This is a genomic window from Leisingera aquaemixtae (assembly GCF_001458395.1).
Taxonomy (GTDB): Bacteria; Pseudomonadota; Alphaproteobacteria; order Rhodobacterales; family Rhodobacteraceae; genus Leisingera; species Leisingera aquaemixtae.
This window is the reverse complement of record NZ_CYSR01000002.1, coordinates 111,575-165,375: the sequence shown is the minus strand read 5'-3', so window position 1 is coordinate 165,375 and position 53,801 is coordinate 111,575. Positions and strand designations below refer to the sequence as shown.

The 53,801-nt window shown below is 66.3% G+C and carries 59 protein-coding genes, 2 tRNA genes and 1 riboswitch (2 of these 62 running past the window's edge); of the genes, 37 read left to right on the top strand and 24 right to left on the bottom strand.

Annotated elements, in window-relative coordinates:
* The 3 genes in view from PHA8399_RS00890 to PHA8399_RS00880 are tightly spaced (at most 4 nt apart) and all read left to right on the top strand, a layout consistent with a single transcriptional unit that may run on beyond the window.
* Positions 1-619, top strand: partial view of a TadE/TadG family type IV pilus assembly protein gene (locus tag PHA8399_RS00890; RefSeq protein WP_058284328.1) — the end only. It extends 1,016 nt beyond the left edge of the window; only the last 619 of its 1,635 coding nucleotides appear in the window; its start codon lies off the left edge, out of view; its stop codon occupies positions 617-619.
* Positions 616-1,152, top strand: coding sequence for a TadE/TadG family type IV pilus assembly protein (locus tag PHA8399_RS00885; protein ID WP_058284327.1), 537 nt, complete (start codon positions 616-618; stop codon positions 1,150-1,152). Before PHA8399_RS00890 ends, PHA8399_RS00885 begins: the two co-directional genes overlap by 4 nt.
* 4 nt (positions 1,153-1,156) lie before the next feature.
* Positions 1,157-1,789: a TadE/TadG family type IV pilus assembly protein gene (locus PHA8399_RS00880; RefSeq protein WP_058284326.1), complete on the top strand. Its 633-nt coding sequence runs from the start codon at positions 1,157-1,159 to the stop codon at positions 1,787-1,789.
* On the opposite strand, the gene PHA8399_RS00875 is transcribed toward PHA8399_RS00880, so the two are convergent.
* Positions 1,790-2,266, bottom strand: a complete 477-nt coding sequence (locus PHA8399_RS00875; protein ID WP_058284325.1) for a hypothetical protein — start codon at positions 2,264-2,266, stop codon at positions 1,790-1,792.
* 104 nt (positions 2,267-2,370) lie between these two features.
* The gene (locus tag PHA8399_RS00870) at positions 2,371-3,327 is read right to left on the bottom strand and encodes an NAD(P)-dependent oxidoreductase (protein WP_058284482.1); all 957 of its coding nucleotides are present in this window, start codon (positions 3,325-3,327) and stop codon (positions 2,371-2,373) included.
* A gap of 120 nt (positions 3,328-3,447) precedes the next feature.
* Between PHA8399_RS00870 and PHA8399_RS00865 the strand changes: the two genes are divergently transcribed.
* On the top strand, positions 3,448-4,323 hold the full coding sequence (locus tag PHA8399_RS00865) for a LysR family transcriptional regulator (protein WP_058284324.1): 876 nt from the start codon (positions 3,448-3,450) through the stop codon (positions 4,321-4,323).
* Positions 4,324-4,371: 48 nt separating this feature from the next.
* Positions 4,372-5,544 (top strand): 4Fe-4S double cluster binding domain-containing protein, encoded by a 1,173-nt coding sequence (locus PHA8399_RS00860; protein WP_058284323.1) that lies wholly within the window; start codon positions 4,372-4,374, stop codon positions 5,542-5,544.
* Between the two features lie 63 nt (positions 5,545-5,607).
* Here the strand turns inward: PHA8399_RS00860 and PHA8399_RS00855 are convergent, their stop codons facing one another.
* Positions 5,608-6,798 (bottom strand): adenylate/guanylate cyclase domain-containing protein, encoded by a 1,191-nt coding sequence (locus tag PHA8399_RS00855; RefSeq protein ID WP_058284322.1) that lies wholly within the window; start codon positions 6,796-6,798, stop codon positions 5,608-5,610.
* Between the two features lie 215 nt (positions 6,799-7,013).
* Here PHA8399_RS00855 and PHA8399_RS00850 point away from each other — a divergent pair, with 215 nt between their 5' ends.
* Complete coding sequence (locus PHA8399_RS00850) at positions 7,014-7,925, top strand: pirin family protein (RefSeq protein ID WP_058284481.1); 912 nt, start codon at positions 7,014-7,016, stop codon at positions 7,923-7,925.
* Positions 7,926-8,065: 140 nt separating this feature from the next.
* A complete protein-coding gene (locus PHA8399_RS00845) occupies positions 8,066-8,368 on the top strand; it encodes an antibiotic biosynthesis monooxygenase family protein (protein ID WP_008556687.1) in 303 nt (100 codons plus the stop codon).
* Between the two features lie 19 nt (positions 8,369-8,387).
* On the opposite strand, the gene PHA8399_RS00840 is transcribed toward PHA8399_RS00845, so the two are convergent.
* Positions 8,388-8,867 (bottom strand): GNAT family N-acetyltransferase, encoded by a 480-nt coding sequence (locus PHA8399_RS00840; RefSeq protein ID WP_058284321.1) that lies wholly within the window; start codon positions 8,865-8,867, stop codon positions 8,388-8,390.
* Positions 8,864-9,451 (bottom strand): TetR/AcrR family transcriptional regulator, encoded by a 588-nt coding sequence (locus tag PHA8399_RS00835; RefSeq protein WP_058284320.1) that lies wholly within the window; start codon positions 9,449-9,451, stop codon positions 8,864-8,866. Before PHA8399_RS00835 ends, PHA8399_RS00840 begins: the two co-directional genes overlap by 4 nt.
* A gap of 167 nt (positions 9,452-9,618) precedes the next feature.
* On the opposite strand from PHA8399_RS00835, the gene PHA8399_RS00830 reads away from it, so the two are divergent.
* From PHA8399_RS00830 to PHA8399_RS00805, 6 genes are all read left to right on the top strand, one after another.
* Positions 9,619-9,873, top strand: a complete 255-nt coding sequence (locus tag PHA8399_RS00830; protein WP_058284319.1) for a hypothetical protein — start codon at positions 9,619-9,621, stop codon at positions 9,871-9,873.
* 115 nt (positions 9,874-9,988) lie between these two features.
* Positions 9,989-11,275: a homoserine dehydrogenase gene (locus PHA8399_RS00825; RefSeq protein WP_058284318.1), complete on the top strand. Its 1,287-nt coding sequence runs from the start codon at positions 9,989-9,991 to the stop codon at positions 11,273-11,275.
* A 155-nt stretch (positions 11,276-11,430) separates the two neighbouring features.
* A complete protein-coding gene (glpX, locus tag PHA8399_RS00820) occupies positions 11,431-12,417 on the top strand; it encodes a class II fructose-bisphosphatase (RefSeq protein ID WP_058284317.1) in 987 nt (328 codons plus the stop codon).
* A gap of 116 nt (positions 12,418-12,533) precedes the next feature.
* Positions 12,534-14,273, top strand: a complete 1,740-nt coding sequence (gene recJ / locus PHA8399_RS00815) for a single-stranded-DNA-specific exonuclease RecJ (RefSeq protein WP_058284316.1) — start codon at positions 12,534-12,536, stop codon at positions 14,271-14,273.
* A gap of 104 nt (positions 14,274-14,377) precedes the next feature.
* Positions 14,378-14,452 (top strand) — tRNA-Glu (locus PHA8399_RS00810).
* Between the two features lie 168 nt (positions 14,453-14,620).
* Positions 14,621-14,695 (top strand) — tRNA-Glu (locus tag PHA8399_RS00805).
* A gap of 184 nt (positions 14,696-14,879) precedes the next feature.
* Here the strand turns inward: PHA8399_RS00805 and PHA8399_RS00800 are convergent.
* The 5 genes from PHA8399_RS00800 to PHA8399_RS00780 form a co-directional block, all read right to left on the bottom strand.
* Positions 14,880-15,932, bottom strand: a complete 1,053-nt coding sequence (locus tag PHA8399_RS00800) for a GGDEF domain-containing protein (protein WP_058284315.1) — start codon at positions 15,930-15,932, stop codon at positions 14,880-14,882.
* Complete coding sequence (locus PHA8399_RS00795) at positions 15,929-16,516, bottom strand: heme NO-binding domain-containing protein (RefSeq protein ID WP_058284314.1); 588 nt, start codon at positions 16,514-16,516, stop codon at positions 15,929-15,931. Before PHA8399_RS00795 ends, PHA8399_RS00800 begins: the two co-directional genes overlap by 4 nt.
* Before the next feature lie 385 nt (positions 16,517-16,901).
* A complete protein-coding gene (locus PHA8399_RS00790; protein WP_058284313.1) occupies positions 16,902-18,461 on the bottom strand; it encodes a trimethylamine methyltransferase family protein in 1,560 nt (519 codons plus the stop codon).
* Positions 18,462-18,696: 235 nt separating this feature from the next.
* Entirely contained in the window at positions 18,697-19,386 is a 690-nt protein-coding gene (locus PHA8399_RS00785) for an HAD family hydrolase (RefSeq protein ID WP_058284312.1), read from the bottom strand.
* Between the two features lie 58 nt (positions 19,387-19,444).
* Positions 19,445-19,729 carry a DUF3572 domain-containing protein gene (locus tag PHA8399_RS00780; RefSeq protein ID WP_058284311.1) on the bottom strand — a complete coding sequence of 95 codons (285 nt, stop codon included), beginning with the start codon at positions 19,727-19,729 and terminating at the stop codon, positions 19,445-19,447.
* 115 nt (positions 19,730-19,844) lie between these two features.
* Here PHA8399_RS00780 and PHA8399_RS00775 point away from each other — a divergent pair, with 115 nt between their 5' ends.
* The gene (locus tag PHA8399_RS00775; RefSeq protein WP_058284310.1) at positions 19,845-21,239 is read left to right on the top strand and encodes a diguanylate cyclase domain-containing protein; all 1,395 of its coding nucleotides are present in this window, start codon (positions 19,845-19,847) and stop codon (positions 21,237-21,239) included.
* A gap of 99 nt (positions 21,240-21,338) precedes the next feature.
* On the opposite strand, the gene PHA8399_RS00770 is transcribed toward PHA8399_RS00775, so the two are convergent.
* The 4 genes from PHA8399_RS00770 to PHA8399_RS00755 all read right to left on the bottom strand — a co-directional run bounded on the left by PHA8399_RS00770 (position 21,339) and on the right by PHA8399_RS00755 (position 23,319).
* Entirely contained in the window at positions 21,339-21,830 is a 492-nt protein-coding gene (locus tag PHA8399_RS00770; RefSeq protein WP_058284309.1) for a periplasmic heavy metal sensor, read from the bottom strand.
* A complete protein-coding gene (locus PHA8399_RS00765) occupies positions 21,827-22,201 on the bottom strand; it encodes a hypothetical protein (RefSeq protein WP_058284308.1) in 375 nt (124 codons plus the stop codon). Before PHA8399_RS00765 ends, PHA8399_RS00770 begins: the two co-directional genes overlap by 4 nt.
* Positions 22,194-22,775 (bottom strand): RNA polymerase sigma factor, encoded by a 582-nt coding sequence (locus PHA8399_RS00760; RefSeq protein ID WP_058284307.1) that lies wholly within the window; start codon positions 22,773-22,775, stop codon positions 22,194-22,196. Before PHA8399_RS00760 ends, PHA8399_RS00765 begins: the two co-directional genes overlap by 8 nt.
* A gap of 67 nt (positions 22,776-22,842) precedes the next feature.
* A complete protein-coding gene (locus PHA8399_RS00755; protein ID WP_058284306.1) occupies positions 22,843-23,319 on the bottom strand; it encodes an EF-hand domain-containing protein in 477 nt (158 codons plus the stop codon).
* Between the two features lie 197 nt (positions 23,320-23,516).
* Between PHA8399_RS00755 and PHA8399_RS00750 the strand changes: the two genes are divergently transcribed.
* Positions 23,517-23,939 (top strand): DUF983 domain-containing protein, encoded by a 423-nt coding sequence (locus PHA8399_RS00750; RefSeq protein ID WP_058284480.1) that lies wholly within the window; start codon positions 23,517-23,519, stop codon positions 23,937-23,939.
* A gap of 4 nt (positions 23,940-23,943) precedes the next feature.
* The gene (locus tag PHA8399_RS00745; RefSeq protein WP_058284305.1) at positions 23,944-24,675 is read left to right on the top strand and encodes an NUDIX hydrolase; all 732 of its coding nucleotides are present in this window, start codon (positions 23,944-23,946) and stop codon (positions 24,673-24,675) included.
* A gap of 58 nt (positions 24,676-24,733) precedes the next feature.
* On the opposite strand, the gene PHA8399_RS00740 is transcribed toward PHA8399_RS00745, so the two are convergent.
* Genes PHA8399_RS00740 through PHA8399_RS00730 form a run of 3 tightly spaced genes read right to left on the bottom strand, consistent with a single transcriptional unit; the run spans position 24,734 to position 26,768 of the window.
* A complete protein-coding gene (locus PHA8399_RS00740; RefSeq protein ID WP_058284304.1) occupies positions 24,734-25,636 on the bottom strand; it encodes an EamA family transporter in 903 nt (300 codons plus the stop codon).
* A gap of 18 nt (positions 25,637-25,654) precedes the next feature.
* On the bottom strand, positions 25,655-26,569 hold the full coding sequence (locus PHA8399_RS00735) for a fatty acid desaturase (protein WP_058284303.1): 915 nt from the start codon (positions 26,567-26,569) through the stop codon (positions 25,655-25,657).
* Entirely contained in the window at positions 26,562-26,768 is a 207-nt protein-coding gene (locus PHA8399_RS00730; protein WP_058284302.1) for a DUF2061 domain-containing protein, read from the bottom strand. The genes PHA8399_RS00735 and PHA8399_RS00730 overlap by 8 nt, the downstream gene beginning before the upstream one ends.
* Before the next feature lie 114 nt (positions 26,769-26,882).
* On the opposite strand from PHA8399_RS00730, the gene PHA8399_RS00725 reads away from it, so the two are divergent.
* On the top strand, positions 26,883-27,761 hold the full coding sequence (locus tag PHA8399_RS00725) for a helix-turn-helix domain-containing protein (RefSeq protein ID WP_058284301.1): 879 nt from the start codon (positions 26,883-26,885) through the stop codon (positions 27,759-27,761).
* 98 nt (positions 27,762-27,859) lie between these two features.
* Here PHA8399_RS00725 and PHA8399_RS00720 read toward each other — a convergent pair whose 3' ends face one another.
* The 4 genes from PHA8399_RS00720 to bcoG form a co-directional block, all read right to left on the bottom strand.
* On the bottom strand, positions 27,860-28,618 hold the full coding sequence (locus PHA8399_RS00720) for an SDR family oxidoreductase (RefSeq protein WP_058284479.1): 759 nt from the start codon (positions 28,616-28,618) through the stop codon (positions 27,860-27,862).
* Between the two features lie 10 nt (positions 28,619-28,628).
* Positions 28,629-30,104 carry a carnitine 3-dehydrogenase gene (locus tag PHA8399_RS00715; protein ID WP_058284478.1) on the bottom strand — a complete coding sequence of 492 codons (1,476 nt, stop codon included), beginning with the start codon at positions 30,102-30,104 and terminating at the stop codon, positions 28,629-28,631.
* A gap of 45 nt (positions 30,105-30,149) precedes the next feature.
* Positions 30,150-30,716 (bottom strand): lipocalin family protein, encoded by a 567-nt coding sequence (locus PHA8399_RS00710; RefSeq protein ID WP_058284477.1) that lies wholly within the window; start codon positions 30,714-30,716, stop codon positions 30,150-30,152.
* A 70-nt stretch (positions 30,717-30,786) separates the two neighbouring features.
* Positions 30,787-31,704 carry a 3-dehydrocarnitine:acetyl-CoA trimethylamine transferase BcoG gene (gene bcoG / locus PHA8399_RS00705; protein WP_058284300.1) on the bottom strand — a complete coding sequence of 306 codons (918 nt, stop codon included), beginning with the start codon at positions 31,702-31,704 and terminating at the stop codon, positions 30,787-30,789.
* 133 nt (positions 31,705-31,837) lie between these two features.
* Between bcoG and PHA8399_RS00700 the strand changes: the two genes are divergently transcribed.
* Complete coding sequence (locus PHA8399_RS00700) at positions 31,838-32,821, top strand: GlxA family transcriptional regulator (RefSeq protein WP_058284299.1); 984 nt, start codon at positions 31,838-31,840, stop codon at positions 32,819-32,821.
* A gap of 105 nt (positions 32,822-32,926) precedes the next feature.
* On the opposite strand, the gene PHA8399_RS00695 is transcribed toward PHA8399_RS00700, so the two are convergent.
* A complete protein-coding gene (locus PHA8399_RS00695) occupies positions 32,927-33,970 on the bottom strand; it encodes an aldo/keto reductase (protein WP_058284298.1) in 1,044 nt (347 codons plus the stop codon).
* Between the two features lie 122 nt (positions 33,971-34,092).
* Here PHA8399_RS00695 and PHA8399_RS00690 point away from each other — a divergent pair, with 122 nt between their 5' ends.
* The 6 genes from PHA8399_RS00690 (at position 34,093) to metG (ending at position 40,488) form a co-directional block, all read left to right on the top strand.
* Complete coding sequence (locus PHA8399_RS00690; RefSeq protein WP_058284297.1) at positions 34,093-34,494, top strand: rhodanese-like domain-containing protein; 402 nt, start codon at positions 34,093-34,095, stop codon at positions 34,492-34,494.
* A 20-nt stretch (positions 34,495-34,514) separates the two neighbouring features.
* Positions 34,515-35,309 carry an alpha/beta fold hydrolase gene (locus tag PHA8399_RS00685; protein WP_058284296.1) on the top strand — a complete coding sequence of 265 codons (795 nt, stop codon included), beginning with the start codon at positions 34,515-34,517 and terminating at the stop codon, positions 35,307-35,309.
* A gap of 180 nt (positions 35,310-35,489) precedes the next feature.
* Positions 35,490-36,344 carry an ImuA family protein gene (locus tag PHA8399_RS00680; RefSeq protein WP_145976954.1) on the top strand — a complete coding sequence of 285 codons (855 nt, stop codon included), beginning with the start codon at positions 35,490-35,492 and terminating at the stop codon, positions 36,342-36,344.
* 226 nt (positions 36,345-36,570) lie between these two features.
* On the top strand, positions 36,571-37,191 hold the full coding sequence (locus tag PHA8399_RS00675; RefSeq protein WP_058284295.1) for a YceI family protein: 621 nt from the start codon (positions 36,571-36,573) through the stop codon (positions 37,189-37,191).
* 104 nt (positions 37,192-37,295) lie between these two features.
* Entirely contained in the window at positions 37,296-38,522 is a 1,227-nt protein-coding gene (locus PHA8399_RS00670) for an MFS transporter (protein ID WP_058284294.1), read from the top strand.
* A 247-nt stretch (positions 38,523-38,769) separates the two neighbouring features.
* Positions 38,770-40,488, top strand: coding sequence for a methionine--tRNA ligase (gene metG, locus PHA8399_RS00665; RefSeq protein WP_208856254.1), 1,719 nt, complete (start codon positions 38,770-38,772; stop codon positions 40,486-40,488).
* A gap of 55 nt (positions 40,489-40,543) precedes the next feature.
* On the opposite strand, the gene PHA8399_RS00660 is transcribed toward metG, so the two are convergent.
* Positions 40,544-41,440 (bottom strand): MBL fold metallo-hydrolase, encoded by an 897-nt coding sequence (locus PHA8399_RS00660; protein ID WP_058284476.1) that lies wholly within the window; start codon positions 41,438-41,440, stop codon positions 40,544-40,546.
* Between the two features lie 93 nt (positions 41,441-41,533).
* On the opposite strand from PHA8399_RS00660, the gene PHA8399_RS00655 reads away from it, so the two are divergent.
* The 11 genes from PHA8399_RS00655 (at position 41,534) to glpD (ending at position 51,642) form a co-directional block, all read left to right on the top strand.
* Positions 41,534-42,352: a LysR family transcriptional regulator gene (locus PHA8399_RS00655; protein ID WP_058284292.1), complete on the top strand. Its 819-nt coding sequence runs from the start codon at positions 41,534-41,536 to the stop codon at positions 42,350-42,352.
* A gap of 336 nt (positions 42,353-42,688) precedes the next feature.
* Positions 42,689-42,859, top strand: coding sequence for a hemin uptake protein HemP (hemP, locus tag PHA8399_RS21750; protein ID WP_008554566.1), 171 nt, complete (start codon positions 42,689-42,691; stop codon positions 42,857-42,859).
* Between the two features lie 10 nt (positions 42,860-42,869).
* Positions 42,870-43,349, top strand: a complete 480-nt coding sequence (locus tag PHA8399_RS00650; protein WP_058284291.1) for a hypothetical protein — start codon at positions 42,870-42,872, stop codon at positions 43,347-43,349.
* Positions 43,350-43,375: 26 nt separating this feature from the next.
* Positions 43,376-44,644, top strand: coding sequence for an imelysin family protein (locus PHA8399_RS00645; RefSeq protein WP_058284290.1), 1,269 nt, complete (start codon positions 43,376-43,378; stop codon positions 44,642-44,644).
* Between the two features lie 177 nt (positions 44,645-44,821).
* Positions 44,822-45,100, top strand: a complete 279-nt coding sequence (locus tag PHA8399_RS21745; RefSeq protein ID WP_082649411.1) for a (2Fe-2S)-binding protein — start codon at positions 44,822-44,824, stop codon at positions 45,098-45,100.
* Complete coding sequence (gene bfr, locus PHA8399_RS00640) at positions 45,063-45,551, top strand: bacterioferritin (RefSeq protein ID WP_058284289.1); 489 nt, start codon at positions 45,063-45,065, stop codon at positions 45,549-45,551. The genes PHA8399_RS21745 and bfr overlap by 38 nt, the downstream gene beginning before the upstream one ends.
* On the top strand, positions 45,541-47,070 hold the full coding sequence (locus PHA8399_RS00635) for a di-heme oxidoreductase family protein (RefSeq protein WP_058284288.1): 1,530 nt from the start codon (positions 45,541-45,543) through the stop codon (positions 47,068-47,070). The genes bfr and PHA8399_RS00635 overlap by 11 nt, the downstream gene beginning before the upstream one ends.
* Complete coding sequence (locus tag PHA8399_RS00630) at positions 47,070-48,065, top strand: imelysin family protein (RefSeq protein ID WP_058284287.1); 996 nt, start codon at positions 47,070-47,072, stop codon at positions 48,063-48,065. The genes PHA8399_RS00635 and PHA8399_RS00630 overlap by 1 nt, the downstream gene beginning before the upstream one ends.
* A 16-nt stretch (positions 48,066-48,081) precedes the next feature.
* Positions 48,082-49,161, top strand: coding sequence for a DUF1513 domain-containing protein (locus PHA8399_RS00625; protein WP_058284286.1), 1,080 nt, complete (start codon positions 48,082-48,084; stop codon positions 49,159-49,161).
* 125 nt (positions 49,162-49,286) lie between these two features.
* On the top strand, positions 49,287-50,072 hold the full coding sequence (locus tag PHA8399_RS00620) for a DeoR/GlpR family DNA-binding transcription regulator (protein WP_058284285.1): 786 nt from the start codon (positions 49,287-49,289) through the stop codon (positions 50,070-50,072).
* Positions 50,065-51,642, top strand: coding sequence for a glycerol-3-phosphate dehydrogenase (gene glpD / locus PHA8399_RS00615; protein ID WP_058284284.1), 1,578 nt, complete (start codon positions 50,065-50,067; stop codon positions 51,640-51,642). Before PHA8399_RS00620 ends, glpD begins: the two co-directional genes overlap by 8 nt.
* A gap of 124 nt (positions 51,643-51,766) precedes the next feature.
* Here glpD and cobO read toward each other — a convergent pair whose 3' ends face one another.
* Positions 51,767-52,402, bottom strand: coding sequence for a cob(I)yrinic acid a,c-diamide adenosyltransferase (cobO, locus tag PHA8399_RS00610; protein WP_058284283.1), 636 nt, complete (start codon positions 52,400-52,402; stop codon positions 51,767-51,769).
* A gap of 51 nt (positions 52,403-52,453) precedes the next feature.
* Positions 52,454-52,670, top strand: a riboswitch (cobalamin riboswitch).
* Positions 52,671-52,767: 97 nt separating this feature from the next.
* Between cobO and PHA8399_RS00605 the strand changes: the two genes are divergently transcribed.
* Both PHA8399_RS00605 and cobW read left to right on the top strand, forming a co-directional pair.
* Positions 52,768-53,178 carry a DUF1636 family protein gene (locus PHA8399_RS00605; RefSeq protein ID WP_058284282.1) on the top strand — a complete coding sequence of 137 codons (411 nt, stop codon included), beginning with the start codon at positions 52,768-52,770 and terminating at the stop codon, positions 53,176-53,178.
* Positions 53,179-53,180: 2 nt separating this feature from the next.
* A protein-coding gene (cobW, locus tag PHA8399_RS00600) for a cobalamin biosynthesis protein CobW (protein WP_058284281.1) crosses the window boundary here: on the top strand, positions 53,181-53,801 show its 5' portion. It continues 414 nt past the right edge of the window; the window shows 621 of its 1,035 coding nt (coding positions 1-621); its start codon is at positions 53,181-53,183; its stop codon lies off the right edge, out of view.

Sequence of the window (53,801 nt, the reverse complement as noted above, 5' to 3'; positions counted from 1 at the left end):
CAGCGGCGACACGCTGAAGATCATCATCCTGATGTCCGACGGCCAGAATACCAACCAATACATGTTGAACAACAGCCGCCGGGAGGGGACCTCGGACGTCTGGTACAATGAAGAGGCGGACCTCTTCTCGGTCTACAATCCCAGCGATGGCCCCAGCGGAAAAGACTACTACTGGTATCCGATGGGTCGCTGGGAGGACCACATTTACGGCGAGGGCACCTACCAAACCTGCGGCTACTACAGCTGCACGACACACGCGGAAAGCGGCTCTTCAGCCCGCCTGTCATATCAGCAACTGCACGCCCGCGTTTCGTTGGCCTCCATCGCCCGCTATCTTTACCGGAACACCTCCGATGCCTGGGCCTATTGGTACACGGCAGGCCGCACTTTCCACAACCGCGTCGCCAAGGACCAGCACACCAAGACGATCTGCGACATCACCAAGGATCAGGGCGTGATCGTCTATTCGGTCGGCTTCGAGGCCCCGACCAAGGGCATCAGGGTGCTGGAGGACTGCGCCAGCTCGCCTGCCCACTTCTTTGATGTGGAGGGCCTGGAAATCTCCGATGCGTTCTCGTCGATCGCCACCTCGATCCGCCAGCTGAGGCTGACCCAATGATCCGCCGTGCCGCACACGGCCTGCGCCGTTTCCGGCAGCAGCAGGATGGCAACGCAACCGTGGAATTCGCCATCGTCATCCCGGCCTTCATCATGATCCTGATGTCGACCGTCGAACTGGGGATGATCAACCTGCGCCATTCCCAGCTGGAGCGGGCGCTGGACCAGACCGTCCGCACCATCCGCCTCAGCACCGGCGGCGACATGAGCCATGACCAGCTGCGCGATGAGATCTGCACCCGCTCAGGCTTCATCGACGAATGCAACACGTCCCTGCGCCTGGAGATGCTCCGGATCAACCCCTACGCCTGGACGCCAATCGACCCGACACCTGACTGCATTGACAGTGTCGAGGAGGTTCAGCCGGTGCGGACCTTCGTGAACGGCCAGTCAAACGAACTGATGTTCATCCGCGCCTGCATGAAATTTGAGCCGATCTTTCCGACCTGGGGGCTGGGCACCCACCTGACCAAGGACGGCGACGGCCGCGTCAATCTGATCGCTTCATCCGCCTTCGTCCAGGAACCGAGGTAACGCCATGCTGACCCTGCTGTCCCGCCAAATTTCAAGCCGCCTGCCCGGTCCCGCCCGCCGCTTTCTGAACGGCACCCAAGGCAGCGTCTCGATCGAGTTCGCCTTTTACGCGCCGCTGCTGCTGGGGCTGTTTGCAGCCATCTACACCTTCTTTGACGCCTTCCGGCAGGAAAGCATCAACATGAAGGCCGCCTATACTGTCTCCGACCTGATCTCGCGCGAGACCAATTATGTGAACGAAGCCTATATCGACAGCATGCACGCGCTGGCCACGGAACTGGTGCGCAGTGACACCACGCTGTCCACCCGGATCTCCGTTGTGCGCTGGGACGAGGCTGACAAGCGGTACTACGTCGACTGGTCAAAAGTCCGCGGCAGCGTGTTTCAGGAGTGGGTTGACGGCACCATCAACGAGGTGAAAGATAATCTGCCCGCGATGCCCGATCAGGAACGCGTGATCCTGGTGGAGACCTGGAACGAGATCCAGCCGGCCTTCAATGTGGGCATTCCGCTGATGGACGTGCAGAACTTTGTCTTCACCCGCCCGCGCTTTGCCCCGCAGGTCGTCTTTGTCGAGGACAAGGGCAACGGCAACAACCACAACGATGACGCCGAGAAGGCCGGGCCGCCTGCCTGATCAGACTTGGCCGCGCTGCACCAGCATCGCGGCCAGGATTTCCGACATCGCCTTGCCCTGCGAGCCCGGCGTCACCCCGCCGATACCGATGCGGCGGCCGGACCGCCACCACAGCCCCGGCATCCAGGTTCGGCTTCCGGGCGTGCCGGTGCGGATCAGAAACCCGTTTGACGGTTTGAAGGCAAAGAAGCCGCGGTCGATGGCTTCGATATCCTCCACCCTGGCAATCACCTGCCCGTTGGAGCAGCGCAGTTCCTCGGCGGTCAGCTCGATCCGGTGCGTTGTGGCCTGCCACATCCGCACCGCCAGCCACAGCGCCGCGGCCCCCACGACCAGCAGGAACACCAGCCAGGCCGGCGACGGCGGCGCATAGAACGCCACATAGACCAGCAGGCCGCCGGTCAGGCCCAGCATCGCCGTGCCCATCACCCGGCGCGCTCCGGAAGCCTCGATTGTGGCCAGAACGTCTTTGCTCATCAGCTGCTCCCCTTACTGCTGAGCCGGGCATAAACCGGATTTACCAAAGAAAACAGCCCCCGCCTGCACGGGGGCTGAATGCGGCCGTGCAGGCGGGGGCAAAGTTATTCTGCTGCAGCGCGGCGCACGGCCACCTCATACCCCGGCTCTTCGGGCTCGTCGTCGACCAGTTCCTGCGGGAATCCTGGTGCTGTGACCGACAGCCCGGTCGCTTCCTCAAGCCGCTCGATCATCCGGTCCGACTGCGCCCGCTCGCCATAGCGGCGCTGGCCGTCCTTCATCATCTCAATCATCAGCGGCGACAGTTCCAGCGGCACATTGTGGCGGTCGGCCAGGGTCTGGAACAGGCCGATATCCTTCATCACCAGATCCATGGTGAAGCTGACATCGCGCGATCCCGACAGGATCAGCTGGCTCTCGGTCTCATGCACAAAGGAGTTGCCCGAGGACATCGCAATCGCCTCATAGGTCATGCCCAGGTCCATGCCGCAGGCCTTCATCACCGTCAGCGCCTCGCACAGCGACAGCAGGTTGATGTTGGCCAGGTAATTGGTCATCACCTTCAGCAGGCTGGCGTTGCCGATCTCCCCCACATGCAGGATGCGGCGGCCCATAGTAGTCAAGATGGGCAGGATCCGGTCGAAGGTTTCCCGCTCGCAGCCTGCATAGATCGAGATATTGCCGGTGTCGGCGCGGTGGCAGCCGCCGGAGACCGGGCAGTCGACCGGCGCGCCGCCGCGCTCTGCCACCAGGGCGCCCAGGCGTTTCACCTCCTCCACGTCGGTGGTGGACATCTCCATCCAGATCTTGCCGGGCTGCACATGCGGCAGCATTTCGGTGACCACCGCGTCCGAGGCCGCAGGGCTCGGCAGACAGGTAATCACCGCATCGCAGTCCTGCATCATCTGCGCCGGGCTGCCGCCCGCCTTGGCGCCGCGCGCGACGAATTTCCCGACCAGCGCCGCATCCAGATCATGCACGGCCACCTCCAGCCCGTTGCGCACTAGGCTGCCGGCCAGCTTGCCGCCGACATTGCCGAGGCCGATAAAGCCGATCTTCATCTTAGATTTCATGTCCCGCTTCTCCTCCCCGGGTATCGCCTGCGATATGGCTAGCTTGACCCCAGCCAAAACAAAAACGAATAATAATGCGTCCTGACCCCAAGAATTTTTGCAACGTACATGTCCGATCTGCCCAATCTCGTCTGGCTGCGCGCCTTTGAGGCCGCCGCCCGCCTCAAAAGCTTCACCGCCGCGGCGGAGGAACTGGGGCTGACACAGGCCGCGGTCAGCCACCAAGTGCGCAGCTTGGAGAAAAGCTTTGGCATCACCCTGTTCATCCGCCGGTCGCGGCATCTGGAGCTGACGCAGCTGGGCCACGCCTATTACCCGTCGGTGGCGCAGGCGCTGACGGATATCGCCTATTCCACCCGCGGCCTGCTGGGCCACGCGCAGACCCGGACCGTGACCCTGCGGGCGCCGGTCTCTACCGCAGTGCTGTGGGTGGCGCCGCGGCTGGGGGCGTTTCACAGCGCCCACCCGCATATCCGCATCCGGCTGATCTCGGCGGTCTGGGCCGGCAGCACCCAGGACGAGGACGTGGATATCGACCTGCGGCTGGGTCCTACCGGCTGGTTTGACCGGCGCGCGCATCTGCTTTCCACCGAAAGCGTGATTCCCGCCGCGCGGCCGCAGTTGGCCGCGCAGCTGCAATCGGTGGACCAGCTGTTCGGCCAGACCCTGATCCACATCCACGGCTACCAGGACCACTGGCTGCGGCTGTCGGAGCAGGAGGGCGTGCCGCTCAAGTACCGCGGCGCGCCGCTCTATGTCGACACCTCTCTGGCCGCAATCGAGCTGGCAGCCTCCGGCACAGGCGTGGCCATGCTGATGCGCCGCTACGCCGAACTGCCGCTGTCGCAAGGCCGGCTCGCGCCGGTTCTGGATGCTGAAATCCCGATGGGCCAGGGCCACTATCTGATGCCCGCCGCGGGCGAAGCCCCCAACAGCGCCGAAACCGCCCTGGTGCGCGACTGGGTCGTGTCGTTGTTCTGCTGACCGGCACGGCCCCTTGCCGGACCGCCGGCAGGCGGCTAGCGTCCTGCCATGCCTTGGCCCCAGAACACACCGCCCCAGCGTGACGGCGACGCAGCCGCAGGGATCGACGTCACCGACGGTTTCGAGCGGTTTTCGCAGCGCAACGACATTTTCACCCGCGCGTTTTGGGACGAGCGGGTGAAATCCAAACACACTGCCAGGTTTTTCGCCTCCTACCGGATGGAGGCCGCGCCGCGGCGCGGCGACGGCTTCACCCAGCGCGACTTTGCCCTGCGCAACGCCGCCTGGCTGATTTCCGACGTGATCTCCAGCCGCCGGGCGCAGGAGGGCCTCCGCGAGGGGTTTCAGGCCGCTATCCGGCCGGACACGCCGGTTGCCAAGGACGCACTGGCCGTTGACGACCCCGCAAAGATGTCCGCCGAGGTGAAACGCATCGCCAGGTTCTTCGGCGCCGATCTCTGCGGCATCACCGATCTGGACGAACGCTGGCTTTATACGGCGCGGGTCGATGCCCGCGATATGTCCGAGGCGCCGCATGATCTGCCCGAGGGGCTGACCAGCGTGATCGTGCTGGGCCATGAGATGGACAAGGACCTGGTGGCCGCCTACCCCTCTGCGCTGGCGGGGGCGGCGACAGGGCGGGAATACAGCCACGAGGCCTCCATCGTGATGCAACTGGCCGCCTATATCCGCAATCTGGGCTATGAGGCGGTGGCCTCGATGAACGATACCGGCCTGGTGATCCCCTATGCGGTCAAGGCGGGCCTGGGGGAATACGCCCGCAATCAGATGGTGATCACACCGGAATTCGGGCCGCGCCTGCGGTTCTCCAAGATCTTCACAAACCTGCCGCTGGCGCATGACCTGCCGCAGCCGCTGGGGGTGAAGGCGTTCTGCGGGATCTGCACCAAATGCGCCGACGCCTGCCCGGTGAAAGCGCTGCCCTATGGCCCGCCCTCCACCGAAACCGCCAATGTCTCGGCGATCAAGGGGGTCAGGAAATGGACCTCGGACGCGGAGAAGTGTTTTTCGTTCTGGGCCAAGATGGCCTCTGACTGCGCCATCTGCATGCGGGTCTGCCCGTTCAACCGCGACTATTCCAAACGGCGCAACCGGCTGTGGCTGAAGCTGGCGCTTGGCCCGCTGCGCAAGCTGGCGCTGCGGCTGGCAGGCAAGCATGGGCAGCGGCGCAAACCGTCGGCGTGGTGGGACCGGGCCTGAAACAGGAGAGCTTTGAAAATGCCCCTGCCGCAAGCGGCCCTTGGCTGATTTTCCAAACAGCGCTCAGGGGCTCAGCGAAACGGCAAACACCTCCTCAGGTGCTTGCAGTCCTTTAAGGCTCTGCGCTCCCAGTGAGCGCCCTTGCAGCCCCGCCCGCTGCAGGAACCCGGACGACACCAGCAGCGGCTCATCTTTGGCGCCGCACAGCTCCGCCACCCGCGCGGCCAGGTTCACGTCGCGGCCGATCACCGTGTAATCCAGCCGCATCCCCGACCCCACGTTGCCAAACGCAACCTCGCCAATGTGCAGCGCAATGCCAACCTCGAACGGCGGCGAGTCCAGCCGGGCGGAGACCCGCGCCAGCCCATCGCGGGCGGCAGCCAGCGCCCGGGCACAGGTTCGCGCCTCGTCCTCCTCAGCGCGGAAGATCGCCAGGATGCCATCACCGATCAGTTTCAGCACCTCGCCGCCCGCGGCCTCGACCGGCGGCACAATGCAATCGTAGTAGGCATTGAGCAGACCGGTGGCCTGTTCCGCGCTCATGCCCGCTGTCAGACCGGTAAAGCCGCGCATATCGGCAAACAGGATGGCAGAGCGTATCCGCATCACCTCGCCCCGGTGCACATCGCCCGACAGGATCCGCCGCTGCGGCTCCTCACCGACATAGATCCGCAGCACCTCCTGCAGGGTCCGGGCGGTGGAAAGAACCTCCTGGCTGGCGGCCAGCGCCGGAAACACCGCACGCAGGAACCGGATGTCTTCGCTAGAGAATCCCTCTGCCGCCCGGGTGGCAAAGCTGAAGATGCCTGCCGTGCCGATTGCCATGAAAACCGGCGCCATGATGTAGTGGGTGTAGCCTTCCGCCTTCAGGTCCGGGACGATACCATAGCGGCCGTCCGGCGTGTCCGGCAGCCACAGGATCACCCAGTCGCCTGTGCTGTGCACATCGGCCGCCGGGGAGCGCGCGTAGCCTTCGCCGCTGTCCTCGTTGAACGGGAACAGCTCGCTGCGGGTGCCCTGCCCGTGCTCCCAGAAGCGGGCGCTGGCCACCGCCTCGGCATGCAGCAGCTGCACGATGGAGGCAGCCCGCTGCAGCGGCACGCCCGCCGCCCGGATCAGGCCGCAAACCTTTGCCAGCAGCTGTTCCGGATCCTTGGAGGAACGCCCCTCCTCCAGCGCGAAGGAGATCAGGCGCAAAGCGTCCTGCAGCCGCTCCGGCGGCAGCTGCAGCAGGGGGTCGGGGGTTTGTGTCATTTGCTCAGGCTACCGCGCAGGGGATGCCCCCGGCAACGGCAATGCTCCCGCCCGTCCTTGCCGCCTGCGGCAGCGCGTCCCGTTGGGCCGGGCAGCCCTGCGGGCTGCGGGCCAGTCTGTTCACCTGCGCACAGCACCCGTTTCCGGCGACAGGTTTCCGGACAGTCCTGCACATCCTATCTTAGCCGCAGCCAATGTTTACAGGAGGCATGGAGATGTCCCTCAGACCCATTCTCGAAACCCGCGCCGCCCAGCCTCACATTGAGGGCGCCGGCGTCAAGCTGCACCGCGCCTTCGGCTTTCAGGACCCGTCGGAGCTGGACCCGTTCCTGCTGTTCGACGACTTCCGCAACGAGCGCCCCGAGGATTACCTGCGCGGCTTTCCCTGGCACCCGCACCGCGGCATCGAGACCATCACCTATGTGCTGGCCGGTTCGGTGGAGCATGGCGACTCGCTGGGCAACACCGGCACCCTGGGTGCGGGCGACGTGCAGTGGATGACCGCTGGGTCGGGCATCCTGCACCAGGAAATGCCCTCGGGCAACACCAAGGGGCAGATGCATGGCTTCCAGCTGTGGGGCAACCTGCCCGCCAGCCAGAAGATGACCGCCCCGCGCTATCAGGACGTGAAGGGCACCGAGATCCCGGAGGTGATCGACGATGACGGCACCCGGGTGAAGGTGATTGCCGGCGGTTTCTGGGGCAAGCGCGGCCTGGTGGACGGCATCGCCGCCGACCCGCAGTACCTGGATGTTTACGTCCCCGCAGGCGTCAGGAAGACCCTGCCGGTGGATACCTACCGCCGCGCGTTCGCCTATGTGTTCGAGGGCGAGGCCGCCTTTGCCGATGCCTCAGCCCCGCAAGGGGTGCTGCTGGAGAAGGAGGTCGCAGGCCAGGAGGTCAACATCCGCGACCTGTCCGGCGACCGCACTCTGGTCCGGTTCGGCACCGGCGACGCGATCAACGTGCAGGCAGGCCCCGAGGGCGTGCGCTTCCTGCTGATCTCCGGCGCGCCGATCAATGAGCCGGTGGCCTGGCACGGGCCGATTGTGATGAACACCCAGGCCGAACTGCAGCAGGCCTTCCGCGACCTGCGCAACGGCACATTTATAAAGCCCGCGCACTGACCGGGTAAAACTGACCGGAAAAACCGGTGCGCGCCTTTCCCTGCGCGCGGCGCAAGCCCGCGCAGTTTCCGGCTGCGGCCCGCCAAACGGGCCCCTGATATGCTATACTCCCCCCGTCCACTGCTCAGATGGGGGGAGAGATGATTATCCGGGTGTTCCGCGCCACCGTCCGCGACGACAAGATCAGAGATTTCAAGGACTTCCTGACCAACACCGCCGTGCCGCATGTGCGCCGCCAGCCGGGGCTGGTCTCGGTCACAGCCGGGCTGCCGCGGCCGGATTCGCCCGCGACCTTCTGCGTGGTGATGGTGTGGGAGAGCATCGACGCGCTGCAGGCCTTTGCCGGCGAGGACTGGGAGCAGCCGCATGTTCTGCCGGAAGAGGACCCGATGGTCCTGAACCGCCAGATCGACCACTATGACATGATCGGCCTGCTGAGCTGAAAGGCCGCCCCCCTGTGCCTCAGCCGCTGGCGCACCAGTTATAGATCGTCTCCCCGCCCGCGGGCTGCGGGGTGAAGCCCGCTTTTTCCAGCACCCGGGCCGAGGCCGCGTTTTCCTGCATGACACCGCCGCTCAGGCAGATGCCGCTGCCGCTGAAATGCGCCTGCAAGCCGCTGATCAGCTCGCTAGCCAGGCCCTGCCCCCAAGCAGTTTCGGCAAACAGATAGCCAAGGTTGCGGGTTTTGCTGCCGTCCTCCGGATGTGACAGGATCAGCAGCCCGATTGCCTGCCCCTTCGCGGCGCACAAGCCAATCACCTCGGCCTGCTGCGCCACTGCCGCCAGGAAATCGCGCCGGGCCCGGTCGCTGTCCTGCGTCTGGAACCCTTCCGGCAGCCATTGCACCACCTTCGGCGCAAACAGCGCCGCCAGGTCCGCCTCCGTCAGCTCCTGCCAGCGCGCCGCGCGCAGACGTCTGGTCCGCAGGGTCAACAGGCTCAAGCGCTGACCGCCTTTTGCACCATGTTCCAATAGGCCCGCTCCACCTCATCCAGCGAAAGCCGCCCTTCAGACCGGTACCAGGTGTTGACCCCGTTCAGCATCGCAATCACCGCAAGCGTTGCGATCTTGGTGTCGGGGATAGCAAACACACCCTGCTCCACACCTTCCTTCAGGATCCCCTCCACCCCGTTTTCATAGTCGCGGCGCAGCGATTCGATGACGGTGAAGTTTTCCTCCGTCAGGTTGCGCAGCTCCATGTAGGCGATGAACACCGCATCGGGGCGCTCCAGGTGAAAGCGGATATGAAATCCGGTAAAGGCCCGCAACCGCTCCATCGCGCCCGCGGCCCGCGGCACAGCATCCCAGGCTGCCTGCAGCTCTTCCATGTGGCTCGACATCAGGCTGAACAGCAGGCTCTGCTTGTCCGGCGTGTAATTGTACAGCGCCCCGGCCTGCACCCCCACTTCCTTGGCGATCTGGCGCATCGACACAGCAGCAAAGCCGTGCTGGGCAAACAGCCGCAAAGCCGCCTCGCGGATGCGTGGGCCGGTGATGTCGGAATGGGAACCTTGGGTGCGTGCCATGCCCGCAACAGTAACTGAACAGGTGTTCATATAAAAGAGAGAATGCGGCAGCACCTTTCTGTACCCGCTCTGCCCGGCGAAGCCAACGGCGCGCTGCAGCTGGAAATCAATTGTACAGGCGCGCCGGAGCCCCTAGAACCGGCAGAGCGGAACAAAGGGCTAAGGCAATGCAGATGTGGGCGCGGATCACTTTCCTTCTGGCTGTGGCAGGCGCTGCCGCCTGCACCCGCGTGCCTGAGCTGGAGGACCGGCTGACCCCTGACCTGCGCAATGCGGGCTACCCCAGGCTGCTGCCGCTGGATGACGCGGTTGCGCCGCTGCCGCCGCCGCAGCAGGCCAGCCAAAAACTGCAGCAGGAGCTCGACGCTCGCAGCGCCCGGCTGCAGCGCCGCGCCGCGGCGGTGAAAAACGCCGAAATCTGACCGCGGCCCGGCATTCCCATCTGGTTCTGCCCGCTGCAGGCGGCAGCGGCGTTGCACGCTCGCGCCGAACCCGATAAGGCGGGGCGGAGCATTTCGGAACAAAGGACCTCCAGCTATGACAGAACCGCTTCGTCTTGGGATTGCAGGTTTGGGCACGGTTGGCATCGGCGTGGTCAAGATCATCCGCCGCCATGCTGCGCTGCTGGAGGCACGGACCGGGCGCCCGGTGGTGATTTCCGCGGTGTCGGCCCGCGACGCCAGCAAGGACCGCGGTATCTCGCTGAGCGGCTATGCATGGGAAACCGACCCGGTGGCGCTGGCGGTGCGTGACGACGTGGATGTGTTTGTCGAGCTGATGGGCGGCCACGAAGGCGCTGCCAAGGCGGCGACCGAGGCCGCACTGGCCGCGGGCAAGGATGTGGTTACCGCCAACAAGGCGCTGCTGGCGATCCACGGGCAGGCCCTGGCCGAACAGGCCGAGGCCGCTGGCCGGGTGATCCGTTTTGAGGCCGCTGTGGCCGGCGGCATCCCGGTGATCAAATCGCTGACCGAAGGTTTGGCGGGCAATGAGATCACCCGCGTCATGGGCGTGATGAACGGCACCTGCAACTACATCCTGACCCAGATGCAGGCCACCGAGCAGGGCTATAACGCGCTGTTCGAGGAATGCGGCCGCCTGGGCTACCTGGAGGCCGACCCGAACCTGGACGTGGGCGGCATCGACGCAGGCCACAAGCTGGCGCTGCTGGCCTCCATCGCCTTTGGCACCAAGCCGGACTTTGACAGCGTGCAGCTGGAAGGCATCCAGCGCATCCAACTGGCAGACATCCACGCCGCCGCCGACATGGGCTACCGGATCAAGCTTCTGGGGGTGGCGCAGCGCTCCGCCCGCGGGCTGGAACAGCGCATGTCGCCCTGCCTGGTGCCTGCCGACTCGCCGCTGGGGCAGCTGGAAGGCGGCACCAACATGGTGGTGATCGAGGGCGACTCGATCGAGCAGGTGGTGCTGCGCGGCCCCGGCGCCGGCGAAGGCCCGACCGCCAGCGCGGTGATGGGCGATGTTCTGGACCTGGCCCGCGGCCTGCGGATTTCCACCTTCGGCCAGCCGGCCGGAACGCTGCAGCAGGCCCCGGCCGCCCAGACCGGCCTGCCCGCGCCGTTCTACCTGCGCATGGGGCTTCTGGACAAACCCGGCGCGCTGGCAAAAGTGGCGGCAATCCTGGGCGAAGCCGGCGTCTCGATCGACCGGATGCGCCAGTACGGCCATTCGGAACCGGTTGCGCCGGTGCTGATCGTCACCCACAAATGCACCCGTGCCACCCTGGATGCGGCGCTGGACGGCCTCTCCGCCACCGATGTGGTCGACGGCACCCCCGTCGCCTTGCGCATCGAAGAGGTCTGAACCGTCTGAAACCGCAGAAAACGGCCGGTTTGCGCGCCACGGCGGGGTTTTCCCGCCGCGGCGAGCGCTATCGCCCCTTGCGACCCGGCCCCGCCCCGCGCTATTCGGCTTGAAACGCCCATTCACATCTGACCCGTTGAGACAGGATTTCCGGTATGACTTCGAACACCTCTGACGCGCCCTTTTATGACCGCATGCTGTCGCTGGGCCTGGCCCGCGTTGCCGAGCAGGCTGCGCTCGCCTCTGCTTCGCTGATCGGCCGCGGCGACGAAAAGGCCGCCGACCAGGCCGCCGTGAACGCCATGCGCGAGCAACTGAACCTGCTGGACATCGCTGGCGTGGTGGTGATCGGCGAAGGCGAGCGCGATGAGGCGCCGATGCTGTATATCGGCGAGGAAGTCGGCACCGGCAACGGCCCCGGCGTCGACATTGCGCTGGACCCGCTGGAAGGCACCACCCTGACCGCCAAGGACATGCCCAACGCGCTGACCGTGATCGCGATGGGCCCGCGCGGCTCGATGCTGCACGCGCCGGACACCTATATGGACAAGCTGGCCATCGGCCCGGGCTTTGCCGAAGGTGTGGTGTCGCTGGAAATGTCCCCGCGCGAGCGGGTCGAGGCGCTGGCCAAGGCCAAGGGTTGCGCGCCGTCCGACATCACCGTCTGCATCCTGGAACGCCCCCGCCATGAGGCGATGATCTCCGAAGTGCGCGAAACCGGCGCCTCGATCCGCCTGATCACTGACGGCGACGTGGCCGGCGTGATGCATTGCGCCGAAAGCGGCACCACCGGCATCGACATGTACATGGGCCAGGGCGGCGCTCCGGAAGGCGTGCTGGCGGCAGCGGCGCTGAAATGCATGGGCGGGCAGATCTTCGGCCGTCTGCTGTTCCGCAACGACGACGAAAAGGCGCGTGCCGCCAAGGCAGGCATCACCGACCTGGACCGCATCTATTCCCGCGATGAAATGGTCACTCAGGACGTGATCTTTGCCGCCACCGGCGTCACCGGCGGCTCTCTGCTGCCGCGCATCAAGCGCCAGCCCGGCTGGGTCGAGACCACCACCCTGCTGATGCGCTCCAAGACCGGGTCCGTACGCCGAATGTCCTACCGCACGCCGGTGGCACCGCATCAGATGTAAGCCGGTCCTGCGCGGACGGGAAGCGGCTTGCGCCGCTGCCTCCGGCGGGAGTATTTGAAGAAAGATGAAAGGGCCGGGTCCGGATTGGGTCCGGCCTTTGCGCATGGGGGCAGATGATGAGCTTTTTGGGTGTTGAGCAGTCCTTGAGCGGGCGGCGCTGGGTCGGCCCCGGCGTGGAGGTGGACCGGGCGTCGGAGATGATGGCCCAGCAAACCGGCCTGCCCCGGTCAGTCTGTCAGGTGCTGGCCCGCAGGGGCGTTCCGGCGATGGAGGCCAAGGGGTTTCTGGAACCCAAGCTGAAAGAGCTGCTGCCCGACCCGCGCGAGATGAAGGACATGGAGGCCGCCGCGGCCCGGTTCCTGCAGGCAGTGCAGCGCAAACAGCGGATTGCGGTCTTTGCCGATTACGATGTCGACGGCGGCAGCTCCGCCGCGCTGCTGCTGGTGTGGCTGCGGCAAATGGGGCTTGAGGCGACGCTTTACATCCCGGACCGCATCGACGAGGGCTATGGCCCCAATGTGCCCGCCATGCAGGAGCTGGCCGCCGCCCATGACCTGATCATCTGCGTCGACTGCGGCACGCTGAGCCATGAGCCCATCGCCGCCGCCAAGGGCGCCGATGTGATCGTGCTGGACCACCATCTGGGCGGCGAGACGCTGCCGGATTGCGTGGCGGTTGTGAACCCCAACCGGCAGGACGAAAGCGGCGACCTGGGCTATTTCTGCGCCGCGGGCGTGGTGTTCCTGATGCTGGTCGAGGCCGGGCGGCAGATGCGCGAGGCAGGCGCCAAGGGGCCGGATCTGATGGCCCTGCTGGATCTGGTGGCGCTGGCCACCGTCGCCGATGTGGCCCCGCTGATCGGTGCCAACCGGGCGCTGGTGCGCCAGGGGCTGAAGGTGATGGCGGCGCGCAAACGTCCCGGGCTGGTGGCGCTGTCCGATGTCAGCCGCATGGATTCGGCCCCCTCCACCTATCACCTGGGTTTTTTGCTGGGGCCGCGGGTCAATGCCGGCGGGCGCATCGGCAAGGCCGACCTGGGCGCGCGGCTGTTGTCAACTGACAATCCGCATGAGGCCGCCGCCCTGGCCGAACGGCTGGACCAGTTGAATACAGAACGGCGCGACATTGAAAACGCCGTGCGCGCCGCGGCTTTGGACCAGGCCGAGGCGCGCGGGCTGGAGGCGCCGCTGGTCTGGGCCGCTGGCGAGGGCTGGCATCCGGGCGTGGTGGGGATTGTCGCCTCGCGCCTCAAGGAAGCCGCCGGCCGGCCCGCGGTTGTCATCGGCTTCGACGGGGAAGAGGGCAAGGGATCGGGCCGGTCCGTGTCCGGTGTCGACCTTGGCGCCTCGATCCAGCGGCTGGCGGCAGAGGGGCTGCTGGTCAAGGGCGGCGGCCACAAGATGGCAGCGGGCCTCACCGTCATGCGCAACAAACTGGAACCGGCGATGGAGCGGCTGAGCGAACTATTGGCCAAACAGGGCGCAGGCCAGGGCGGCCCCGCCGATCTGAAACTGGACGGCGCCCTTATGCCCGGCGCCGCCACGGTGGACCTGATCGGGCAGATCGAACAGGCAGGCCCCTTTGGCGCCGGAGCCCCTGCCCCGCGCTATGCGCTGCCCGACCTGCAGGTGCGTTTTGCCAAGAAGGTCGGCGAGAGCCACCTGAAACTGTCGCTCAGCGACGGGATGGGCGGCGGCGTGGATGCGATCTGCTTTGGCGCCTTCGACACCCCCCTGGGCCCGCGGCTGCTGGAGCACGGCGGCGCCCGCTTTCATTTTGCCGGACGGCTGGAAATCAACACCTGGGGCGGCCGCCAAAGCCCCCAGTTGCGCCTGGAAGACGCCGCCGAAGCGTGAGATTTCAAAGACTTGTGGCCTGTGGATAAGAAAATTCGCGGATGCGCATTTTTTCTCTTGCGGGTTCCGGCGCTTATAACTAAATACCCGCTCACGCACTGAGTGGCCCGTTCGTCTATCGGTTAGGACGCCAGGTTTTCAACCTGGAAAGAGGGGTTCGATTCCCCTACGGGCTGCCACTTATCCCGCCAGAAACAGACTGCTGAAGCGCGCCGAAAGCGCGATTATTTGCGTTTGTTTCCAAGGCATTAGCGCTGCCGAGCGGCGCGTAAAAAAATTCGCCTTTCTGCAAAAATCCTCTTGCGCCCGGCCGGCGCAATCAGTAAACAGCGCCTCACAGACAGAGTGGCCCGTTCGTCTATCGGTTAGGACGCCAGGTTTTCAACCTGGAAAGAGGGGTTCGATTCCCCTACGGGCTGCCACTTCTTCCAAGAAAATGAGAAAAGCAGCGTATTTGCGCAGGCTTGATCCGTTCAGCGGCGTCCGTGCTGGGCGCTGTTTGGACTATTTCCATGCGATGCGCTGTTTGGACCATGTATGGATAACACGCTGAACCACGGCGTTATCTCCGCCCCGGTTCAGTATGGTCTGCCGTAGTCCAGCCGGTCAGGACGCAGGCCCGCCCGCCGCCTGCCGCGGCTCAGACTCGCCGCTGCTGCACGGGCCTGCCTCATCCTTCTCCATACCCTCCCGGTAGAAGCAATGCTGCGCCCGCCCGGCGCGTTTGGCCGCATAAAGCGCCAGATCCGCCTGGTTCAGCAGCTGCTGCGGGTCCGGAACCTTCTGCCAAGTCGACAGGGTGGTGCCCGCACTGGCGGAAATCCTGCATGTCTGGGCGCCAAAGGGGATGGGTTCCTCCAGCTGCTGAATCAGCCGCTTGGCAATGGCCGCAAGCCGCGCCGTGTCCAGCACACCTTCGAGGATCATCACAAATTCGTCGCCGCCCACCCGGACCACCGTGTCCGACTGGCGGGTGCATTCCACCATGATCCGCGCCGCCTGCTGCAGCACCGCATCGCCGGCGGCATGGCCCAGCGTGTCGTTCACCTGCTTGAAGAAATCCAGGTCCAGATGCATCAACGCAAATTCACGGCCGCTGGCGATCAGCCGCCGCAGCACATGATCCATCGCCCGGCGGTTCTTGAGCCCGGTGAGCGTATCGGTAAAGGCCTGTTCCTCTGCGGCAATCTTTGCCCCCTGCAGGCGCAGGTTGAGCTGGCGCGACGCCTCCATCGCGGCGGATTTCGCCTCCACCAGATAGAGCATTTCGATGGTCAGGTCGGTGGGCGAGAAATCGGCGCTGGTCAGGTCGTAGTCGCGCACCGCTTCCAGAACGGAGATTCCGAAAGACAGGTTGATGAACGCGCCCTGCCCGTCCGGCAGCGGCGTGCAAACCCCCTTCAGCCCGGTCTGCGGCGCGTCGCGGAACTGCAAATGCAGCTTGCTGCCGGAGGTGCGCAGCAGATCCTCCACCGAGCGCACCGAGCGCGGCCGAGACAGATCAAACACCCGGAAAAACCGGCGCCCCTCCCAGGTGAGCTGCGGGCGCAGCTTTTTCAGGGTCGGCCCGGCAGAGACAATCCGCCCCTTGGGATCGGCAATCACGTACATCGGGCAGACCACGCCTGCCATCTGCGTCAGCTGCTGGAGTGTCATCATAACGAGTGCGCCCCCAAATCAAATTCGCGCCCGGCGGCGAACTTGGTTTCCACCACGGTGATGGAAATCACCTCGGCGCCGCCCTGGGTGCCGCTGTGATCCAGAAACACAAGGTCGCCGTAATCATCGGCCATCGCCCGCAGAACGCCCATCAGAACATAGGCATAGCCGGGCAGCCCCGGCTGGCACACCAGCTCGAACTGCTGCGGCGTCTGCTCCACCAATTCCAGCGCCGGAAGATGCAGGTCGGACACCGCCAGCCGCGCCCGGTCCGGCAGATCATCCAGAGAATGCAGGAACTCCACATAATTCACACCGCCAAAGCGCAGCAGCCGTCTCAGCGCCTCCACCTGCGGGTTGGACACCAGGAAGGTGCCCATGTCCTCCAGCATTTCCGGCAGAGGGCGTGCCAGGATCTTTTCCATTGCCGCCAGCATCCGGCCCGATTGCTCATCCGTGTAAAACAGCATCGCTTCGAACTCGGTAAACCCGAGTCCGGCCTCTTCCATAACCTCTTCCCAGCGGTCTGCCCCGTAGGTACTGGTCACAAAAGCCTGAATCGCCCTGTTGATCAGACCGTGCATGCAATGGCCCCTCTTTGCCTATGCCGCAGTCTTGACGCCTGCGGGTTAAGAAAGGCCCAACAAAGCAAATTTAGGTGGTCTATCGCGCGCATTTTCCCCGGTTTTTATGACTTCTGCACCCAGCCTGCCTCCTGCGCAGCAGACACTGGCATTGTGCGTATTGCGAGCGCAATCCGGCCACAGGCCCCTGGCCAATCAAATCCGGCACAGCGCCCTGTCAGCCTGCTCTCAGACTCTGTTGCGTCTGTACTGAACCGGCTGGCGCCCAGAGGCAAGAGCGCAGCCGGACAAGCCCGCCAGACCGGCGGGATCTGTCCTGCCGCCAGCCTGCCGAACGAAAAGGCGGAGGGCGCGCCCTCCGCCTTTCACCGCGCAGATACTGGCGTCAGAAGTCAGTGGGCGCCCCGCCCTCGGACTTGCGGCGGGCAACAAAGTCCGCCAGTTCGTCGCGGATCGCAGGATCGATCGGCGGCTCCTCGAACTCGGCAATGATTTCCTTGAACAGCTTGTGGGCGCGCTGCGCGGTCCAGGTGGCGCCTGCCGCCTCCCAGGCCTCATAGTTGCGCCAATCGCTCAGGAATGGCTGATAAAAGGCGGTCGCATAGCGGTCCTGGGTGTGCTGGATGCCGAAGAAGTGGCCGTCGTTGCCCACCTCCCGGATCGCATCCAGCGCGATCTCCTCCGGACCGGTGGCGGTGATCTGCGGCTGCATGTAGCGTTGGATCTGCTGCAGGATTTCGCAATCCATGATGAACTTTTCCGGGCTGGCAATCAGCCCGCCCTCCAGCCAGCCGGCCGCGTGGTAGACCATATTGGTGCCCGACTGCACCGCCGCCCACAGCGAATTCGAAGTCTCCCAGACCGCCTGCCCGTCCGGCACGTTGGCGGCGCAAACCCCGGAGGACCGCATCGGCAGCCCGTAAAACCGCGCCATCTGCCCGGTCATCTGGGTTGAGCGCATGTATTCCGGCGTGCCGAACGCAGGCGCCCCCGATTTCATGTCGACGTTGGAGGTGAAGGTGCCGATCACGCAGGGCGTGCCGGGGCGCACGTACTGAAACAGAGCAATCGCACAGAGGCTTTCGGCAATCGACTGCGCCACGGCGCCCGCCATGGTCACCGGCGCCATCGCGCCCGCCAGGGTAAAGGGCGACACCACGATGGCCTGGCCGCGCCGCGCCAGCCGCAGGCAGCCGTCGATCATCGGGAAGTCGTGCTTCAGCGGCGAGGTGGAGTTGATGTTGGTGTACATATGCGGCTTGGCGTCGAACTCCTCATGGCTGAGCCCGCCGGCGATCCGCACCATCTCCATCACATCCTCGACCCGCTCCTTGCCCAAGCTGTAGGCGTGCATCGCCTTGTCTGTCAGGGTCAGCTTGTCATAGAGCACATCGAGATGCCGGATCGAGGCATGGATGTCCACCGGCTCCACCGGGTAGCCGCCGGCAAAGTGGATGCAGTTGAAATACTGCGTCAGCTTCAGCAGGTTGCGGCATTGCTCGCGGTTGCCCGCCACCTTCTTGTTCAGCTCCATGTCCCAGTAATTCGGCGGCGAGGACACATTGCCGAACAGGATGTGGTTGCCGCCCAGCGGAATGGTCCGGTCCGGGTTGCGCGGCGTGATCGAGAATTCGCGGGGCGCCTTGCCCACCATCTCCATCACGAAATCGCGGTCCATTTTGACCAGTTCGCCCTCGACCTTGACGCCGGCCTGCTTGAAGATCTCCAGCGCTTCCGGGTTCAGGAACACCACGCCGATCTCTTCCAGGATGCGCATGGCCCCCTCGTGGATCGCCTGGATGCCTTCCTCTGTCAAAGGCTCAGTCGGCCGGTCGATGTTGACCGGGACCTGCCAGGGCATCTGCTCCAGTGCCGCACTGCCGCGCCGGGCCGCCGCGCCTGCCCTGCCCCCGCCCCGCCGCTTGCGTGCGCCTGTCTCTGCCATGCCGGTCCCCCCTGAATCCGAATTTCGCAAGTGCCGATAGCCATCCACTGTGCCAGTCCCGGCTGCCCGAACCTGTCCGTTCCCGACCACGGCTGTCGTTTTTTCACTGGAATCCGGCGGTACGGGATATTTCTGTACACTTATGCCCAGTCTGCCGCAAAAAAACCGGCGCACAGGGACCGTGCGCCGGTAAAGCTGCCCCTCACCATCTCAGGGCACGGGAATCAGCAAAGGCTCAGCCGTCGATCCAGGCCGGAATATGGCCGATGTCGGGCAGCACGATATCCGCGTGCGGCGCCAGTTCCTCGCGCAGCGCCATGCCTGTCAGAACGCCGATCCGCCGCATCCCGGCTGCGGCGCCGGCCTCCAGATCGTGCAGGCTGTCGCCGACCATGGCGGTCCGCTCAGGCCGTATTCCAGTCACCCTGCAAAACGCCAGCAGCGGGTCCGGGTCCGGCTTGGCGCCATGGCCGCTGTCGCAGCCCGCGACAAAGGCGAAGCGGTCCAGCACCCCGGCCCGCTCCAGCTGGCTCCTGGCGGAAAGCTCGGCATCGTTGGTCATCACCCCCAGCACCTTGCCGCGCGCCAGCAGCCCGTCGAGGAACTCCGCCAGCGGCACCGCCGGCGCCAGCTCCGCCTCCGCAGCGCTTCGGGCCAGGAACACCGCCAGTTCCTCGATCTCCATTTCCGCCACAAACGGCGCCAGCACCTCCGCCACCTCGTCGTTGGAGCCGGCGATCACCAGGCTGTCGGGGTTGAACGCCCGCCGTTCCAGATCATAGCTGATCACCTCAGCCATCGCCTCCAGAACCGCCCGGTCGCCCTTGGCAAGCGTCTCCAGCACCTGCGCCGCCCAGCCGTTCCAGGTGGCGGCAAAGTCGAACAGGGTTCCGTCCTTGTCGAACAGAAAAGCATCAACGGGCATGGCGGGTCCTCTCCTCCGCGGGGTCTTGGCGGGACCCCAGGCACCCCCCCCGCCGATCTCAAGTCCAGTTCACCTGCGCCCCGCCCGGAAGCGACATCCGCGCCTGCAGCGGCATCTCATACGCCAGGCCCTGGGAATCGCAGAACTGCATCACCCAATTGTCGTCCATCGTTAAGAAATCGAGCACCGAGCCAAGGAACTCCGGCTCCGCCGCCCGCGCGCGCAGATCCGCCTCGCTGGCGCCTGTTGCGCCCAGAAACACCGGCAGCAGCTCATCATTTCCGGCCAGCCAGGCCAGGGCTTTCAGCGCCAGGGTCTCGGCGCCATCGGCGGAAATCCGCATGTTCTCCACACTCCTGCCGCATTGCGGCCAATTTAGTAAAAATCCGAAAGGGTTTCTTAACCAGTCTCAGCAAAACTTCCAGTCATAGGATTTGCAAGGGGCGAAAGGATACCGCGTGCAAGGCACTATCCTGGTCATCGACGGCGTCTCCACCAACCGCATCATGCTGAAGGTGCAGCTGGCGGCTGCCTACTACGATGTGGTCCAGGCCGGCGGCGTGGCCGAGGTGCTGCAGGCCGCCCGCCAGCACCGCCCCGACCTGGTGCTGACCGCGATGTCGCTGCCCGACGGCACCGCCGCCGATGTGAAACGCGAGCTGGCCGCGGATGAGGCGCTGGCCGACCTGCCGGTGATCGCGGTTTCCGACTGGGAGGGCCACAAGGCCCGGCTGCAGGCGCTGGCCGCAGGCATTGACGATGTGCTGCAGCAGCCGGTGGACGACGTGATCCTGCAGGCCCGCATCCGCAGCCTGCTGCGCGCCCGCAGCGCCGATGAGGAGCTGAACCTGCAGCGCGATGCGTCGCACGGGTTCATTCTGCCGCTGAGCGACCGCTGCTGCGCCGAGGATCTGCGCAGCGCCTCCGTTGCCCTGGTGGCGCAGGACCCGCGCACCGCCATGGCCTGGCGGGACCATCTCTCCGCCTGCTTGCCCTACGCCCTGCGCACCCACACGATCAGCGACATCCAGGGGCTGATGCAGGCGCCGGTCGCCGATGCCATCATCATCGAGCTGAACGAGGCTTCGGCCGGCCCCGGCCTGCGGCTGCTGGCCGATCTGCGCGCCCGCGCCGCCACCCGCCAGACGGTGGTGATCGCGGTGCCCAATCCGGCCGACCCGCAGATCGCCGCCGAAGCGCTGGACCGCGGCGCCCATGACGTGCTGCAGACCGGCTTCGATGTCGAAGAGCTGAAGCTGCGCCTCACCGCCCAGCTGCAGCACAAGGCCCGCAAGGACCGGCTGCGCGACAGCGTCCGCAACGGCTTGCGCGCTGCGGTGCTGGACCCGATGACCGGGCTTTACAACCGCCGCTACGCCAAGCCGTTCCTGGACCGGGTGGCACATTCCGCCGCCGCCAACGGCGAAAAATTCGCCGTCATGCTGGCCGACCTCGACCATTTCAAGCGGATTAACGATGTTTACGGCCATCCGGCCGGCGATGCCGTGCTGATCGAGGCCGCCCGCCGCATGCAGCAGGTGCTGGGTCCGGCCGACCTGCTGGCCCGCGTCGGCGGCGAAGAGTTCATGGCCGTCCTGCCCGGCGCCAGCGAGGCGGAGGCCGGCATCGCCGCCGTCGCCCTGTGCAACGCGATCAACGGAACCCCGTTCCAGGTCCCCGGCGCCGCCGAGCCGGTCAAGGTCACCATCAGCATCGGCGCCGTCATGGGCGGCGGCGGCAAGGAGGACAGCACCGCCGCGCTGGTCGAGAAGGCGGATCAGGCGCTCTACAACGCCAAAAATGCCGGCCGCAACCAGGTGACGCTTCCCAGAGAATGCACCGTGGCCGCCTGAGGCCGGCGCCTTTTGCAAATTCCGGCACTCACAAAAAAGGCAGCCGCGACCGGCTGCCTTTCCAGTGAATAGCGATCTCCAATGCCTGCCGCACGCGGATCAGTCCCGCCCGTGCCCAGCCCCGTGCCACCGCTTGCCGCGCTGCTGCATCCGCTCTTCCATCCGGTTGGCAAAGGCGGCACGCTCTTCCGGCGTCATCGCCTCCATCTTGCGCACCCAGGCGTCCTGCACCTTAGTGTGGAAGGCGTGGCGCGCGTCCGCCTGGCTGCGCAGCATGTCCCGCAGCGCTGCGGCGTCGAAACTGCCGCTGCGCAGCGCCGCGATCACCGCCTCACCCTCAGCATGACGGCGCTCGAAGTAGCTGCCGTGATGCCCGCCCGCCTGCTGCCGCAGCGCCTTGCGGGTATCGCGGTCCAGCTCACGGAAAATCATCGCCCCGACCGACGGCGGCCGCTGCCAGTGCCGGTCTGAGCCGGAGAACCGCCAGGCCGCGCCGGCCGCGATGCCGATCACCGCCAGGTTCAGCGCCAGCGACGCCGCCAGCAAAAGCTTCAGCCACAGCTTCATTCCGGGTTTACCCTCCGCACTCATTGCAGGTCCTCGCTCAGCATCAGCGCCATGTCATAGCTGTCATCGGCAAACACGCTGCCACTCTCCTCATAGCCCGCCAAAACCACCGGGTCCGGCACAAAGGACGGCGGCGCCATCCCGATCCACAGGCCCGCCGCGCTGGCCGCCGCCAGCCCGCCCATCGCAGGCCAGCCGCCAATCGCCTCGACCAGTTGCCGCCACTTCGGCTGCCGCACCGCCCGCGCAGGCCGCGCGGCGCTGAAGCCCGCTTGCGCGCGTGCCGCATCGGCCAGAATGGCAGTGTTCAGATGCGCCGGCATTCCGGGCCGCGCGCTGCGTGCCGCGGCAAACAGATCCTCCAGCTCCTCCAGTGCTTTATCCGTGTCAGCCATCGCTATACCCCAACTCTTCGCGCCGCCCGGCCAAAGCCGCGGCCAGCGCCCTTTTGCCCCGGGCGGTCAGGCTCTCGACCGCCTCGACGCTGATGTCCATGATCCCGGCGATTTCCGGGTTCGAAAGCTCTTCCAGGTGCCTCAGCACCACCGCCTGGCGCTGCCGCTCCGGCAATTGCATCAGGGCGGCCTGCAACGCATCCTGCCGCGCGCCGTCCTGCATCTGCTCCGCCGCCGAGCGGCACGGGTCCGGAGGCTCGGGCACCGCATCCAGATCCGCATGGCCGCCGCGGGCGCGCCGCTTGCGGTCGATGCACAGGTTCATCGCCACCCGGTAGAGCCAGGTCGACACCTGCGCCTCCCCCGGCCGCCACTGCGGCGCCATCTTCCACAAGCGCAGCATCGCCTCCTGGGTCACATCCTCGGCGTCCGTGCGGTTGCCCATCACCCGCATCGCCACACCAAAGACCCGCGGCCCCAGCCGCGCGGTCAGCTCCGCCGCCGCCCGCCCGTCGCCATTGGCATAGAGCACCATGAGCGCATCGTCAGAGGCCTCCTCCGCCGCTGCGCTCATGGCATCCGGACCCCCGTCAGGGGCCCGGCGCCGCGATATTTCCGTCTTATGCAGCACGCGTCAGCGATCAGTTCTGCTCCGTAGCATTCCCTTGCCCGGCCCCATGGCCGTGCATACCGCCGCGATGCATCCGGGCATTCTCGAATTCCGCCTTGGAGATCCCGCCGCTGCCGTCGGCATCCATGCGATCAAACATCTTGCCCGCCCGGCGCGGCTGCGGCAGCTCGTCCATAGTCAACGCGCCATCCTTGTCGGTGTCAAAGCGTTCCAGCATCTGTGCGGCCCGCTCATTGGCATGCTCCCGTGCCCGCGCCTGCATCTCCTCCAGCGTCAGCTTGCCGTCGCCATCGGCGTCAGCTTTGGCAAAATGCGCGTCCTTCATCGCCTCAATCTCGGCCTTGGTCACCTCGCCATTGCCGTCCGCGTCGATCTCCTCAAAGGACATCCGCGGCCCGTGGTGCCCAAATCCCTGCGCCAGGGCAGCACCGCCAGCAGTCACGGCAGCGGCGGCAACGATCGCGGTAATGAACTTGACGTGTTTCATATCGTCTTTCCTTTGTCCTGCGGCAGCCTCTTGCTGCCTGATGCACAAGAGAAACGCGCCAGCCGCGCAGATCCGTCGCAGCGGCGAAGATTTTTTTGCACCCGGCACGTTGCGGCAAACCGGCGCAGAATTCGGGCTTTCCCCTTTCGCCCCCTTCTGAAGCGCGCAAAGATGCGGGCAGCACACAGGATATTTTCATGACCGAGTCCCCCGCCGTTACGGCCCATGACGCAGAGCACGACCGCCCCACCATGCCCGCCCTGGCCAAGGGCTGGCGCTGCAAATGCCCCAACTGCGGGCAGGGCAAGCTCCTGCATTCCTATCTGAAGGTGAACAGCAGTTGCAGCCACTGCGGCCTGGACCTGACCCACGCGCGCGCCGATGACGGTCCCGCGTATCTCACGATCCTGATCGTTGGCCACGTCATGGCGCCCTTGATGCATGTGGTTTATTTCTCCTGGCGGCCAGAACCCTTAGTAATGTTCACCGTGTTCACGATTGGCTGTCTGGCCTCTTCTCTTTATCTTCTGCCGCGGATGAAGGGGATCGTCATCGCCTACCAATGGGCGCGGCGGATGCACGGGTTCGGCAAGAACTCCCCGGCGGTAACAGGGCAGTAACTGCATGAGCGACACATTTCTTTCCGGCGAAACCACCACCGACAAGACCGCGATCCGCAACGCGGCCACGGTCATCGCCATGCGCGGCCGGATGACCAGCGACCCGCAGGTGCTGATGGGCCAGCGCGGCGCCCAGGCCGCCTTCATGCCGAACAAATTCGTTTTCCCAGGCGGCGCGGTTGATGCGGAAGACGCGCAGGTCCCCCTGGCCTCGCCAATTTCCCCCGTCTGCCAGGAACGCCTGGCCGACAAGGCACCGGACGGCGTGCACCACCCCCTCAGCGTCGCCGCGGTGCGGGAGCTGTGGGAGGAAACCGGCCTGATCCTGGGCGAGCCCGGCAGCTGGGCCGGAGAGGTGCCCGAAGACTGGCAGGGCTTTGCCGCCACCGGCCATGTGCCCTCAGCCCGCGCCATGCAGTTCGTGTTCCGCGCCCTGACCCCGCCGGGCCGTCCGCGCCGTTTCGATGCGCGCTTCTTCCTGGTGGATGCCGATCAGATCACCGGCGATCTGGACGATTTCTCCCGCGCCGCGGATGAGCTGTCGCATCTGCAGTGGATCCCGCTGAGCCAGGTGCGCAGTTTCGATCTGCCCTTCATCACCGAGGTGGTGCTGGCCGAGGTCACCGCCCGCGTCCGCGATGCCGAGCCGCCGCAAAGCGTGCCCTATTTCCACAACAACGACGAGGCCAGCCTGTTCCTGCGCCTCAAGGGCTATCCGATGCCCGCGGACGGGTAACGTTTTCCGAGCCGGGATTATCCCCTAATCCCGGCTGCACTGCCGCAGGCGGCACCGGTCAGATTGCCAGAACCAGTACCAGGATCGACACGATCAGCAGCCCCATGCCCGCCAGCTCGCGGCCCGTGACCTTCTCCTTGAAGAACAGCACCGAGGCCAGCAGCGACAACAGCAGCTCCACCTGCCCCACCGCCTTCACATAGGCCGCGTTTTGCAGCGTAAAGGCCCAGAACCAGCAGAACGAGCCGCCCATGCTGGTCAGCCCCACCCAGACCGCCACCTTGCGCGCCGCCCAGACCCGGGCGATCTCATCCCTGTCGCGCAGTCCCAGCCACGCGCCCATGAACAGCGTTTGCAAGGACACCACCGCGGCCAGCGTCACCGCCACGCGGAACGCAGGCTCCAGATCGCCCAGCTGCAAGGAGGCGCCGCGGTAGCTGACCGCGGAAAAGGCAAACAGCACGCCGGATCCCAGCCCCAGCTGCGCCGCGCGGTTGGTCAGGTGCCGCCACCACGCGCCCGCCGCATCCGGCGCCCGCGACAGCACCAGCACCGCCGCCAGCCCGATCAGGATCGCGACCCAGCCGCCAAGGCTGACCGGATCGCCCAGCACCGCCAGCCCGACGATGGCGGTCTGGATAACTTCGGTCTTCTTGAAAGTGATCCCCACCGCGAAGTTGCGCTGCTTGAACAGCGCCACCACACAGACCGTCGCAAGGATCTGCGCGGTGCCGCCAATCGCCGCATAGATCCAGAACGCAAGCGGCAGCGGCGGCAGCGCCTGGCCAGAGATTGCCAGATACAGCGCCAGACCTGCCAGAATGAAGGGGGCGGAATATAAAAACCGGGCGAAGGTGGCTCCGCCCGGCGACAGCGTCACGCTGCTCAGGACCTTTTGCAGCATGAACCGCACGGTCTGAAATGAAGCAGCGGCAATGGAAACGGGGATCCAGGCAAACATGCCTGTGCTTATGCGCGCTTATTCCCCCTGCTGCCAGAGCGGATGCGGCACCGGGTCCTTGGCGCGCAGCAGGTAGTTGCGGAAAATCTGCAGGTAATTGCGGTAGAAGTAGCCGCCATTGGCCTGCAAAAACGCCTCCCGGCGGGTGCGGTACAGCTGCGGCAGCGCATACCAAGGCACGCCCGGATGCATGTGGTGCACGATATGCAGGTTGTTGTTCAGGAACAAAAGGGCCAGCGGCCCGGTATCCTCGATTACCACGGTGCGGCCCTGGGCGGTTTCATGCGCCCGGTGCTCCAGGAAGGTGCGGATCTTCAAAATCCCCAGCCCCATGTAGGCCCCCAGCACCGCCGCCCACAGCGGCGCCGGCGATTGCAGCACCACCCAGATCACCGGGATCAGGCCGACCGCGTGCAGCAGCCAGTCCCGCAGGATGCCCGGCGCCCCCTTGCGCGCCAGCCGCCAGTCAGCCGCCATAAAGCAGATCTGCCCCAGCAGCGGCCCCAGCACCATCCGCCCCAGCAGCGTGTTGTTGATCCGCAAAAGGGTCTTGCGCCACGCAGGCAGACGCGCCCAGACGCCCGGATCCTGAAAATTGCTCTCCGGGTCGTCATAGGGGTCGGTCAGCGCCTCATCCTCGTGATGCGCCAGATGGGTGTCGCGGAACCGGCCATAGGGGATTGCCATGCTGAGGGGGAAGACCATCAGCGCCTCGTTCAGCCAGCGGCGGCGGAACGGATGCCCGTGCAACGCCTCATGGGTCAGCGAGGAATGCAGCGCCGCCATCACGCCCAGCGCCAGAACGGTCAGCGCCAGGCTGACGCCGGGCAGCAGCCACAGCGCCGCCAGCCAGCCGCCGTAGCACGCCAGCATCAGCGCCAGGGTTCCCCACTCCGCCCCCTGCGGCAGATATCCGGTGCGGCGCTCAGACATGGCGCCGCCCCCATTGGACCTGCGCCCAGACGCGTTCATACGCCAGGTAGACGGTGAACCCGATGCCGGTATTGACCAGCGCCATCGCCCCGCCCGCCTTGACAGAGCCGGTGGCCGCCAGCCCCACCAGCGTCATCGAGACCAGCCCGAGACCGTTCCAAATCACTGCCTTCACTATGGAGCGCTTGCGCGTTTCCATGTTGCCTCCTGTTATTCTTGGGTAAGTGCTTGTTTCCAAGGTACCGCCGCAGGAGGGTGTGCAGAATTCCGAATAGAGTTAACAAAATCCAACGATTATGATAATTATAAACGCATGATAGAAAATATCGACAAACGGGTGCGGGCGGAACAGTTCCGGCAAAGGCTGAACCGGGCGCTGAGCGACAGCGGCCTCAGCCAAAGCGCCCTGGCCCGTGCGGTCGGCGTCGACCGCTCCACCATTTCGCAGTTGCTGACGGATGAAGGCGCGCGGCTCCCCAACGCGCATGTGGTCGGGGCCTGTGCCGGTGCGCTGGGGGTCTCAGCCGACTGGCTCCTCAGCCTCTCCGACCGGCCCGAAAGCGCGGCGGAGCTGCTGGCCTCCAGCCTCTCCCTCACCGAAGCTCCCCGCGCCCTGGTGGATGAGCGGATCTTTGACTGGCATCAGGAGGCCGAGGGCTACAAGATCCGCCACGTGCCGGCTGCGCTGCCCGACATGCTGAAAACACGCGCCTTGCTGGAATGGGAGTATTCGCCGCACCTGGGCCGCACGGCGGATCAGGCCATCGGCGCGTCAGAGGACCGGCTGACCTGGATGCGCCAGTCGCCGTCTGACTATGAAATCGCGCTGCCGCTCTACGAGCTAGACAGCTTCGCGCATGGCGTGGGCTATTATGAAGGGCTGCCGCTGGAGGTGCGTCTGGAACAGCTCGCCCAGTTCGAACGGCTCTGCGAGCAGCTCTACCCGCGCCTGCGCATCTACCTGTTCGATGCCAAGCGGCTTTACTCCTCGCCGATCACCATCTTCGGCCCGCTTTTGTGCGTGTTTTACGCCGGCACCCATTACCTCGCCTTCCGCGACAAGGAGCGGATCGCCACCTTCACCAGCCATTTCGACAATCTGGTGCGCGAGGCGGGTATCACCGCACGGCAGCTGCCGGGACGGCTCCGGGCGCTCAGGGCGGCGATCAGCAGCGGATCCACCGAACACTGAGGGCTGCGCCTGCCGAGGGGCAGGCAGGCGCAGCCCGGCCTTGCGGCCGGGCGGAACACTTTTCCGTTGGGCGGGCGGTTCCGCCCGCCGCCCCTTCCTCAAACCTTCGGGTCCGGGTTCTCCGTATGGCCGTCCACGGCAATCACCTGCCCCGACACCAGCCGCGCCGCGTCCGAGCCGAGGAACACCGCCATATTGGCAATGTCGCGCGCCTCCACAAACCGCCCCATCGAGGTGCCCGCGGCGTAGCCCGCATAGACCTCGTCCCGGGTCATGCCCTTGGCCGCCGCCTCGCGCTCCAGCACGCCCTCCATCCGCGGGCCTTCCACCGCCCCGGGGCAGATCACATTGGCGCGGATATTAAAGGGGCCAAGCTCCATCGCCAGCGTCTTCATCAGCCCGATGACCGCCCATTTGGCCGAAGCATAAGGCGCCCGGTTCGGGTAGCCGTACTGCCCGGCAGTTGAGGATGTCACGATGATCGACCCGGCCCTGGCCGCCTTCATCAAAGGTGCGGCGTATTTGGCGGCCAGAAAGCAGCCCTCCAGATTGACGCTCACGCATTTGCGCCAGTCTTCCAGCGCAATGTCTTCGATTAATGCGGTCGGCCCGGCGATGCCCGCATTGGCGCACAGAACATCCAGCCCGCCCCAGGCGTCAACGATTTCGGCAAACAGCGCCTTCACACCCGCCTCGTCGGTGGCATCCACCGCCGTTGTCCGCCAGCCCTCCGGCACATCCGCCAGGGCCACGGCGCTCACATCCGTGACCCAGACCTTATGCCCGGCGGCGGCAAAGCCTTCCGCCATGGCCCGGCCGATGCCGGAGCCGCCGGCGGTGATCAGAACCCGGCTCATGCCGCAGAACTCACCGCGGCGCGCCAATGGCGCGGCCCAGACCCTCCGGCGCGGGCAGCGCGGCGTGGGCCTCGGCCAGCTTCACCAGATTGGCCTCGATATGCGGCGCAGGCGGAGCAGGGCGGCGGGTCGCAAGGTCCACGTGCAGCAGCATATGCTCGCCGGTCGCCAGCAGACGCTCGCCCGAATACATCTCGTGCCACAGGTGCATCTTCTTGCCCGCCCCCATGATCACCCGGGTCCGCACCTGGATCGGGTCGCCCGCATGGACCTCGTCGATGTGGCGGATATGGGTCTCGGCGGTGAAGTAGCTGCCGCCGTTGGCGATATACTCCGCATCGCAGCCGATGATCATCATCAGCCGGTCGGTGGACTGCGCGAAGGCATCCAGGTACCGGCTCTCGGTCATGTGGCCGTTGTAATCGGTCCAATCCAGCGGCACCACGCGGCTCTGGGTCAGCACCGGCTGGCTCAGGTCCTCAATGTCATCAATCGCGCGCACCAGCCCCGCCTCGCCCTCGCGGCCCCGGTCATGGGCATTCTGCAGTGCGCCCGCACCCCAGTCGTTGCTGCCCAGCGCCCGCATCATGCCCACCAGGTTGTCGTCCCGGTGCCGCTCAAGCTCTCGGATCGAATACTGGCCGGATTGTTCATCCGACTGGCCCGCGATCAGATCGACCAGCTCATCGGTGAACTCCGGCACATCCATCAGCTTGGTCCACGGCCAGCTGAGGCACGGGCCGAACTGCGCCATGAAATGCTTCATGCCCGCCTCGCCGCCAGCCACCCGGTAGGTCTCAAACAGGCCCATCTGCGCCCAGCGGATGCCAAAGCCGTAGCGGATCGCGTTGTCGATCTCTTCTGTGGTGGCAATGCCGTCCTTCACCAGCCACAGCGCCTCGCGCCAGACCGCCTCCAGGAAACGGTCCGCCACATGGGCGTCGATTTCTTTCTTCAGGTGCAGGGGATACATGCCGATGGCAGTGATGATCTCCTTGGCCCGGTCGATGACGCCCGCCGGATTGGCCGCTGTCGTGACCAGCTCCACCAAGGGCAGCAGGTAGACCGGGTTGAAGGGGTGCGCGACCACGATCTGGCCGGGGTTCTCCCGCCCGTCCTGCAATTGCGACGGCTTGAAGCCCGAGGTGGAAGAGCCGATCACCGCATCCGGCGCGCAATGGGCCTGCAGCTCGGCATAAACCTTCTGCTTCAGGTCCAGCCGCTCCGGCACGCTCTCCTGGATCCATGCCGCGCCGTCCACGGCTTCGGCAATGGTGGCATGGAAGGTCAGGCTGCCCTCCGCAGGCAGCGCCACATTGCCCAGGCCCGGCAGCGAGCGGCGGGCATTGGCCAGCACTTCGCTGATCTTGCGCTCCGCTTCCGGGTCCGGGTCGAACACCCGCACGTTCCAGCCATTGAGCAGGAACCGCGCGGCCCAGCCGCCGCCAATAACCCCGCCGCCGATAATTGCCGCAGATTGCTCCACCATTGTCGTCCATCCTCCGAGGGACCCGGCCGCCGGGCCCGTGTGTTATTCCTTGGTCTGAGGCACCATCTCCAATGCCTCAGGGTCATAGCCATTGCTGCGCAGCACGGATTTGGCCGCGTCCAGTTCTTCCGCGCCAAGTTCCGGGCTGCGCGCGAGGATCCAGCCCTGTTCGCCGCCCGGGGTGCCGACCACCGCAACCGAGTAATCCTCTGTCACGTCCAGCACCCAGTAATCGCCCCAGGTCAGCGGCAGCCAGCTCAGCCAGGAGACGAAGTTCACCTCCAGCTTGCCCGGCGCCCGGACGCGGGCCACCCCCTCCGCCGCCTCGACCGGGCCATCCAGACCCTCGCGGCGGCAGCGGTTGACGACACTGATCCGCCCATCCTCCCGCGCGCTGTAGGTTGCCGTCACCCCTTCGCAGCCTTCTTCAAAGCTGTTGGGAAAGCGCGCGATTTCGTACCAGGTCCCCAGATAGCGGGAGAGATCCAGGTCTTCCTGCACCGTCATCGGCACGCCGGTGTCCCGGTACCCCTCCGCCCGGGCCGAGGCCGCCGCAGCGATAACAAGGGCTGAGGCAGCAATTGCCGGGATAAATGTGCGGAAGGTCATGGACGGAATCTCCTGAATCGGAACGTTGGTTTTCATCACACCCCAACGTCCCGTGTCCTGAGCGGTTCCCTCAGCCGCCCGCCGGCGCGCGTTTTGTCAGACCCAGCTTCTCGCGCACCTCCTGCGGCCCGATCACCCGCGCGCCCATGTTCGACACGATGGTGTTTGCCCGCTCGACCAGCTGCCAGTTTTCCGCCAGCACGCCCTTGCCAAGCCACAGATTGTCCTCCAGCCCGACCCGCACGTTGCCGCCCGCCAAAACCGACTGCGCCGCATAGGCCATCTGGTTGCGGCCCAGCGCGAAGGCCGAGAAGGTCCAGTCGTCCGGCACATTGTTGACCATCGCCATAAAGGTGTTCAGATCATCCGGCGCGCCCCACGGCACCCCCATGCACAGCTGCACCAGCGCCTTCGGCTCCAGCACGCCTTCCTTCACCAGCTCCTTGGCAAACCACAGGTGGCCGGTGTCAAAGGCCTCGATCTCCGGCTTAACGCCCAGATCGGTCATCATCTGGCCCATCGCCCGCAGCATGCCCGGCGTGTTGGTCATGACATAATCGGCCTCAGCAAAGTTCATGGTGCCGCAGTCCAGGGTGCAGATCTCCGGCAGACATTCCGCCACATGCGCCATCCGCTCGGTGGCGCCGACCATGTCGGTGCCCGCCTCTTTCAGCGGCAGCGGGTTTTCGGTGTCACCGAACACCATGTCGCCGCCCATGCCGGCGGTCAGGTTCAGCACCACATCCACCTCCGCATCGCGGATACGCTCGGTCACCTCGCGGTAGAGATCCAGGCGCCGGGACGGCGCGCCAGTTTCCGGATCGCGCACGTGGCAGTGGACGATGGCCGCCCCGGCCTTGGCCGCCGCAATGGCCGACTCAGCGATTTCCTTGGGCGAACGGGGCACATGCGGACTGCGGTCCTGGGTGCTGCCCGAGCCGGTCACGGCGCAGGTGATAAAGACCTCGCGGTTCATTTCCAGCGGCATTTTTCTTCTCCCGTCGATGTACAGGGTTTTGCCTCGGGTTATCCCCAGGCTCCTCCCCAGATTCTGATTTGCGCTGGCACCGACTCTGCCGCAGCCTTTTGCGGCACAGTTTACACCAGGCGAATCGAAGTTGATGAAATCCGCAAAAAACATCCTGCAGCCCGAAAACCGGCCGCTGAAAACCGCGCTGCTGGTGCTGGACGAATGCAACACGCTGTCCTTCGCGGCGGCGGTGGACCCGATGCGCGCCGCAAACCGGCTGGCGGGCCGCGCGGCCTTCGACTGGGATTACGTCAGCGCCACGGCAGAGCCGCCGATGCTGACCAGCGGCCTCACCGTGCCCAGCATTCCCCTGGCCCGGCTTGAGGGCTGCGAGCTGCTGATCGTCGTGGCCGGCTTTCAGCTGGCCCGCCACGCCACCCCCAGCCTGCTGGCCGGCCTGCGCCGCATCGCCGCCACCGGCGCCACCATCGCAGGCATCGACGGCGGGCCGTGGCTGCTCGCCGAAGCCGGCCTGCTGGACGGCCACCCGGCCACCACCCACTGGGAAGATCTGGAGAACTTTGCCGCCCGCTTCCCGGAGGTGGACGCCCGCAACGACCGCTTCACTGTGTCCGAGGGCCGCCTCACGTCGGGCGGCGCCACGCCCGCGATCGAGATGATGCTGCATGTCATCGGCGCCCGCCACGGGGCCGGCTTTGCCGCGCGGGTGGCCGGGCTGTTCCTTTACGATGGCCCCGCCGCCGCACCCCGCCCGCAAAGCCGGCTGGGCGGCCGCAAGCACAATGCGCTGACCGCCAAAGCCAATGCGCTGATGGAGTCAGCGCTGGACGAGCCGCTGCCGCTCAGCGCCATCGCCGAGACGCTCGGCACCAGCCCGCGCAGCCTGCAGCAGCAGTTCCGCCTGCGCCTCAACACCACCCCGCAGGATCACTACCTGCAGCTGCGCCTGGCCGAAGCCCGCCGCCTGGTCACCGATACCAACATGCCGCTGATGGAGGTGGCGATGGCGACCGGCTTCACCTCGCAGTCAAGCTTCGCCCGCGCCTTCCGCACTGCGCACGGCACCTCGGCCCGCGACCTGCGCCAGGAACAGGCCCGCCCGACAGCGCATTGACCCCCGGCAGGATCCCTTTCTTCTGGCCGGAAATATCCCGGGGGTGAATTGCGCCGCAAGCGCAAGAGGGGGCAGCGCCCCCTCCTCCGCCCGCTTCAACCTGCCTCAATACGGCATCGGATGCGCCCGGTGCGCCGCGTTGATTTCGTCCAGAACCTCCTGGCTCAGCTCCACTTCCACCGATTGCAGCAGATGCTCCAGCTGCGGCAGGCGGGTGGCGCCAAAGATTGCTGACGCCATGAACGGCCGGGTCCGGCACCAGGCCAGCGCCATATGAACCGGGTCCAGCCCGTGCCGCCTGGCAATCTCCAGATAGGCCGCCACCGCCTCATAGACCCGCGGCGAGTGGCGCCCGCCCAGCTCCGGGTTGATCGATTTGCGCGAACCCTCCGGCACCGCCCCGTCCTGATACTTGCCGGTCAGCAGCCCGGTGCCCAGCGGCGAAAACGCCATCAGGCCGACGTCCTCATTGACGCTCAGCTCCGCCAGGTCGGTGTCATACATCCGGCACAGCAGCGAGTATTCGTTCTGGATCGTCGCCACCCGCGGCCAGCCGCGTTCTCCGGCGATGCGCAGCCACTGGGCGGTGCCCCAGGCGCTTTCGTTCGACAGGCCAAAGGCGCGGATGGTGCCGCGCTCCACCTCGCGCTGCAGCGCCTCCAAGCAGTCCTCCATATTGGCCAGCACCGCCTCCCGGTTCTGGCCGGAGGGGTCATAGGTCCAGTTCTGCCGGAACATGTAGCTGCCCCGGTTCGGCCAATGGAACTGGTAGAGGTCAATGTAATCCGTCTGCAGCCGTTTCAGCGAGCCTTCCACGGCGGCCGCGATGGTCTTCGACGAGATCGGCGCCCCGTCCCGCGCATGTTTCATTCCCTCGCCCGAATGCTTGGTTGCCAGGATATATTCCCCGCGCCGCCCCGTCTTTGCGTTCCAGCTGCCGATAATGCGCTCGCTGTTGCCGATGGTCTCCGCGCTGACCGGGTTCACCGGATACATCTCGGCCGTGTCAACAAAGTTCACGCCTGCCGCCAGCGCCATGGCGATCTGCGCATGGGCCTCCGCCTCCGGCGTCTGGGTGCCAAAGGTCATCGTGCCCAGGCACAGTTCAGAGACCTCGATGCCGGTACGGCCCAACGGGTTCATTTTCATATCGCGCGCTCCCCAGTTGCGGATGTGCCTGCGACCCTAAGGCCCCGCCCGGGAAGTGCAAGCCGCTTGCACCGGCGCGGCAAAGCGGCCAGCCTGCGCGCAAGCCGAGCAAAGGAGTTCCCATGCCGCAAACCATCACCAAGGGCGTCAAGGCGCTGCTGGCCGAGGCAAACAGCCTGGTCGGCACCATGCCCGTCGAAGAGGCCAAGCAGAAGGTTCTGGACGAGAGCTACGTCTTCGTCGACCTGCGCGACATCCGCGAGCTGCAGCGCACCGGCATGATCCCAGGCGCATTTTCCTGCCCGCGCGGGATGCTGGAATTCTGGATCGACCCGGACAGCCCCTACCACAAACCTGTGTTCAACCAGGATAAGACCTATGTGTTCTACTGCGCCAGCGCCTGGCGCTCGGCGCTGAGCGCCAAAGCGGCGATGGAGATGGGGCTGAACCCCGTGGTGCATCTGGAGGGCGGCTTCACCGAATGGGCCAAACAGGGCGGCCCGGTCGTCCCGCGCGAGGGCTGAGCCAGGCAAGGAAGCGCAGGATGCAGCCCGCGGCTCCCTTCACCCGGCAGCACGGCGCCCCGCCGTTCACCGCCGCCGTGCTGCACGGCGGCCCGGGTGCTGCCGGCGAGGCGGCCCCGGTGGCGCAGGAACTGGCCGCCCGCGGTTTTGGTGTGCTGGAGCCCTGGCAGTCCGAGACTTCCGTGGAGGGACAGATCTCCGAGCTGCGGCACCAGCTGGAGACGGCCTGCGCCGCCCCTGTGGTTCTGATCGGCTTGTCCTGGGGCGCCTGGCTGGCCTGCCTGCTGGCAGCCCGGCATCCGCATCTGGCCGCCAAACTGGTACTGGCAGGCTGCCCGCCCTTCGAGGCCCGGTTTGCGGCACAGATTGACGCCGTCCGGCAGGCCCGCCTGCGGCCTGCGGAACGGCAGGAGCTGACTGCGCTGCTTGGCGGCAGCGGCATGGAGACGCCGGCAGGACTGGCCCGCGCGGTGCAGCTGCTGGACCAGGCAGAGGCCTGTGCGCCGCTGCCGGATCTTCCGCCTCCGCAGATCTCCTTTGACCGCGGGATTTTCCAAAGCGTCCGGGCCGAGGCTGCAGAGCTGCGCCGCTCCGGCGTGCTGCTGCGGGAGGCGGCCAGGATCCGCTGCCCGGTGATTGTCCTTCACGGCGATCAGGATCCGCACCCGGCCGCCGGCGTCCGACAGCCGCTGCGAAAGGCGCTGCCGGGGCTCCGCTTCCGCCTGCTGCGGCGCTGCGGCCACAAGCCCTGGATCGAGACCCATGCCCGAGCGGATTTTTTCCAGGCGCTCGAAGACGCGCTCGCCCCGGCCTGACAGCGTCCGGACCGGCCTGCCGCACGCGCCGCCGCGCCGCGCAACGCGCGGCGCCCGGCCCAACCGGAACTGCGCCTCTCGCGGAGGCGCGGGTCCGGGCGGGAGCACCACGTTGCGGCAGATCCCCCTGCGCCCACGGTTACAATTGAGAACAAATAGCGAACACTCTATAGTCACTCCATGCCGACTCACCTGCTCAACCGCCGCCGCCACAGCCCCCGCCCGGCGCTGCCCCTGACGGAAGGGATTGCCCTGGAGCACGGCCGCACGCATGAGGCCTGCGGCCCCGCCCGCCACCGGTTTGCGCTCTGGCTCGCCGCCGCCGCCCAGCAAGCCGCCCGGAACAGCGCCTGGCAAACCGCACCGGAAACGGCCCCCGCGCCGGTCCTGTGGCTGTTGCCGCCGCGGGGCGGCCGCCCGCTGAACCCGGAGGGGCTGGCCGCCTGTGCCAGCCCCGCCCGCTTCCTGTTCGTGCAGGCCGCCCGGACAGAGGACCAGCTCTGGGCCATGGAGGAAGCCCTGCGCAGCGGCGCAGCGGCGCTGGTGGTGGCAGAGCTGCCCGAACCGCCCGCCATGACCCCGGTGCGGCGGCTGCACCTGGCGGCGGAGGCCGGCGGGTGTTTCGGCCCGGCGCCGCTGGGCCTGCTGCTGACCCCCGGCCAGGGCGGCGCCCAGGGCATCGAAAGCCGCTGGCATCTTGCCCCTGCCCATAACCGCGCGGCCCGCAACCGCTTGCGCCATGACCTGCCCGCGTGCGGCCAAGCGGCCGGCGGGGAGGGCACCGCCCCGCAAAGCTGCTGGAGCTTGCAGCGCCTGCGCGCCCGCACCCTGCCGCCCCGCAGCTGGCAGATCCTCCAGGCTGGCGCAGGCAGCCCGCTGCAGGCTGTTCCGGCACCCCAAGCGGTCCCGGCAGGCACGGAGCCTGCCGGGACCGCCCAAGGCCTGTCCCAAGGCCAATCCGGGGCCATGCCCCAAGGCCGATCCGGAGCCCTCCCGCACCCGCAGGAGGCCCTGGCTGCGCCAGCGCCGCCTTAGCGGCTTTGGGCCCGGCACCGGGCTTTGCACGGTGCCGGGCCCAACAGGCGATGGCTTTTGGCAAAAAGCCGGCGCCTGGGGGGAGCCAGCCGCGCCGCCGCAGGCCTGCCGGTGCTTCGTGGGATTGCGCAAGCCCCCCGGCGCCGCACGCGGGAAAGTGAGCCGCCCCGCCGGGAAACCGCGATAAGCTCGGACGGCAGCCCGCAAAACGGATTGGAAAAGCCTCATGCAAACAGCCCGGACACCGCCTGCCCGGATACAGCGCCGCCGCCTGCTGGCAGGCCTCAGCGCCGCGCTGCTGGCGCCGCAGGCGCTGATGGCGGCGCCGCTGCCGTACCGCCTGGTGCCCAGCGCCACCGACGTCCGCTTCACCTTCCTGCTCAACGGCCAGCCGCAGCAGGGCCGGCTTCCGGTGCGCGCGGCGCGCATCCGCATCGACCCGCAGAACCTGGCCCGGAGCGAGGCCGATATCACCCTCGACGCGCGGCGCGCCCGGACAGGGCTGGTCTTTGCCACCGAAGCGCTGAAAAGCCCGGGCATTCTGGACGCCGCCCGGCATCCGGACATCCGCTTCCGCTCCACCCGGGTCCGCCTCGGGCCTGACGGGCGGCTGTCCGGCGGCGCGCAGATCACCGGCGATCTCACTCTGCGCGGCACCACCCGGCCGGTCACCCTGCAGGCCGCGCTCTACCGCCGTCCCGGCAGCGCGCCGGACGACCTGCGGCAACTGGACGTGCATCTTACAGGCGCGCTCAGCCGCGCCGCCTTCGGCGCCAACGGCTATGCGGGCCTGGTCGCCGACCGGGTGAGCCTGGCGATCCGGGCCCGCATCCGGCAAGCGGGCTGACCCCGCCCGCGGCGTGCCGAAAAGCACCGCCGCGCAGAAATACGACACGGGTTTGGCGGAAACCGGCTGGCAATGCCGTCTCAGCCTGTCATGGTCGCACCGTTATGCGCCTGATCATCTCCTTTGCCGCCCTGTTCCTGTCCGTCATCCTGCTGCAGCTGTCGACCGGAGGCGTCGGCCCGCTCGATGCCATTTCAGGGCTGACGCTCAACTTCACCACGGAGCAGATCGGCCTCTTGGGCTCCGGCCATTTCCTCGGCTTCTTCATCGGCTGCTGGTGGGCGCCGCGGCTGATGGGCAATGTCGGCCATTCCCGCGCCTTTGCCGTGTGCACCGCGCTTGGCGCCATGGGGCTGCTGGGCCACACGCTGACCGAAAACCCCTATGCCTGGGCGGCGATGCGGATGGCCTCCGGCCTGTGCGTGGCAGGCTGCTACACGGTGATCGAGGCCTGGCTCAACGCCAAGGTCACCAACGAAACCCGCGGCCGCGCCATGGGCACCTACCGGCTGGCCGACCTCAGCGCCTCGCTGGCGGCGCAGCTGATCATCGCGGTGCTGCCGCCCGCAGCCTATATCTCGTACAACCTGCTGGCGCTGCTGTGCTGCGCGGCGCTGCTGCCGCTGACCCTGACCCGGGCCAGCCAGCCGGAAATCCCCGACGCGCCGCGCCTGCGCCCCAAACTGGCCTGGCGCTGCTCGCCGCTGGCCGTGGCGGGGGTGATCGTGGCCGCGCTCAGCTCCGCCTCCTTCCGGATGGTCGGCCCGATTTATGGCCAGGAGGTCGGGCTGGAGATCGGCCAGATCGCCTTCTTCCTTGCCTCTTTCGTGCTGGGCGGCGCGCTGGCGCAGTACCCGATGGGCTGGCTGGCCGACAAATACGACCGCCGCTGGGTGCTGATCTGGCTGTCGGGCGCCGCCATTCTCAGTTGCGGCATCACCATGGCGGCCAGCGGCACCGGCACCCTGGGGGTGATGGTGACGGCAGGGTTCTTCGGCTTCACAACCTTCCCGATCTTCTCGGTCTCGGCCGCCCACGCCAACGACTTTGCCACGACCGCCGAACGGGTCGAGCTGTCGGCGGCGCTGATGTTCTGGTACGCGCTTGGCGCCATCGCCTCGCCCTATGTTTCCTCGGCGCTGATTGATGCCTACGGACCGCCGGCGCTGTTTGCCTATGTTGCCGGCGGCCACGTGCTGCTGATCGTCTTCGGCCTCAGCCGGATGAAAGTCCGCGCGACCCCGGAAGAGCGCACCAGCTATGTCTATGCGCCGCGCACCTCTTTCACCATCGGCCGCCTGCTGAAACGGACCCGCGAGCGCCGGAAATAAAGGTAAGCATTTCTGTCCGAATGTTTCGCGCGCGAAACATTCGGACAGCATCTATGACCCTTTAAGGCTTTGTTTACATTCACGGATTGCGCCCCTGCAACGCCAGATCAGAGGCCAGGGGCATTTTGCCCGCCCTACAGAGGACAAGCGCGTCCGCCCGCCTCCTCCCGTGCGGCGCACAGCAGGGGTTTCCGCCGCGCCTGCCATGCGTTAGACGGGCCTCTGACGCAAAACCTGGATGGATGGCATGGCACGCATTCTGATCACTTCGGCGATCCCTTACATCAACGGGATCAAGCATCTGGGCAACCTGGTGGGCTCGCAGCTGCCTGCCGACCTGTATGCCCGGTTCCAGCGCGGACGCGGCAATGAGGTGATGTTCCTCTGCGCCACCGACGAGCACGGCACCCCGGCGGAACTGGCCGCCGCCAAGGCGGACAAGCCGGTCGCGGAATACTGCGCCGAGATGCACGCCATCCAGGCAGAGATCGCCAAGGGGTTCGCCCTGTCGTTTGACCACTTCGGCCGCTCCTCCAGCCCGCAGAACCACGCGCTGACCCAGCATTTCGCAGGCAAGCTGGCCGAAGCAGGCCTGATCCGCGAAGTCACCGAAAAGCAGGTCTATTCCAACGCCGACGGCCGTTTCCTGCCCGACCGCTATATCGAGGGCACCTGCCCCAACTGCGGCTATGAGCACGCCCGCGGCGACCAGTGCGAGGAATGCACCAAGCAGCTGGACCCCACCGACCTCATCAACCCGCGCTCTGCCGTGTCCGGCTCCACCGACCTGGAAGTGCGCGAGACCAAGCACCTGTATCTGTGCCAGTCGCAGCTGAAGGATCAGCTGGACGCCTGGATCGACTCCAAGAAGGACTGGCCGGTCCTGACCACCTCGATTGCCAAGAAATGGCTGCATGACGGCGACGGCCTGCAGGACCGCGGCATCACCCGCGACCTGGACTGGGGCGTGCCGGTCAAGAAAGGCGACGAGGACTGGCCCGGCATGGAGGGCAAAGTCTTTTACGTCTGGTTCGACGCGCCGATCGAATACATCGCCTGCGCCAAGGAATGGGCCGATGCCAGCGGCAGGCCGGACGCCGACTGGCAGCGCTGGTGGCGCACCGACAAGGGCGCGGAGGATGTCAAATACGTCCAGTTCATGGGCAAGGACAACGTCCCCTTCCACACCCTGTCCTTCCCGGCCACCATCCTCGGCTCGGGTGAGCCGTGGAAGCTGGTCGACCACCTGAAATCCTTCAACTACCTGAACTATGACGGCGGCCAGTTCTCCACCTCGCAGGGGCGCGGCGTGTTCATGGACCAGGCGCTGGAGATCCTGCCCGCCGACTACTGGCGCTGGTGGCTGCTGTCCCACGCGCCGGAAAGCTCTGACTCCGAATTCACCTGGGAGAATTTCCAGCAGTCGGTGAACAAGGACCTGGCCGACGTGCTGGGCAACTTCGTCAGCCGCATCACCAAGTTCTGCCGCTCCAAGTTCGGCGAAGAGGTTCCCGCTGGCGGCGACTACGGGCCGCAGGAACAGGCGCTGATCGAGGAGCTCAGCACCCGCATCCGCGCCTATGAGGGCCATATGGAGGCGATGGAGGTTCGCAAATCCTCGCAGGAGCTGCGGGCGATCTGGGTTGCCGGCAATGAATACCTGCAGTCGGCCGCGCCCTGGTCGGTGTTCAAGGAAGACCCCGAGCGCGCCGCCGCGCAGGTGCGCCTGGGCCTGAACCTGATCCGCCTTTACGCGGTGCTGTCGGCGCCCTTCATCCCGCACGCCACCGACACGCTGATGGCGGCGCTGAACTCGGACGACCGCAGCTGGCCCGAGGATGCGGCGGCGGCGCTCTCCGCCCTGCCCGCAGGCCACGGCTTCACCGTGCCGGACGTGCTGTTCGCCAAGATCACCGACGAACAGCGCGAAGACTGGCAGGCGCGCTTCTCCGGCACCCGCAGCTAAGGCTGCCCTTGATCTCAACTGCAAAGGCCGCTCTCCAGGAGGGGCCTTTTTCGTGTCACAGCGTGATCCGGCCGCCTTCGGCGGGCAGCCTCAGCTTCCAGCCGGGCGCGGCTGCCGCATGGGCCGCGCGCAGCGCCTCCGGCCCCTCCTGGTAGAGCGCATATGTCGAGTGATGCACCGGCAGCACCGCCTTGGGCGCCAGCCGGGCGGCAAAATCCGCCGCCTGACCGCAATTCATGGAAATCTGACCCAGCGCGCCGCCGCCGCCCACCGCGCCGAGATGCGGAATGAACAGATCCAGCGGCGCCTGCCCGGCAAGCGCGGCAGCAACAGGCTCCGCATCAAACGTGTCCCCCGCCCAGTAGATGCGCTGCCGCTGCCCGCCAGCCTCCACCTCGATCAGGTAGCCATTGCCCAAGCCCAGTATCGCGGCAATCCGCGGATTCAGCGAATGCACCGCAGGCACGGCCGTGACCGTCACCGAACCTTCCGGCGCTTCGAACCGCCGTGCCGCGCCGTGCCCGAGCGCCTGCGCGGCAAAGCCTTTCTCCGCCAGCGCCGCCGTATCGTGCTGTGGCGTCAGCAGCGGCACCTTCCGGTCCAGCCAGGCTTGCGCAGCCTGATCGAAATGGTCCTCATGCGCGTGGCTCAGCAGCACCAGATCATACTGTTCCTGCGCGAGGCCGGGAAACGGTGTCAGCCGGGCATGGGGTTTGACGTTCGGCCCCTTGGACAGATCGAACATCTCGTTCGGGTCGCCCATCACAAAGGCTTCCGCACCCTCGCCCAGGCAGGGGTCGGTCAGGATCCGCAAGCCCGCAGCCTCGATTTCGAGCATCGCGCCGCCCAGCCAGCGCACATGCACCCCGGCACTGCCGCTGCGGGCCGCGGCCGGGCTTAGCCCCGCCGCCAGCCCGGCGCCGCAAAGCTGCAGAAATTCTCGTCTTTTCATCAGCACCTCCATTGTGGTGGCGCCATCCTATCGGCTCGACTTCAGGCGGATTATCTGCATTATCTTGCCCATACTGAACGGATTTTTCGCCTAATGAGCACGCTTCAAACCATCGAGACCTTTGCCGAAGTGGCCAGCCAGCTCAGCTTTGCCAAGGCCGCGCGGCGGCTGGGGCTGCCGCCCTCCACGGTCACCAGCAGGGTGCGCGCGCTGGAAGACAGCCTGGGGGTCCGGCTGCTGGAGCGCACCACCCGCCGGGTGGCGCTGACGCCCGAAGGCAGCGTGTTCCTGGAACGCTGCCGCGCCGGGCTGGCGGAGATCGAAGCCGCCCGCACGCTGGTGTCCGCCACCGGCAGCGCGGAAGGAACGGTGCGCATGTCGGTGCCTTCCGCGTTTCCGAAGGCCCGGCTTGCCGGTCTCTGCCGCCGGTTTCTGGACCTGCATCCGCGGGTGTCTCTGGATGTGACGGTCAGCGACGAGCCTGCCGATTTCCTGCGTGATGCGGTGGATGTCGCCCTGCGCGGCAACCGCCCCGGCGGCAGCGGGGTGATTGCCCGGCTGCTGTCGAGAACGCCGGTCGTTCTGGCCGCCCCGCCCGGCCGGGCCGGAGATCACAGCCTGCCCGTCCTGGGGCCGCTGGCCCGCCACCTGTCCAGCGCCCCGCAGCCGGGCCGGGTCTACTGCCATTCGCTGGAGCTGGCGCATGAACTGGTGCTGGCAGGCCTGGCCCGCGCCTGCCTGCCGGAGCCGCTCTGCACCGCCAGTGCGGCGCGCGGCGATCTGGAGCTGGGAACGCTGCCGGAAGGGGTGCCTGAGAGCCTTGCGCTTCACCTGGTGTACCAGGACCGCCGCCACCTGCCGCAGCGTGTCCGCTTGCTCATAGACTTCCTGACTGGCGAGCTGGCGGCCTGAGCAGCCTTGCAACCGAAAGCCACAACCCCGTTCAAGGTCTGCAAAAATTAATTCCTACTAAAAAACTCGGATTGACATACCTGAGCATTTAATTCAGGAATACAGGCATTCCAGCCAGCCTGACTCGGATCGGGCGAGCCCGAGTGACATATCATCAACCGAGATCGCCCCCATGCCGAACGGAGACAGCCGCCCCGGCGGCCCTCAAGTCAAGGAACTGGAACCGGAAGACATGCGCCAATTGTGGCCGCAGGTCTTTGCGCCGTCCGGCGCTCTGTCCGGCTTTTGTCTGGAATGGCTTCTGGACAGGGCGGAATTCAGCAATGGGCGAAAGTCATGAACCAGATTGCCTCCAAGCCGGTGCCGACCACCGCAACCACCGAAGTCTTCCCCACCTACCACGCCGAGGACCTGACCCGCGGCGGTGTGCAGGCGCGGATCCTGCTGAACGGCCAGATCTACTCGCTGCGCATCACCCGCGCAGGCAAGCTGATCCTGACCAAGTGAGCGGACGGCGATGCGCCCTGACCACTCCACTCCGCGCGGGGGCGTCACTGTCGGCACCCTGTCCGACCTGCCGCCGCTGGAAGCGGGCGCGGTGATCTATCTGCGCCACTGGTTTTCCGGCGCCGAGACCCGCGAGCAGATGCGCCGCGACTTCGAAGTGAGCTTTGGCCCGGACATGGCCGAAGCGGCGTTTGAGGCCTTCGGCTCTCTCTGCAACTTCTGCGCTGCCCATGGGCGCCGCCCGCTGGTGCGCCACGGAATGACCTGCAAATGCCTGGGCGCGGATGAGAACTGCTTTGCCAACCTTCTGGCCTGCGCGGCCGAGGGCCAGCAGGACGACGCGCATATTCTGGCCTCGCTGATCGTCACCCCGCGCAAGGCGCAGGAGCTGACCCGGCTCGCCTCTGACTGCGGCTTGCTGATGCAGCAGATCATGGGCGTTCAGCCGCCGCCGCAACCGGCACGGCCTGCCGCGGCCACCCTTCATTGAATTCACAAAACCCAAGGACGCATATCATGAAATCCCTGTTTCTCGCAGGCACGGCCCTGGCCGGTCTGACCTTTGGTGCCTCTGCCGCGCTGGCCGCTGAGAAATCCGCCGTGCTGGCCAACTATGCCAATATCGCCGAGGCGAAGTATCAGGACAGCCTCGCCACCGCGCAGCTCCTGAAGACCGCCGTCGACGCCTTGGTCGCCCACCCTTCCGCCGAAAACCTGCACGCCGCCCGCGCCGCCTGGATCGCCGCCCGCGTTCCCTACCAGCAGTCCGAAGTGTTCCGCTTTGGCAATGCCATCGTCGACGACTGGGAAGGCAAGGTGAACGCCTGGCCGCTGGACGAGGGGCTGATCGACTATGTCGATGCCTCCTATGGCGGGCCGAGCGAGGAAAACACCCTGGCGGCGCTGAACGTGATCGCCAACCCCAGCTTTGAGCTGTCGGGCAAGGCGGTCGACGCCGCCAAGATCACCCCGGAGCTGCTGGAAAGCGCCCTGCATGAGGCCGACGGGGTCGAGGCCAACGTCGCCACCGGCTACCACGCCATCGAATTCCTGCTTTGGGGGCAGGACCTGAACGGCACCGGGCATGGCGCGGGCGGCCGCCCCTGGACCGACTACGCCGAGGGCGATGCCTGCACAAACGGCAACTGCGGCCGCCGCGGCGATTACCTGCAAGCGGCGACGGATCTGCTGATCTCCGACCTGGAGTGGATGGCCGCGCAATGGGGCGCTGAAGGTGACGCCCGCACCGCCCTGCTGGCCGATGAAGACGCCGGAATCACCGCGATGCTGACCGGCATGGGGTCCTTGTCCTATGGCGAGCAGGCGGGGGAGCGGATGCGCCTGGGCCTGATGCTGAACGACCCAGAGGAAGAGCACGACTGCTTCTCCGACAACACCCACAACAGCCATTACTATGACGGGCTGGGGGTGCAGAACGTCTATCTGGGCGAATACGTGCGGGTGAATGGCGAATTGGTCTCCGGCCCCTCCCTGTCGGATCTGGTCGCCGAAAAGGACGCAGAGCTGGACGCAGAGATGCGCGGCAAGCTGGCGGACACCATGCTGGCGCTTGGCCGCATCAAGACCGCGGCGGAGGCGGGCCTGTCCTATGACCAGATGCTGGCCCAAGGCAACGCAGCGGGTGAGGCGCTGGTGATGGGCGGCATTAACGGGCTGATCGGCCAGACCCGTTCGATCGAGCGGGTTGTCACCACCCTGGATCTGGATGGCGTCGCCATCGAAGGCTCCGACAGTCTCGATAACCCCTCGGCAGTCTTCCAGTAAGAAAACCAAGACACCGGGCAGTGGCGGGCCGCAGTTTCTGCGGCCCGTTTCTTTTGCGCACAGCAAATCCCAAGCGTTTTACTCTGGCTAACACTTGAAGCCCAAGCAAATTTGTCGGATATATTGCCCAACGGAATCACTTGGCCATTTGCGCCACCCGGCAAGGACGCAAGCAGCATGATCGTTTGCCACTGCACGAACATAACGGATCACGACATCCGCGCCGCCATCGACTGGATGCGAAACGCTGACCCCGAAACGATAATCACCCCTGGCAAGATCTATCACGCCTTGGGAAAATCCGCCGACTGCGGCGGCTGCATGCCGCTTTTCCTCGACACGATGCGTTCCAGCAGTAAGCTGGAAGTACCTGCGCAGCTTACGAATTTACGCGCAGTATCAATTCGGGAGAAAAGTAATGAAGGGCGACGCCAAGGTCATCGACTATCTCAATAAAGCGCTGCGCCATGAGCTGACGGCGGTCAGCCAGTACTGGCTGCACTACCGGCTGCAGGACGATTGGGGCCTGGGCAGCATGGCCAAGAAAAGCCGCGAGGAATCCATCGAGGAGATGGAACACGCGGATAAATTGATTGAAAGGATTTTGTTCCTCGGCGGCCACCCGAACCTGCAGAAGCTTGACCCGCTCAGGATCGGCCAGACCCCGAAAGAAACGCTCGAATGCGACCTTGCCGCCGAAGTGGACGCGCGCGCGCTTTACAAGGAAGCCCGCGACGCCTGCAACAAGGCCGGCGACTACGTCACCCAGAAGCTGTTTGAAGACCTGATGGCGGACGAAGAAGGCCATATCGACTTCCTCGAAACGCAGCTTGAGCTGCACGACCGGATCGGTGCCGAAAACTATGCCCAGCTCAACGCCACCAAAATGGCAGAGGTTGAAGACTAACATCGCGCTGGCTGCCGCTCTTGCGGCGGCCACACCCCTTGCGGCGCTGGATCTGGCCAGCCAGTACCAGGCAGAACCGCATCTCTCCCCCCTTCCCCGCACTGACGCCGAACGCGCCCGGATCGCGGCCGCCACGTCTCCGGCCACGGATTTCACTGCGCCAGAACCTTTTGAGGACCTGCCCGCCGGCGCCGCCACTGTCCGCGCCCGGACGGATGACGAGGCGTTTTCCCAGCACTCCGCCACCCTATCCTTCGCGCAGGAGCTGGAATTCAAGCTCGGCAACGGGCTGTTCAAGAAGATCTGGGTGTTTTCCCCGGCCTCCACCAAGGCCTCCGACGGCCTCGGGCCGCTGTATAATGCCCGCTCCTGCCAGCGCTGCCACCTGAAGGACGGCCGCGGCCATGTGCCGGAACAGCCGGATTACGCCTCTGCCTCCATGTTCCTGCGTGTCTCTGTCCCCGGCCCGGTGGCGCCGGAGCTGCAGGAGATCAGCGACTACATTGGCTCCGCGCCGGAGCCGGTCTACGGCACCCAGCTGCAGGATTTCTCCGCCCCCGGCATCGCCCCGGAATACCGGCTGCAGGTGGCCTATGAGGAGTTTGAGGTCGCCCTGAACGGCGATGAGCCCGCCACCCTGCGCCGCCCCAGCTACACCGCTGCCAATCTTGGTTACGGCCCGCTGGCCGAGGGTGCCATGCTCTCCCCCCGCGTGGCGCCGCCGATGATCGGCCTGGGGCTGCTGGAGGCGATCCCAGCCGCCGATATCCTTGCCCATGCGGATGAGGCGGACGCCGACGGCGACGGCATTTCCGGGCGCCCCAATCTGGTCTGGTCGCGGGAGTTCAGCAAGATCATGCTGGGCCGCTTCGGGCTGAAGGCCGGGATGGCCACGGTGCATGAGCAGTCCGCCAGCGCCTTTTCCGGCGACATCGGCATCTCCACGCCTTTGTTCCCGGCCCATGCGGGCGAATGCACCGGCCAGCAGGCCGCCTGCCAAACCGCCCCGCACGGCGGCGGTGATTCCCGTGAAACCGAAATCGACCAGCCAAACATGGATCTGGTCACCTTCTACAGCCGCAACCTCGGCGTGCCCGCCCGCCGGGCCAGTGGCGATCCACAGGTGCTGCGCGGCAAGGAGGTTTTTTATGCGGCAGGCTGCCCCGCCTGCCACGTGCCGAAATTCGTGACCCACCGGCTGGCAGACCGCCCGGAACAAAGCTTCCAGCTGATCTGGCCCTATTCCGACCTCCTGCTGCACGACATGGGCGAGGGCCTTGCCGATAACCGCCCCGAAGCGCGCGCCACCGGCCGCGAATGGCGCACCGCGCCGCTGTGGGGGATTGGGCTGACACAGCAGGTCTCGCACCGCGCCACCTTCCTGCACGACGGCCGCGCCCGCACCCTGCTGGAGGCCATCCTGTGGCACGGCGGCGAGGCGGAAGCTGCCAAATCCCGCGTCGTGGCGCTGCCGCCGCAGGACCGCGCCGCCCTGATCGCCTTTCTGGAGAGCCTTTGATGCGCGCCCTTGCCCTCACCCTCGCCCTGACCGCGGCCCCCGTGGCCGCGTCTGAGCTGTCCAGCAGCATCACCGACAAGCTGATCCTGCCTGCATTTGAGGAACTGGCAGCGGACAGCCGGACCCTTGCCCGGGCAGCGCAGGCCGATTGCGATCCGCAGTCCGGCGCCCTGCGCGCGGCCTACGGCGAAGCTTTCGACGCCTGGATCGCCGCCAGCCATTACCGCTTTGGCCCCACCGAAACGGACAGCCGCGCCTTTGCGCTGGCGTTCTGGCCCGACAGCCGCAGCAAGACGCCCAAGGCGCTGGCCGGCCTGATCCGCAGCGAGGATGCCGGCATCAAGGACCCCGCGAAGTTTGCCAGTTACTCCATCGCTTCCCGTGGTTTCTATGCGCTGGAGTTCCTGCTTTATGACCCGCAGCTCTCCACCGCGGGCACGCCGGAGTACCGCTGCGCCCTGACCCGCGCGGTCAGCACGGACATCGCGGCGACAAGCAAGGCGATCAGCGCCGATTGGCAGCAAAGTTATGCCGCCGAACTGCGCGCGCCCGGCAGCCGCTACCAGACCGAAGACGAGATCACCCAGGAACTGTTCAAGACCCTGACCACCGGCTTGCAAGTGCTGGACGGCATGCGTCTGGGCCGTCCGCTCGGCACCTATCAAAAGCCCCGCCCCAACCGCGCCGAGGCCCGCCGCTCCGGCCGCAGCCTGCGCCATGTGCTGGTGTCCCTGAACGCGCTGGAGCCGCTGGCCGTGGCGCTCGCGGAAGGCCATGCGGACTTGCAGGAAAAAATCACGGCGGGCTTTGCCAAGGCGCGCACGAAGGCAGAGGCCCTCGACGATCCGGTGTTCGCAGGCGTCTCTGATCCCGCCGGCCGCTTCCGCATTGAATCGCTGCAGCAGGAGATCAAGGACCTGCACACTCTGATGCGCGAAGACCTCGGCCCCGCCCTGGGCGTTGCGGCCGGTTTCAACGCGCTGGACGGCGATTGACGGAAAGGCACCAGACATGACAACCCGCCGCGGTTTTCTGGCAGGCCTGATGGCCAGCACGCTCACCTCCCAGGCCAGCTGGGCCAGCGCGGGCAGCCCCGCGTTTCTGTCCGCAGGCAAGGACGCCAGCGGCGCCTTTCTGCTCGCAGGCCTGAGCGACACAGGCGGCATCCTGTTCCGCCATCCGCTGCCCGGACGCGGCCACGCTGCCGCCGCCCATCCCGTCCGCCCCGAAGCGGTGGCCTTTGCCCGCCGCCCGGACCGCTTTGCCGATGTGATCGACTGCCGCAGCGGTGCCGCCACCGCCCGGCTGGAGCCGCCCGCGGGGCATCATTTCTACGGCCACGGCACCTTCTCCCCGGACGGCAGCCGCCTGTTCACCACCGAAAACGATTATGAAAACGCCCGCGGCGTGATCGGCGTCTGGGATGCCACCGGCGGCTACCGCCGCATCACCGCCTTTTCCTCCGGCGGCATCGGCCCGCACGACATGGCCCTGCGCCGCGACGCACCGGGGCTGGTGGTGGCCAATGGCGGGATCGAGACCCACCCGGACAGCGGCCGCGCCAAGCTAAACCTGCCCGATATGCGCCCGAACCTCAGCTATCTGAGCCTGGAGGGTGAGCTGCAGGCGCAGATGGAGCTGGCGCAGGAGCTGCGCCTGAACTCGATCCGCCATTTGGCTGTGCGCGCCGACGGCACTGTCGGTTTCGCGATGCAGTGGCAGGGCGATCCGGGCGAGCAGCTGCCCGCCGCGGGGCTGCACCGGCCGGGCACTGCGCCCCGCCTGATGGCGGAGGATGACGCGCGGGTGCTGAATCTGAAGGGCTATGGCGGCTCTGTCGCCTTTTCCGCCGATGGCAGCCGGATCGGCGTCACCTCCCCGCGCGGCGGGGTGCTGCAAGTGATGGACACCGTCAGCGGCGCGCTGCTGCGCGAGTTCAGGATGCACGACGTCTGCGGCCTGGCAGCGTCTGCGGGCGGCTTTACCGCCAGCACCGGCAACGGCCAGTTCTTTGCAGTTTCAGACGCCGGCCAGCACCCGCTGCACCGCGCGGACCTGGCGTGGGACAATCACCTGATCCCGCTGATCTGACTCTCCGCCGGACCGCACCCCAAACGGCGCACCCTTTCGTTTGCGCCACGAACGAAGCCAATGCGAAAACGAATAGTGACTCCTTTCGCGCGATACGCTACAGAATCGCTGCGAAAGGAAAGCGCATGGATGCCAGCGGCCGTCAGAACGAAATCATCTCCCTCCTGAACCGGCAGGACCGGGTGGAGGTCGAGGATCTCTCCCGCCGCTTTGGCGTCTCCCTGCAGACCGTGCGCGCCGATCTGCGCGACCTGTCGGCGCGCGGCGCCCTGTCCCGCGTGCACGGCGGCGCCGTCCGGGTCAGCGCCGCCGCCAGTCAGGGCTACGAGGACCGGCGCAAGCTGAACGCCGGCAACAAGCTGGCCATGGCTGCGCTGGCGGCAGAACTGATCCCGGACAATTGCTCGCTCGCGCTCAACATTGGCACCTCCACCGAACAGGTTGCCCGGGCGTTGTCCGGCCACAGCGGCCTGACGGTGATTTCCAACAACATCAACATTATCAACATGATGATCGGCGGCCAGGCCAAGGAACTGATCCTGGCCGGCGGCACCGTGCGGCAAAGCGACGGCGCCATCGTGGGCGAGGATGCGGTGGATTTCTTCTGCCGCTACAAGGTGGATTTCGCCGTCATCGGCGCCTCGGCGCTGGATGCCGACGGCGCGGTGATGGACCACGACGCCCGCGAGGTTTCCGTCGCCCGCGCGATCCTGAAAAATGCCCGGCAAAAGGTGCTGGTCTGCGACGGCAGCAAGTTCGACCGCTCCGCCCCGGTGCGGATCTGCGATGTCGCGGATCTGGACGTGGTGATCATCGACCGCCCCGTGCCGGAAGAATTCGCCGAGGCCGCGCAGGCCGCAGGCACCCGAATCCTCACCGCAGGACAAAACGAAAGCAGCGAAAATGACTGACACGCCTGTAACGGACCTTTTCATCATCGGCGGCGGCATCAACGGCTGCGGCATCGCCCGCGACGCCGCCGGCCGCGGGCTGTCAGTGACGCTGGCAGAGATGAATGACCTCGCCTCCGCCACCTCCTCCGCCTCGACCAAGCTGTTCCACGGCGGATTGCGCTATCTCGAATATTTCGAATTCCGCCTGGTCCGCGAAGCGCTGATCGAGCGCGAGGTGCTCTTGAAAGCCATGCCGCATATCTCCTGGCCGATGCGCTTTGTGCTGCCGTTCCACAAGGACATGCGGTTCGACAGCGAGACGCCCACATCCAAGCTGCTGACGACCTTTATGCCCTGGATGAAGGGCCGCCGCCCGGCTTGGCTGATCCGGCTGGGGCTGTTCCTGTACGACTCGCTTGGCAAACGCGGCATCCTGCCCGGTACTGCCAATCTGGATCTGGCAAGCGACCCTGCGGGCCGCCCGCTGAAGGCCAAGTTCAAGACCGCCTTTGAGTATTCCGATTGCTGGATCGAGGACGCCCGCCTGGTGATGCTGAACGCCCGCGACGCCATGGCCCGCGGCGCCAATATCCTGACCCGGACCGAAGTGCTGTCGGCGGACCGCCAGTCAGACCACTGGGTGATCCGCACCAAGGACCACGCCACCGGCGCGGAGCAGGAGCACCGCGCCCGGATGCTGGTCAACGCAGGCGGGCCGTGGGTGGCCAATGTGCTGCACCAGAAGCTGGGCCAAAACAGCCGCGAGAACGTCCGCCTGGTGCGCGGCAGCCATATCGTGGTGCCGAAACTGTTCGACCACGGCCGCTGCTATTTCTTCCAAGGAACGGACGGGCGGATCATCTTTGCCATTCCTTACGAGCAGGATTTCACCCTGATCGGCACCACCGACGCCGACCACCCGGATCCGGACACCGCACCGGTCTGCACCGAAGCCGAGCAGGAATATCTGGCGGCCTTTGCATCGGAGTACTTCGAGAAGCCGGTGAAGCGCGAGGATATCGTCTGGACCTACTCCGGCGTGCGTCCGCTCTATGACGACGGCGCCAGCTCTGCCACGGCGGCCACCCGCGAATACGTGCTGACGCTGGATCAGGCCCAGGCGCCGCTGCTGAACGTCTTTGGCGGCAAGATCACCACCTACCGCAAGCTGGCGGAGGCGGCGCTGGCGAAGATCGGAGAAGTGTTCCCGCATCTGCCCGCCGGCTGGACCGCAGGCGTGGCCCTGCCCGGCGGCGATTTCCCGGTGGAGGACGTGGCAAAGCTGACATCCAAGCTAGCCGCGGACTATCCGTTCCTCACCCCCTATTGGACGGGCCGGATGATCCGCGCCTATGGCACCGAGGCCTGGGAGGTGCTGGGCGACGCCAAAACCGCCGGTGATCTGGGGCATGATTTTGGCGCCACCATCACCGCGCGGGAGCTCGACTGGGCGATTGCCCGCGAGTGGGTGCGCACGGGTGATGACTACCTGTGGCGGCGCACCAAGCTGGGCCTGCGGCTGGATGAGACCCAGCGCGCGGCGGTGGATGCCTATATCCAAGGCAAAGCAGCTCAGCTCGCGGCATAATAAAGTGTCTTGCCCGGCGGCACCGCCGGGCAGCGCCCGACCCTCCCCGTCAAACCAAGGGTTTGCCTCCGGCAAAACGGGAGGGCGCTTACGCACCCCCCAGGCTCGGGCGCTGCCCTCAGCTTTAAAACTCGACGCCCTTCTGCGCTTTTACCCCGGCGCGGAACGGGTGCTTGATCTGGCCCATCTCGGTGACCAGATCGGCAATCTCGATCAGTTCCTCCTTGGCGTTGCGCCCCGTCAGAACCACGTGGGTCATCGGCGGCTTGTGCTCCACCAGGAACTCCAGCACCTCTTCCAGGTCCAGATACTCATAGCGCAGCGCGATGTTGATCTCGTCCAGAAGCACCATGGTGTTCTTCTCGTCCAGGATCATCTCCTTGGCCTTTTCCCAGCCCTTCTGCGCGGCGGCAATGTCGCGCGCCTTGTCCTGAGTCTCCCAGGTGAACCCCTCGCCCATCGCATAGAACTGGCACAGATCGCTGAAGTTCTCCTCGATCAGCGTCCGCTCGCCGGTCTGCCAGGCGCCCTTGATGAACTGCACCACGGCGCAGGGCATCTTGTGGGCGATGCAGCGCATGATCATGCCGAACCCGGAGGAAGACTTGCCCTTGCCCGGCCCGGTGTGGACGATGATCAGGCCCTTCTCGCCCTCCTTGGTCTTCATCATCCGGTCGCGCGCGGCCTTTTTCTTGGCCATTTTCGACGCGTGACGGGCGGCTTCTTCCTCTGAGATGCCGGTTTCAGACTTTTCGCTCATGGGGGCTCTCCAGCTGTTTGACCCCATGTCTTGACAAAGAAGGGCGCGATAGCGCAAGGGGGTTTCGCTGGTTCCTGCGAAAGCAGGCGAAGAGGGAATGTGAAGGCCGCCAAATTTCTTTGGAGACCCGAAGCACAGCCGCCCCCGCGACCGTGACCGGATGAGGCCGCCATGCCACTGGGAGAGACCCCGGGAAGGCAGGATGGCCGGCAAGGCCCGCGCCTTGGCATCCGCAAGCCGGGAGACCTGCCAGCAACAGAGAGAACAACGGGCGGGCGGGGTGTTCCGCGACCGGTTGAGGGGCTGGCACGCTGCCGCCCCCCTTTCGGCCATCCCGCACGCCTGCCGCGACAGGAGACGCGCCGATGGCTGACGATATGGCAGGCAAGACTGCCAGCACCCCGGGACCGGTCACGCTGACCGTTTGCCTCACCTGCCGCCGCGAGGGCGCCGACCCGGAGGGGGCCCGCCCCGGCGCCATCCTGCACGCCGCACTGGCAGAGGCCGGAATGCCCGAAGGCGTCGCCTTGCGCGGCGTCGAGTGCCTGTCCTCCTGCAAGCGCGGCTGTGCTGTCGCCCTGATCGGCGGCGCCGAGCGCTGGACCTATGTCTACGGCGACCTCGACCCGGACCAGCATGTCCCCGAAATCCTGGAAGGCGCCGCCGCCTATGCCGCTACCGCCGACGGCGTGGTGCCGTGGCGCGAACGCCCGCAGACCTTCCGCAAGCAATCCGTTGCCCGCATCCCGCCGGCCAAGTTCTTCTCCGAGGAGTAATCATGAGCGACCTCAACAAGATCCCCGTCACCGTCATCACCGGCTTCCTCGGTGCGGGCAAGACCACCCTGATCCGCCACCTGATGCAGAACCCGCAGGGCAAGCGTCTGGCCGTGGTGGTCAATGAGTTCGGCACCGCCGGCGTCGACGGCGACATCCTGAAGTCCTGCGCGGATGAGAACTGCCCGGCGGAAAACATCATGGAGCTGGCCAACGGCTGCATCTGCTGCACCGTGGCGGATGACTTCATCCCCACCATCGAACAGCTGATGAACCTGCCGGAGAAGCCCGACCACATCGTGATCGAAACCTCCGGCCTGGCGTTGCCCAAGCCGCTCTTGAAGGCCTTTGACTGGCCCGCCATCCGCTCCCGCATCACTGTGGACGGCGTGATTGCCCTGGCCGATGCCGAGGCGGTCGCCAAGGGCCAGTTCGCCCCCGATCTGGACGCGGTGCAGGCCCAGCGCGAGGCGGATGACAGCATCGACCATGAAACCCCGCTGTCGGAAGTGTTCGAGGACCAGATCTCCTGCGCCGACATCGTTCTGCTGTCCAAGGCCGACCTGGCCGGCGACGCAGGCGTCGAGAAGGCCCGCGCCGTGATCGAGGCCGAGGCGCCGCGC

Excerpts from the sequence above, each read along its gene's own strand:
- PHA8399_RS00825 (WP_058284318.1), top strand. The coding sequence starts at position 9,989 with ATGACAGAACCGCTTCGTCTTGGGATTGCAGGTTTGGGCACGGTTGGC.
- PHA8399_RS00865 (WP_058284324.1), top strand. The coding sequence starts at position 3,448 with ATGTCCGATCTGCCCAATCTCGTCTGGCTGCGCGCCTTTGAGGCCGCC.
- recJ (WP_058284316.1), top strand. The coding sequence starts at position 12,534 with ATGAGCTTTTTGGGTGTTGAGCAGTCCTTGAGCGGGCGGCGCTGGGTC.
- PHA8399_RS00660 (WP_058284476.1), bottom strand. The coding sequence starts at position 41,440 with ATGAAAAGACGAGAATTTCTGCAGCTTTGCGGCGCCGGGCTGGCGGCG.
- PHA8399_RS00630 (WP_058284287.1), top strand. The coding sequence starts at position 47,070 with ATGCGCGCCCTTGCCCTCACCCTCGCCCTGACCGCGGCCCCCGTGGCC.
- bfr (WP_058284289.1), top strand. The coding sequence starts at position 45,063 with ATGAAGGGCGACGCCAAGGTCATCGACTATCTCAATAAAGCGCTGCGC.
- metG (WP_208856254.1), top strand. The coding sequence starts at position 38,770 with ATGGCACGCATTCTGATCACTTCGGCGATCCCTTACATCAACGGGATC.
- PHA8399_RS00675 (WP_058284295.1), top strand. The coding sequence starts at position 36,571 with ATGCAAACAGCCCGGACACCGCCTGCCCGGATACAGCGCCGCCGCCTG.
- PHA8399_RS00680 (WP_145976954.1), top strand. The coding sequence starts at position 35,490 with ATGCCGACTCACCTGCTCAACCGCCGCCGCCACAGCCCCCGCCCGGCG.
- PHA8399_RS00850 (WP_058284481.1), top strand. The coding sequence starts at position 7,014 with ATGTCCCTCAGACCCATTCTCGAAACCCGCGCCGCCCAGCCTCACATT.
- PHA8399_RS00740 (WP_058284304.1), bottom strand. The coding sequence starts at position 25,636 with ATGTTTGCCTGGATCCCCGTTTCCATTGCCGCTGCTTCATTTCAGACC.
- PHA8399_RS00735 (WP_058284303.1), bottom strand. The coding sequence starts at position 26,569 with ATGTCTGAGCGCCGCACCGGATATCTGCCGCAGGGGGCGGAGTGGGGA.
- PHA8399_RS00650 (WP_058284291.1), top strand. The coding sequence starts at position 42,870 with ATGCGCCCTGACCACTCCACTCCGCGCGGGGGCGTCACTGTCGGCACC.
- PHA8399_RS00845 (WP_008556687.1), top strand. The coding sequence starts at position 8,066 with ATGATTATCCGGGTGTTCCGCGCCACCGTCCGCGACGACAAGATCAGA.
- PHA8399_RS00605 (WP_058284282.1), top strand. The coding sequence starts at position 52,768 with ATGGCTGACGATATGGCAGGCAAGACTGCCAGCACCCCGGGACCGGTC.
- PHA8399_RS00645 (WP_058284290.1), top strand. The coding sequence starts at position 43,376 with ATGAAATCCCTGTTTCTCGCAGGCACGGCCCTGGCCGGTCTGACCTTT.
- PHA8399_RS21745 (WP_082649411.1), top strand. The coding sequence starts at position 44,822 with ATGATCGTTTGCCACTGCACGAACATAACGGATCACGACATCCGCGCC.
- glpX (WP_058284317.1), top strand. The coding sequence starts at position 11,431 with ATGACTTCGAACACCTCTGACGCGCCCTTTTATGACCGCATGCTGTCG.
- cobO (WP_058284283.1), bottom strand. The coding sequence starts at position 52,402 with ATGAGCGAAAAGTCTGAAACCGGCATCTCAGAGGAAGAAGCCGCCCGT.
- PHA8399_RS00690 (WP_058284297.1), top strand. The coding sequence starts at position 34,093 with ATGCCGCAAACCATCACCAAGGGCGTCAAGGCGCTGCTGGCCGAGGCA.
- PHA8399_RS00800 (WP_058284315.1), bottom strand. The coding sequence starts at position 15,932 with ATGATGACACTCCAGCAGCTGACGCAGATGGCAGGCGTGGTCTGCCCG.
- PHA8399_RS00745 (WP_058284305.1), top strand. The coding sequence starts at position 23,944 with ATGAGCGACACATTTCTTTCCGGCGAAACCACCACCGACAAGACCGCG.
- PHA8399_RS00655 (WP_058284292.1), top strand. The coding sequence starts at position 41,534 with ATGAGCACGCTTCAAACCATCGAGACCTTTGCCGAAGTGGCCAGCCAG.
- PHA8399_RS00730 (WP_058284302.1), bottom strand. The coding sequence starts at position 26,768 with ATGGAAACGCGCAAGCGCTCCATAGTGAAGGCAGTGATTTGGAACGGT.
- PHA8399_RS00620 (WP_058284285.1), top strand. The coding sequence starts at position 49,287 with ATGGATGCCAGCGGCCGTCAGAACGAAATCATCTCCCTCCTGAACCGG.
- glpD (WP_058284284.1), top strand. The coding sequence starts at position 50,065 with ATGACTGACACGCCTGTAACGGACCTTTTCATCATCGGCGGCGGCATC.
- PHA8399_RS00830 (WP_058284319.1), top strand. The coding sequence starts at position 9,619 with ATGCAGATGTGGGCGCGGATCACTTTCCTTCTGGCTGTGGCAGGCGCT.
- PHA8399_RS00765 (WP_058284308.1), bottom strand. The coding sequence starts at position 22,201 with ATGGCTGACACGGATAAAGCACTGGAGGAGCTGGAGGATCTGTTTGCC.
- PHA8399_RS00625 (WP_058284286.1), top strand. The coding sequence starts at position 48,082 with ATGACAACCCGCCGCGGTTTTCTGGCAGGCCTGATGGCCAGCACGCTC.
- PHA8399_RS00780 (WP_058284311.1), bottom strand. The coding sequence starts at position 19,729 with ATGCGGATTTCCGCCGATGGCGCCGAGACCCTGGCGCTGAAAGCCCTG.
- PHA8399_RS00855 (WP_058284322.1), bottom strand. The coding sequence starts at position 6,798 with ATGACACAAACCCCCGACCCCCTGCTGCAGCTGCCGCCGGAGCGGCTG.
- PHA8399_RS00875 (WP_058284325.1), bottom strand. The coding sequence starts at position 2,266 with ATGAGCAAAGACGTTCTGGCCACAATCGAGGCTTCCGGAGCGCGCCGG.
- PHA8399_RS00755 (WP_058284306.1), bottom strand. The coding sequence starts at position 23,319 with ATGAAACACGTCAAGTTCATTACCGCGATCGTTGCCGCCGCTGCCGTG.
- PHA8399_RS00760 (WP_058284307.1), bottom strand. The coding sequence starts at position 22,775 with ATGAGCGCAGCGGCGGAGGAGGCCTCTGACGATGCGCTCATGGTGCTC.
- PHA8399_RS00885 (WP_058284327.1), top strand. The coding sequence starts at position 616 with ATGATCCGCCGTGCCGCACACGGCCTGCGCCGTTTCCGGCAGCAGCAG.
- PHA8399_RS00750 (WP_058284480.1), top strand. The coding sequence starts at position 23,517 with ATGACCGAGTCCCCCGCCGTTACGGCCCATGACGCAGAGCACGACCGC.
- PHA8399_RS00795 (WP_058284314.1), bottom strand. The coding sequence starts at position 16,516 with ATGCACGGTCTGATCAACAGGGCGATTCAGGCTTTTGTGACCAGTACC.
- PHA8399_RS00670 (WP_058284294.1), top strand. The coding sequence starts at position 37,296 with ATGCGCCTGATCATCTCCTTTGCCGCCCTGTTCCTGTCCGTCATCCTG.
- PHA8399_RS00725 (WP_058284301.1), top strand. The coding sequence starts at position 26,883 with ATGATAGAAAATATCGACAAACGGGTGCGGGCGGAACAGTTCCGGCAA.
- PHA8399_RS00710 (WP_058284477.1), bottom strand. The coding sequence starts at position 30,716 with ATGACCTTCCGCACATTTATCCCGGCAATTGCTGCCTCAGCCCTTGTT.
- PHA8399_RS00770 (WP_058284309.1), bottom strand. The coding sequence starts at position 21,830 with ATGAGTGCGGAGGGTAAACCCGGAATGAAGCTGTGGCTGAAGCTTTTG.
- PHA8399_RS00860 (WP_058284323.1), top strand. The coding sequence starts at position 4,372 with ATGCCTTGGCCCCAGAACACACCGCCCCAGCGTGACGGCGACGCAGCC.
- PHA8399_RS00870 (WP_058284482.1), bottom strand. The coding sequence starts at position 3,327 with ATGAAGATCGGCTTTATCGGCCTCGGCAATGTCGGCGGCAAGCTGGCC.
- PHA8399_RS00880 (WP_058284326.1), top strand. The coding sequence starts at position 1,157 with ATGCTGACCCTGCTGTCCCGCCAAATTTCAAGCCGCCTGCCCGGTCCC.
- PHA8399_RS00700 (WP_058284299.1), top strand. The coding sequence starts at position 31,838 with ATGAAATCCGCAAAAAACATCCTGCAGCCCGAAAACCGGCCGCTGAAA.
- bcoG (WP_058284300.1), bottom strand. The coding sequence starts at position 31,704 with ATGCCGCTGGAAATGAACCGCGAGGTCTTTATCACCTGCGCCGTGACC.
- PHA8399_RS00790 (WP_058284313.1), bottom strand. The coding sequence starts at position 18,461 with ATGGCAGAGACAGGCGCACGCAAGCGGCGGGGCGGGGGCAGGGCAGGC.
- PHA8399_RS00785 (WP_058284312.1), bottom strand. The coding sequence starts at position 19,386 with ATGCCCGTTGATGCTTTTCTGTTCGACAAGGACGGAACCCTGTTCGAC.
- PHA8399_RS00720 (WP_058284479.1), bottom strand. The coding sequence starts at position 28,618 with ATGAGCCGGGTTCTGATCACCGCCGGCGGCTCCGGCATCGGCCGGGCC.
- PHA8399_RS00685 (WP_058284296.1), top strand. The coding sequence starts at position 34,515 with ATGCAGCCCGCGGCTCCCTTCACCCGGCAGCACGGCGCCCCGCCGTTC.
- PHA8399_RS00695 (WP_058284298.1), bottom strand. The coding sequence starts at position 33,970 with ATGAAAATGAACCCGTTGGGCCGTACCGGCATCGAGGTCTCTGAACTG.
- hemP (WP_008554566.1), top strand. The coding sequence starts at position 42,689 with ATGAACCAGATTGCCTCCAAGCCGGTGCCGACCACCGCAACCACCGAA.
- PHA8399_RS00835 (WP_058284320.1), bottom strand. The coding sequence starts at position 9,451 with ATGGCACGCACCCAAGGTTCCCATTCCGACATCACCGGCCCACGCATC.